This window comes from Burkholderia sp. PR2, assembly GCF_052372875.1.
GTDB lineage: Bacteria > Pseudomonadota > Gammaproteobacteria > Burkholderiales > Burkholderiaceae > Burkholderia > Burkholderia diffusa.
In genome coordinates this window covers 798,977-855,523 of the sequence record NZ_JBQRWH010000002.1, presented here as the reverse complement: position 1 = coordinate 855,523, position 56,547 = coordinate 798,977, and the positions used below count along the sequence as shown (strand labels likewise).

The 56,547-nt window shown below is 65.7% G+C and carries 50 protein-coding genes and 3 pseudogenes; 28 read left to right on the top strand and 25 right to left on the bottom strand.

Features of this window, described 5'->3' with window-relative positions; translation table 11 throughout:
- The first annotated feature begins 143 nt into the window (after positions 1–143).
- Positions 144–1,460, top strand: a complete 1,317-nt coding sequence (locus ACT2FV_RS15480; RefSeq protein ID WP_059682318.1) for a replication initiation protein — start codon at positions 144–146, stop codon at positions 1,458–1,460.
- Between the two features lie 95 nt (positions 1,461–1,555).
- Here ACT2FV_RS15480 and ACT2FV_RS15475 read toward each other — a convergent pair whose 3' ends face one another.
- Positions 1,556–2,587: a ParB/RepB/Spo0J family partition protein gene (locus tag ACT2FV_RS15475; protein ID WP_059600783.1), complete on the bottom strand. Its 1,032-nt coding sequence runs from the start codon at positions 2,585–2,587 to the stop codon at positions 1,556–1,558.
- Positions 2,580–3,275 (bottom strand): AAA family ATPase, encoded by a 696-nt coding sequence (locus tag ACT2FV_RS15470; RefSeq protein ID WP_444504251.1) that lies wholly within the window; start codon positions 3,273–3,275, stop codon positions 2,580–2,582. The genes ACT2FV_RS15475 and ACT2FV_RS15470 overlap by 8 nt, the downstream gene beginning before the upstream one ends.
- Positions 3,276–3,611: 336 nt before the next feature.
- Here ACT2FV_RS15470 and ACT2FV_RS15465 point away from each other — a divergent pair, with 336 nt between their 5' ends.
- Positions 3,612–3,956, top strand: a complete 345-nt coding sequence (locus ACT2FV_RS15465) for a hypothetical protein (protein WP_444504250.1) — start codon at positions 3,612–3,614, stop codon at positions 3,954–3,956.
- A gap of 1,112 nt (positions 3,957–5,068) precedes the next feature.
- On the opposite strand, the gene ACT2FV_RS15460 is transcribed toward ACT2FV_RS15465, so the two are convergent.
- A complete protein-coding gene (locus ACT2FV_RS15460) occupies positions 5,069–6,196 on the bottom strand; it encodes an MBL fold metallo-hydrolase (protein ID WP_444504249.1) in 1,128 nt (375 codons plus the stop codon).
- A gap of 84 nt (positions 6,197–6,280) precedes the next feature.
- Between ACT2FV_RS15460 and ACT2FV_RS15455 the strand changes: the two genes are divergently transcribed.
- Entirely contained in the window at positions 6,281–6,916 is a 636-nt protein-coding gene (locus ACT2FV_RS15455; protein WP_444504248.1) for a TetR/AcrR family transcriptional regulator, read from the top strand.
- A 211-nt stretch (positions 6,917–7,127) separates the two neighbouring features.
- Positions 7,128–7,619 carry a flavodoxin family protein gene (locus ACT2FV_RS15450; RefSeq protein WP_444504247.1) on the top strand — a complete coding sequence of 164 codons (492 nt, stop codon included), beginning with the start codon at positions 7,128–7,130 and terminating at the stop codon, positions 7,617–7,619.
- A 177-nt stretch (positions 7,620–7,796) separates the two neighbouring features.
- Here the strand turns inward: ACT2FV_RS15450 and ACT2FV_RS15445 are convergent, their stop codons facing one another.
- Both ACT2FV_RS15445 and ACT2FV_RS15440 read right to left on the bottom strand, forming a co-directional pair.
- Positions 7,797–8,888 carry an IS630 family transposase gene (locus ACT2FV_RS15445; protein ID WP_444503777.1) on the bottom strand — a complete coding sequence of 364 codons (1,092 nt, stop codon included), beginning with the start codon at positions 8,886–8,888 and terminating at the stop codon, positions 7,797–7,799.
- A gap of 71 nt (positions 8,889–8,959) precedes the next feature.
- Positions 8,960–9,055 (bottom strand): annotated as a pseudogene (locus tag ACT2FV_RS15440) (DUF2889 domain-containing protein); the annotation flags it as partial.
- 568 nt (positions 9,056–9,623) lie between these two features.
- Here ACT2FV_RS15440 and ACT2FV_RS15435 point away from each other — a divergent pair.
- Both ACT2FV_RS15435 and ACT2FV_RS15430 read left to right on the top strand, forming a co-directional pair.
- Positions 9,624–10,280 (top strand): ProQ/FinO family protein, encoded by a 657-nt coding sequence (locus tag ACT2FV_RS15435; protein ID WP_059600773.1) that lies wholly within the window; start codon positions 9,624–9,626, stop codon positions 10,278–10,280.
- Positions 10,281–11,074: 794 nt separating this feature from the next.
- A complete protein-coding gene (locus tag ACT2FV_RS15430) occupies positions 11,075–12,136 on the top strand; it encodes a DMT family transporter (RefSeq protein WP_444504246.1) in 1,062 nt (353 codons plus the stop codon).
- Positions 12,137–12,265: 129 nt separating this feature from the next.
- Here the strand turns inward: ACT2FV_RS15430 and ACT2FV_RS15425 are convergent, their stop codons facing one another.
- The 9 genes and pseudogenes from ACT2FV_RS15425 to ACT2FV_RS15385 all read right to left on the bottom strand — a co-directional run bounded on the left by ACT2FV_RS15425 (position 12,266) and on the right by ACT2FV_RS15385 (position 21,598).
- Positions 12,266–12,631, bottom strand: coding sequence for a bleomycin resistance protein (locus ACT2FV_RS15425; RefSeq protein WP_124904329.1), 366 nt, complete (start codon positions 12,629–12,631; stop codon positions 12,266–12,268).
- 118 nt (positions 12,632–12,749) lie between these two features.
- A complete protein-coding gene (locus ACT2FV_RS15420) occupies positions 12,750–13,340 on the bottom strand; it encodes a nitrogen fixation protein NifQ (RefSeq protein ID WP_444504245.1) in 591 nt (196 codons plus the stop codon).
- A gap of 85 nt (positions 13,341–13,425) precedes the next feature.
- Positions 13,426–13,851: a TOBE domain-containing protein gene (locus ACT2FV_RS15415; protein ID WP_444504244.1), complete on the bottom strand. Its 426-nt coding sequence runs from the start codon at positions 13,849–13,851 to the stop codon at positions 13,426–13,428.
- A gap of 175 nt (positions 13,852–14,026) precedes the next feature.
- Entirely contained in the window at positions 14,027–15,526 is a 1,500-nt protein-coding gene (locus ACT2FV_RS15410; RefSeq protein WP_444504243.1) for an efflux transporter outer membrane subunit, read from the bottom strand.
- Positions 15,523–16,494, bottom strand: coding sequence for an efflux RND transporter periplasmic adaptor subunit (locus tag ACT2FV_RS15405; RefSeq protein WP_444504242.1), 972 nt, complete (start codon positions 16,492–16,494; stop codon positions 15,523–15,525). Before ACT2FV_RS15405 ends, ACT2FV_RS15410 begins: the two co-directional genes overlap by 4 nt.
- Before the next feature lie 2 nt (positions 16,495–16,496).
- On the bottom strand, positions 16,497–16,709 hold the full coding sequence (locus ACT2FV_RS15400; RefSeq protein ID WP_044849171.1) for a DUF1656 domain-containing protein: 213 nt from the start codon (positions 16,707–16,709) through the stop codon (positions 16,497–16,499).
- 34 nt (positions 16,710–16,743) lie between these two features.
- Positions 16,744–18,894: an FUSC family protein gene (locus ACT2FV_RS15395; RefSeq protein WP_226116981.1), complete on the bottom strand. Its 2,151-nt coding sequence runs from the start codon at positions 18,892–18,894 to the stop codon at positions 16,744–16,746.
- The gene (locus ACT2FV_RS15390; protein ID WP_059600755.1) at positions 18,891–19,370 is read right to left on the bottom strand and encodes a MarR family winged helix-turn-helix transcriptional regulator; all 480 of its coding nucleotides are present in this window, start codon (positions 19,368–19,370) and stop codon (positions 18,891–18,893) included. The genes ACT2FV_RS15395 and ACT2FV_RS15390 overlap by 4 nt, the downstream gene beginning before the upstream one ends.
- Positions 19,371–19,889: 519 nt before the next feature.
- Positions 19,890–21,598, bottom strand: a pseudogene (locus ACT2FV_RS15385) (dihydroxyacetone kinase family protein).
- A gap of 336 nt (positions 21,599–21,934) precedes the next feature.
- On the opposite strand from ACT2FV_RS15385, the gene ACT2FV_RS15380 reads away from it, so the two are divergent.
- Positions 21,935–23,131 carry a collagen-like triple helix repeat-containing protein gene (locus ACT2FV_RS15380; protein WP_226116977.1) on the top strand — a complete coding sequence of 399 codons (1,197 nt, stop codon included), beginning with the start codon at positions 21,935–21,937 and terminating at the stop codon, positions 23,129–23,131.
- 165 nt (positions 23,132–23,296) lie between these two features.
- Here the strand turns inward: ACT2FV_RS15380 and ACT2FV_RS15375 are convergent, their stop codons facing one another.
- Entirely contained in the window at positions 23,297–24,421 is a 1,125-nt protein-coding gene (locus ACT2FV_RS15375) for a sigma-54 interaction domain-containing protein (RefSeq protein WP_444504241.1), read from the bottom strand.
- Positions 24,422–24,506: 85 nt separating this feature from the next.
- The gene (locus ACT2FV_RS15370) at positions 24,507–24,788 is read right to left on the bottom strand and encodes a hypothetical protein (RefSeq protein ID WP_444504240.1); all 282 of its coding nucleotides are present in this window, start codon (positions 24,786–24,788) and stop codon (positions 24,507–24,509) included.
- Between the two features lie 91 nt (positions 24,789–24,879).
- Between ACT2FV_RS15370 and ACT2FV_RS15365 the strand changes: the two genes are divergently transcribed.
- The 4 genes and pseudogenes from ACT2FV_RS15365 to ACT2FV_RS15350 all read left to right on the top strand — a co-directional run.
- On the top strand, positions 24,880–25,083 hold the full coding sequence (locus ACT2FV_RS15365) for a hypothetical protein (RefSeq protein WP_409364590.1): 204 nt from the start codon (positions 24,880–24,882) through the stop codon (positions 25,081–25,083).
- Positions 25,084–25,119: 36 nt separating this feature from the next.
- Positions 25,120–26,223, top strand: coding sequence for a dimethylsulfone monooxygenase SfnG (gene sfnG / locus ACT2FV_RS15360; protein ID WP_175816516.1), 1,104 nt, complete (start codon positions 25,120–25,122; stop codon positions 26,221–26,223).
- A 175-nt stretch (positions 26,224–26,398) separates the two neighbouring features.
- On the top strand, positions 26,399–27,628 hold the full coding sequence (locus ACT2FV_RS15355) for an SfnB family sulfur acquisition oxidoreductase (RefSeq protein ID WP_444504239.1): 1,230 nt from the start codon (positions 26,399–26,401) through the stop codon (positions 27,626–27,628).
- A gap of 63 nt (positions 27,629–27,691) precedes the next feature.
- A pseudogene (locus ACT2FV_RS15350) lies at positions 27,692–28,963 on the top strand (APC family permease); the annotation flags it as partial.
- A gap of 272 nt (positions 28,964–29,235) precedes the next feature.
- Here the strand turns inward: ACT2FV_RS15350 and ACT2FV_RS15345 are convergent.
- A complete protein-coding gene (locus ACT2FV_RS15345) occupies positions 29,236–29,883 on the bottom strand; it encodes a LysE family translocator (RefSeq protein ID WP_082728906.1) in 648 nt (215 codons plus the stop codon).
- Between the two features lie 106 nt (positions 29,884–29,989).
- On the opposite strand from ACT2FV_RS15345, the gene ACT2FV_RS15340 reads away from it, so the two are divergent.
- Positions 29,990–30,841 (top strand): LysR substrate-binding domain-containing protein, encoded by an 852-nt coding sequence (locus ACT2FV_RS15340; protein ID WP_444504238.1) that lies wholly within the window; start codon positions 29,990–29,992, stop codon positions 30,839–30,841.
- 37 nt (positions 30,842–30,878) lie between these two features.
- Here ACT2FV_RS15340 and ACT2FV_RS15335 read toward each other — a convergent pair whose 3' ends face one another.
- A complete protein-coding gene (locus ACT2FV_RS15335; protein ID WP_444504237.1) occupies positions 30,879–31,769 on the bottom strand; it encodes a LysR substrate-binding domain-containing protein in 891 nt (296 codons plus the stop codon).
- Positions 31,770–31,921: 152 nt separating this feature from the next.
- Between ACT2FV_RS15335 and ydiJ the strand changes: the two genes are divergently transcribed.
- Positions 31,922–34,981 (top strand): D-2-hydroxyglutarate dehydrogenase YdiJ, encoded by a 3,060-nt coding sequence (ydiJ, locus tag ACT2FV_RS15330; RefSeq protein ID WP_444504236.1) that lies wholly within the window; start codon positions 31,922–31,924, stop codon positions 34,979–34,981.
- 100 nt (positions 34,982–35,081) lie between these two features.
- Here the strand turns inward: ydiJ and ACT2FV_RS15325 are convergent, their stop codons facing one another.
- The 3 genes from ACT2FV_RS15325 to ACT2FV_RS15315 all read right to left on the bottom strand — a co-directional run bounded on the left by ACT2FV_RS15325 (position 35,082) and on the right by ACT2FV_RS15315 (position 38,140).
- The gene (locus ACT2FV_RS15325; RefSeq protein WP_059509270.1) at positions 35,082–35,384 is read right to left on the bottom strand and encodes a hypothetical protein; all 303 of its coding nucleotides are present in this window, start codon (positions 35,382–35,384) and stop codon (positions 35,082–35,084) included.
- An 88-nt stretch (positions 35,385–35,472) separates the two neighbouring features.
- Positions 35,473–36,627 carry a branched-chain amino acid ABC transporter substrate-binding protein gene (locus ACT2FV_RS15320; protein ID WP_444504235.1) on the bottom strand — a complete coding sequence of 385 codons (1,155 nt, stop codon included), beginning with the start codon at positions 36,625–36,627 and terminating at the stop codon, positions 35,473–35,475.
- A 592-nt stretch (positions 36,628–37,219) separates the two neighbouring features.
- Positions 37,220–38,140, bottom strand: coding sequence for a DMT family transporter (locus tag ACT2FV_RS15315; protein WP_124904255.1), 921 nt, complete (start codon positions 38,138–38,140; stop codon positions 37,220–37,222).
- Positions 38,141–38,197: 57 nt separating this feature from the next.
- Here ACT2FV_RS15315 and ACT2FV_RS15310 point away from each other — a divergent pair, with 57 nt between their 5' ends.
- The 4 genes from ACT2FV_RS15310 (at position 38,198) to ACT2FV_RS15295 (ending at position 41,307) form a co-directional block, all read left to right on the top strand.
- Complete coding sequence (locus ACT2FV_RS15310; RefSeq protein WP_444504234.1) at positions 38,198–39,184, top strand: LysR substrate-binding domain-containing protein; 987 nt, start codon at positions 38,198–38,200, stop codon at positions 39,182–39,184.
- Positions 39,185–39,354: 170 nt separating this feature from the next.
- Positions 39,355–40,017 carry a hypothetical protein gene (locus ACT2FV_RS15305; RefSeq protein WP_059600726.1) on the top strand — a complete coding sequence of 221 codons (663 nt, stop codon included), beginning with the start codon at positions 39,355–39,357 and terminating at the stop codon, positions 40,015–40,017.
- A 112-nt stretch (positions 40,018–40,129) separates the two neighbouring features.
- Positions 40,130–40,591, top strand: coding sequence for a sodium:proline symporter (locus ACT2FV_RS15300; protein ID WP_124629316.1), 462 nt, complete (start codon positions 40,130–40,132; stop codon positions 40,589–40,591).
- 224 nt (positions 40,592–40,815) lie between these two features.
- The gene (locus tag ACT2FV_RS15295) at positions 40,816–41,307 is read left to right on the top strand and encodes a hypothetical protein (protein WP_124629330.1); all 492 of its coding nucleotides are present in this window, start codon (positions 40,816–40,818) and stop codon (positions 41,305–41,307) included.
- Positions 41,308–41,453: 146 nt separating this feature from the next.
- Here the strand turns inward: ACT2FV_RS15295 and ACT2FV_RS15290 are convergent, their stop codons facing one another.
- Together ACT2FV_RS15290 and ACT2FV_RS15285 are read right to left on the bottom strand one after the other, a co-directional pair.
- Entirely contained in the window at positions 41,454–42,626 is a 1,173-nt protein-coding gene (locus ACT2FV_RS15290) for a porin (protein WP_151048029.1), read from the bottom strand.
- Between the two features lie 201 nt (positions 42,627–42,827).
- Positions 42,828–44,681 carry an ABC transporter ATP-binding protein gene (locus tag ACT2FV_RS15285; RefSeq protein ID WP_444504233.1) on the bottom strand — a complete coding sequence of 618 codons (1,854 nt, stop codon included), beginning with the start codon at positions 44,679–44,681 and terminating at the stop codon, positions 42,828–42,830.
- A 282-nt stretch (positions 44,682–44,963) separates the two neighbouring features.
- On the opposite strand from ACT2FV_RS15285, the gene ACT2FV_RS15280 reads away from it, so the two are divergent.
- From ACT2FV_RS15280 to ACT2FV_RS15255, 6 genes are all read left to right on the top strand, one after another.
- The gene (locus ACT2FV_RS15280; RefSeq protein ID WP_059684599.1) at positions 44,964–45,530 is read left to right on the top strand and encodes a TetR/AcrR family transcriptional regulator; all 567 of its coding nucleotides are present in this window, start codon (positions 44,964–44,966) and stop codon (positions 45,528–45,530) included.
- Positions 45,531–45,754: 224 nt separating this feature from the next.
- On the top strand, positions 45,755–46,180 hold the full coding sequence (locus tag ACT2FV_RS15275) for an organic hydroperoxide resistance protein (RefSeq protein ID WP_059449252.1): 426 nt from the start codon (positions 45,755–45,757) through the stop codon (positions 46,178–46,180).
- Positions 46,181–46,238: 58 nt separating this feature from the next.
- On the top strand, positions 46,239–47,273 hold the full coding sequence (locus ACT2FV_RS15270) for an alpha/beta hydrolase (protein ID WP_444504232.1): 1,035 nt from the start codon (positions 46,239–46,241) through the stop codon (positions 47,271–47,273).
- Positions 47,274–47,610: 337 nt separating this feature from the next.
- A complete protein-coding gene (locus ACT2FV_RS15265; RefSeq protein WP_059600713.1) occupies positions 47,611–47,982 on the top strand; it encodes a CidA/LrgA family protein in 372 nt (123 codons plus the stop codon).
- The gene (locus ACT2FV_RS15260) at positions 47,979–48,713 is read left to right on the top strand and encodes an LrgB family protein (RefSeq protein ID WP_124629464.1); all 735 of its coding nucleotides are present in this window, start codon (positions 47,979–47,981) and stop codon (positions 48,711–48,713) included. The genes ACT2FV_RS15265 and ACT2FV_RS15260 overlap by 4 nt, the downstream gene beginning before the upstream one ends.
- Before the next feature lie 243 nt (positions 48,714–48,956).
- Positions 48,957–49,271: a hypothetical protein gene (locus tag ACT2FV_RS15255; RefSeq protein ID WP_124904239.1), complete on the top strand. Its 315-nt coding sequence runs from the start codon at positions 48,957–48,959 to the stop codon at positions 49,269–49,271.
- Between the two features lie 103 nt (positions 49,272–49,374).
- Here the strand turns inward: ACT2FV_RS15255 and wrbA are convergent, their stop codons facing one another.
- Together wrbA and ACT2FV_RS15245 are read right to left on the bottom strand one after the other, a co-directional pair.
- Entirely contained in the window at positions 49,375–49,977 is a 603-nt protein-coding gene (wrbA, locus tag ACT2FV_RS15250) for an NAD(P)H:quinone oxidoreductase (protein ID WP_059600705.1), read from the bottom strand.
- 61 nt (positions 49,978–50,038) lie between these two features.
- On the bottom strand, positions 50,039–50,764 hold the full coding sequence (locus tag ACT2FV_RS15245; RefSeq protein ID WP_059600702.1) for a pirin family protein: 726 nt from the start codon (positions 50,762–50,764) through the stop codon (positions 50,039–50,041).
- A 127-nt stretch (positions 50,765–50,891) separates the two neighbouring features.
- Between ACT2FV_RS15245 and ACT2FV_RS15240 the strand changes: the two genes are divergently transcribed.
- The 5 genes from ACT2FV_RS15240 (at position 50,892) to ACT2FV_RS15220 (ending at position 56,374) form a co-directional block, all read left to right on the top strand.
- A complete protein-coding gene (locus tag ACT2FV_RS15240; RefSeq protein ID WP_444504231.1) occupies positions 50,892–51,776 on the top strand; it encodes a LysR substrate-binding domain-containing protein in 885 nt (294 codons plus the stop codon).
- 460 nt (positions 51,777–52,236) lie between these two features.
- Positions 52,237–53,220 (top strand): lysozyme inhibitor LprI family protein, encoded by a 984-nt coding sequence (locus ACT2FV_RS15235; RefSeq protein WP_444504230.1) that lies wholly within the window; start codon positions 52,237–52,239, stop codon positions 53,218–53,220.
- Positions 53,221–53,537: 317 nt separating this feature from the next.
- Positions 53,538–53,951, top strand: coding sequence for a DoxX family protein (locus ACT2FV_RS15230; RefSeq protein WP_059449243.1), 414 nt, complete (start codon positions 53,538–53,540; stop codon positions 53,949–53,951).
- A gap of 163 nt (positions 53,952–54,114) precedes the next feature.
- Entirely contained in the window at positions 54,115–55,059 is a 945-nt protein-coding gene (locus tag ACT2FV_RS15225; protein WP_444504229.1) for a dTDP-4-dehydrorhamnose reductase family protein, read from the top strand.
- 985 nt (positions 55,060–56,044) lie between these two features.
- Positions 56,045–56,374, top strand: coding sequence for an H-NS histone family protein (locus tag ACT2FV_RS15220; protein WP_124629457.1), 330 nt, complete (start codon positions 56,045–56,047; stop codon positions 56,372–56,374).
- Positions 56,375–56,547: the final 173 nt, after the last annotated feature.

Genomic DNA, 56,547 nt, shown 5'->3' with positions numbered 1-56,547 from the left:
AAATCGTGAAAATGGAATTTTTCATTTTGAGACAATGCTTTATCGACGATAGTGAAAGTGATACTGGAGATGAAGGCGTTGCTCGATGGCTCGAAAAGGTATAAAGTCCGCCATCAACACGGTCACCTTCTCCGGACATCACGATGCCGCGCAAGCCCGCAATCAAAGGCTCCGACAAGCAGGTTTCGCTATTTCAGACGCCCGAGCCACCCGATCTGCTGCGCAAGGCGGTCCAGGCAATTCATATCGCTCCGAAGTCCGGAAAGATCGGTCTGCAGCAGCGCAAGATGTTCAGCTCGCTGATCAAGAACGCCCTTCGTCAGGAAGCGTTCGAGCCCGGCCGGACGAGCTTTTCGATCTCGATCGCCGCGCTGTCGCACGAGAGCGGGTTGAACAGCAACAACACGAAGTATGTGAAGGACACGGTCAACTCGCTGATCAGTACCGTCGTCAACTGGGACTACCTTGCCGCCGACCGCTCGACGGTGTGGAAGGCGTCAGGCCTGCTCGCCGGCGCCGAGCTCGAGCAATCGGTGCTGAAGTACAGCTTCTCCGACCAGATTCGCAGCGAGCTGCTCAATCCGGAAATCTACGCGCTCATCGATATGCGGATCGCGCGCGAGTTTCGGCGCTCGCACTCGCTTGCCCTTTGGGAAAACACGGTGCGCTACGAGGGGATCGGCATCACGGCAAAAATTCCACTGCCGAAATTCCGTGATCTCATTCTCGGTCAGGACAAGGCGTCGCAGTCTTATAAGGAGTACAAGCTCTTCAAGAGCAAGGTCCTGGTGCCGTGCATTCAGGAGGTGAACGAAGTTTCCGACCACACGCTCGAGCTGATCGAACACAAGTCAGGTCGCAGCGTGGAGGCCGTCCAGTTCAAGGTGACGCGCAAGCAGAGCGCGGATACGGTCGAGGAAGGCGACGTCAAGAACGAAGCACTCGTCGACGAGGTCGCCAAGTTCGGCATCCCGCGTTCGGAAGCGCGCCGGTTGATTACGCAGTACGGTGTGCAGCGCATCAAGGCGGCGATCGCCTATACGCTCAATCGGACTACGAAAAAGAATGCAGCGCCGGTCGACAACGTGGCCGCGTATTTCCGCAAGGCGCTGACGCACGGTTATACGCTGGCCGACGGACAGGGGACCGAGACGGCCGCGCCGGCAAAGGAATCCGGGCAGAGCAAGCAGGAACAGATTCGCGACAAGTACCTGGCCGCGAAGGTCGACGAAGCCGGCGCGTATTTCCGCGAGCTGGAGATCGACGACCAGACCAAGCTGATCGAGCGCTACAACGAAACGGTGGCCGGGTCGAAGGATCTCACGCTGTCGCCGAAGAAGAAGGCGAGCAAGCTGGCGCAAACCAGCTTCTTCCGATGGCTGGCGCTCGACACCTGGGGCGAACCGACCTCGGACGATTTGCTGGAATTCCTGCTGAAAAGCAGCCTCGCGACCAACTGATCAAGGCCTCGCAGCCTGGCATGCACCGTGCACCGGACTTCATCGGACGCGCGGTGTCATGCAGGTGCGAGGCCTTTGCTTTTGGGCGCCTTCTTTTACTTTTGCGCGGCTACCGCCAGTTCGGCGACGTATGCATCGATCACGGTCTTTAGCCGGTCGGCGAGCGCTTCCTGATGGGACGCATCGACTCCCTTCAGTTGCAGATCCAGACGCCCGTCCGGATAGGTTTTCAGCTGACCGATCGCGCGTGATTCGAGCGCGAAATCGTGTCGAACGCTGTAACGCGTGCGCCCCGTCTTCTTGTTGCCGTCGGTCTGTGCGCGCAGGAAATTCTCGAGGTCGCGCACCGACTTTTTACGGTCGATCACCGCCGTGAGCAGACGGTCGGCAGCGGGTTCGCCCAGGCGCTCGAAAATCAGTTTCAGGAAGTACGCGGCCTGCAACCCGACCACATCGTTCGCGCTGGCCATCCGTTCGAGCAGCGTGTTCGGCAGTGCGTTCAGCGATAGTGTCTTGCTGATCGATGCCTTGTCCTTGCCTATCTTCTCCGCGAGCGTGTTCTGGTCGGGGAAGACCTTTTCGTCGAGGAGACGCTTCCATGCGACTGCATCGTCGAAGATGGTCTGGCGTTCGTGGTCGTGGTTGGCGCGATACGCGATCGTGTACAACTGCTCGGGTGTGTGGTCCGTGCGAAACGTCGCGTTGATCGTTTCGTCGCCGTTGATGCTCGTCGCGCGCAAGCGGCGTTGCCCGTCGATCACGACGAGCTTGCCGGGAAACTCCGGGAGACGCGTGACCTTGATCGGCTCGATCTGTCCTTCCCGCTTCAACGTCAAAGCGAGCTCGTGCAGGCTCGACTCGGAATAGAACACGCGCGGGTTGAACGGGTTCGGGATGCAGTCCTTGACCGCGACCTTCTGCGGCGCGCCCAGGTCGAGCGCGTCGGAGGAGGCGGCGGCGGTCGGGGCGACGGGGGGTGTGGCTTCGGCGGCGGGATTCGATGCGGGCGTCGGCTCCGGCAGGCGCGTTTCCAGCGCCGCGTTTTCCTGTGCGAGCCCACGCAGCAAGCCGGCTGCGAGATGCAGGTTGCCGGTCGGCTTCTTCTCTTTCGATGTGTCCTTAGCCATGAGCGGCTCCGGTAGCGCGCGTCGACGCGATGTATTGGGCCATTTCGGTGACCAGTCTCTCGATTTCCGCGCGGGCTTCCTTCAGCCCCTTCAGGTATCGATTGTGATGATGGATTGTGGTGCCGAGGGCGAACGTCTGCCGGTAGACCTCGCGCTGCGCGATCTGGCTGTCGAGCAGATGCTCCCCTATTTCTTCAGCCATTAGAATTTTTAGAATTTCTTCTCGCATTTTAGTTTTTCCATTGACGCTATTCAGCATCAATGCGGAAGACAAATTCGGGTTACGAACGGCACGCATCGATTCGATCATGCGAATCATCGCGACGGTGCTATACAGGTCGGCCGGCGACGGAGACAGCGGCACGAGGCAGAAATCGGCGACCTCGAGCACGGACGCGATGCGTGGGTCTTCGAGGTTGCCCGGGCAGTCGACGACGATCACATCGAAATTCGCATCCTGCTTCTTGATCTCGCCGCCGATGCCCCGGCCGGCGGGGGCCAACGACAGAACCGTCATCGGGAGCGTATTTTCACCGCTCGTCACCCATCTCACTGATGTGCCTTGAGGGTCGGCATCGATCAAGGCGACCTTGTTGCCACCTGCCTCGAAGGCAGCAGCGATATTGACGGAGATGGTGGTCTTTCCAGTACCACCTTTTTGATTACTGACGGCGATCTTGAAAGCCATTAAATTCCCTCCTAGGAGTTTTTCGTAATATATGCATTTATTGTTGGAAAGTCCAGAAAGTGCTATATGAAAAGAGAAATTTTCTTATAGATGTTGTTGTCACGTGACAAGTACGTCAAATGGCAATCAAGTATTTGTGATTTGAAAGTGGGTAAAAAATAAAAATAGATGACATTGCATTCGAGACGGAAGGTGCTGATGAAGTGCTGAGGACTTGAGTGCTGGTAGCGACCAGAGGTCACAGTGCTGATTCCCGAATGTGTCTCGCGACCGGTGGGAATTCTGCCGTAGTTTGGGCATTCAGCTTGTGGCCCTCGGCGGCGTCGGGATCCAAAGTTGTCACGTGACAAGTCGAATTTGGCTGGCTCGGATCTCAAATGGTGCTCGACGGCAGGCATGCCGATGCGACGCGCGCTGATAATTCCGGTGTTTTTCTTCCTCGCTCCTCATTACGGCGGTCTGTGTTCAGATATGACGGCTGGTGCTGGTGCTGGTGCTGGTGCTGGTGCTGGTGCTGGTGCTGGTGCTGGCCACTGCTGCGTGTTGTTACGTGACAACCCGGCAAGGCGTTGCTTCTGGACACATATCGTCAGCCTCGGCGCACCCACTGTAGAAGTCGCGGGCGTGAAGAAGTTCATGGGATATATGGGTTGGTCGTGTTCGATTGGGCCAGGTCACTGACGCGAAAGCGATCGGGTTGTTGTCACGTGACAACCGTTGCGGATGGACGCCGAAAGGATCGACTCGACATCGACGCGGCATCGTCAGTGACGAAGTACGAGGAGGTGCTGGCTAGCCGGGGATAAGTGAGTGATCTATGTTGGCCGAGCAAATTGATGTCATTTCTAGACGCGCCCGAGCGAGCATGCTCTCAGCGTCCGATGGAACACTAATTCCAGCGAGTGATGTGTCCCTAATAAATGGGCTGATCTGCATCTACAGGCAACGACGATGAGACAGGGGAGGGGTACGGCAGAGTCTTATTGTGTGGGCCGTCGATCGGACGATCGAGGGCATCTGCGTCGCCTCACATTCTTGATGGGCTTTTTGAGCGCGAATTCCTGCGCGTCGCCGAGGGGAAATGGCGTAAATCAGCAGGGCGTGAAACAATTCTTCTAAATGGGTGTATGTGCGGAAACCCTTGCCTAGCAATGGGTTGCGCTACTTTCTTCATGTTGTTTCACGCAAAATGAGCATCGACGACGGTTAAAATGGGACGCATGAACCCGGCGCGCGCTATTGGGTCTAGGTAACGACGACGAAAGCAGAATCGTATCAATTGAGACGTGTTTTGTGATAAATGATACGTTTCGCGGATGGGCGCGCAGTTCGATCCATCTGCGGGGATCTCAAACATCGCGCGGAGCAGGCCAGCAGGGGATTCAAGAGGTGGAGTGAGTTCGTCATCGCTAGTTGTCACGTGACAACGCGCGGCGCCGGATTGCAAACCTGTACGTGACGGGAGAAACCGAAGCGGGCGCCTCGTCCCAACGGCAGCGTTGAGCTAAGACGGATTCTACAGACGGCCTCGGAAGGCAGATTCCGATGGGCTTGGCCTGTATCTATCACAGTGCAGATGTAGCGGGAACTTGCAAACTTTGCGTCAAGAAGGTGAAGCGCATCGCCACAATTGGTTCGACCGTGTATATCTCGGCCTTCGCCGGATAGCTGCTGTCGGGGCGATTGATCATCGTCGCCGACGATCGACCAAAGAGTCCGTTGCGAAGCCGTATATCACCAGGAAAATTCACCGCCGCGGCGTTCTCGTCCAGAAACCGCCGCGGCCAGCGAACCTACTTCGTCGCCTGCCATACGCACAGCTGCTGCCACCAGCGCGTCTTCGTTGCTAGAGTCTTTGCTGGCTCATCGACCGTTCGCCACCAACGTTCGCCGCGATGCGGCGCATTCAGATCGAGTCGCTCGCCCATCTTGGGTGTCGACAACTCGACCCCGCGTACCATGGCCAACGCGGTGACGCGCTCAAACGGCTCTTGCCAACGGTGCATCGCGAGATCGAACGTGCCGTTGTGAATCGGCATCAGCGTGCGACCGCGCAGGTCGATGTGCGCTTGCACGGTTTCTTCCGGTTGCATGTGCACGTGGGGCCATTGTGGGTCGTATGCCCCGGTCTCGAGCAGCGTCACGTCGAAGGGCCCAAGCCGTTCGCCGATAGTCCGGAAACCGTCGAAGTAGCCGGTGTCGCCGCTGAAGAACACCCGCAAATCGTCGTCGACGATGACCCACGACGCCCACAGCGTGCTGTTGCCGTCAAACAGGCTGCGTCCGGAGAAGTGCTGTGCCGGTGTCGCGGTCAGCGTCAGACCATCGACGTCGATACTTTGCCACCAGTCGATCTGGCGTACCTTTTTCGCGTCGATACCCCATTCGATCAGCCGGTCGCCGACGCCCAACGTGGTAACGAACACGCCAGTGGTGGCTGCCAGTGCGAGCACCGTTTCACGGTCGAGGTGATCGTAGTGATCATGCGACAGGAGCACGCCACGCAACGGCGGGAGGTCCACGAGCGCGATCGGCGGCGCATGAAAGCGCTTGGGGCCGATGCGCCGGAACGGCGATGCGCGTTCGGCAAATACAGGATCGGTCAGCCAGAATTCGCCGCGTAGTTTCAACAGCAGTGTTGAATGCCCTAGCCGATACAGGCTGCGGTCGGGGGCCGCGCCGAGTTGTTCGCGAGTCAGTGAATCGATGGGCAATGCGCCTGTCGGAACCGTGTTGCGTGGCTTGTTGACCAGCATGTTCCATGCGATGCCAAGTGTTTTGCCGAAGCCTTCGGCCGGTGCCGGTGCAACGTTGCTGAAGCGTTCGCCGTTGTGCTGCGGCGACTCGCCGGACAGTGTGCGGCCACGCCTGGCGGCGGCGAAACCCAGTACGCGATGAAGAAATACGAGAGGCGAAGCCATGTCGATTCGTCCGGAAAATAAAGTACACCGAGCAGTGTAGTTTATCCCTGGGAAAAGTAAACTCAGGGGTGTAAAATTTTTCGAATGGATACGAGCACTTCTCCTCAACGGCTGACCGACCGAAAGCGTGCGGCAATACTCGCCGCGGCGATCGAGGAATTCCTTGCGGCTGGCTATGACGGGACCAGCATGGATCGCATCGCAGCGCGCGCGGACGTGTCGAAGCGCACCGTCTACAACCATTTCCCGGGCAAGGAAGCATTGTTCGCGGCGATCCTGAATCAGCTGTGGGACGCGACGCTGAGCGCCGGCGCGCCGGCCTACTGCGCCGACGTCCCACTGCGCGATCAACTGCTCGCGCTGCTGGGCCGCAAGTTGCGGTTGCTGAATGACGAAGCATTTCTTGCACTTGCCCGCGTCGCGATCGGTGCGGCTGTCCATTCGCCGGAACGCGCGCGCGACATGGTCGAACGCATGGGCGAGCGCGAAGAAGACGTGACGGTCTGGATTCGTGCAGCCGCGGCGGCTGGCCGGTTGTCGGTGACCGATGCCGTTTTCGCCGCGCATCAACTGCACGGGATCGTGAAAGCGTTCGCGTTCTGGCCGCAAGTGACGATGGGCCAGCCGCCGCTCGGCGCGCAGGAACAACAGAAGGTCGCGGAAACGGCTGCCGACATGTTTCTTGCGTACTATTCGCGCGCAGACCACGCCGGTGTGTAAGGTACAGGGCGGGATTGACCGCGCGTCGTGCGAAGCGCGAAGCGGAACAATTGCGTCGATATACGCAAGGCGAGTCTCATCCTCTGCCTCGAGGAAAGCGCCATTCGACAACCAGCGGACGCAGGCACTGATACGCACGTCGACGTAGCCGGATTGAGCCGTACCGGCGCGTGCGGCAGGTGCAAATGAAACCGAACGTGAGCGAAAACCGATGAAGACGCTGTTGATCGTCTATCACACGATGACCGGAGGCACGCAGCAGATGGCCGAAGCGGCTGCGGATGCCGCGCGCGAGCAATCCGGCGTCGACGTCAGATTGCAGCGTGCGGATGCGACCAGCGCGGACGACGTACTCGCCGCCGACGCCTATCTGTTCGCTACGCCGGAAAATCTCGCCGCGATGTCCGGGCTGATGAAGGACTTCTTCGATCGCTGTTACTACGCTGCGCTCGATCGCGTGAACGGCCGCCCCTACGCGGCGATGATCTGTGCTGGCAGCGACGGTCAGAACGCGCTGCGTCAGATCGACCGGATCGCGACCGGATGGCGGCTCAGGAACGTGGTGCCGGGCCTGATCGTCTGCACCCGTGCGCAAACGCCGGAGCGGATCCTCGCGCCGAAGACGATTGGCAGCGAGGATCTCGCGCGCTGCGCGGAGGTCGGCGCGGGGCTCGCTGCGGGCCTTGCACTCGGCGTGTTCTGATTGCCGGCGATCAAGCCAGCCGAAGCGGAGCCGCGGCCGCGCGCAACGACCGGAGCGCGACGCCTGCCGTGCGTTGCCCGATTGCAGCGAATGCCGGCAACGCGCAATTTTCGCGAGACACCGCTCGTGCGAATTGCATCCCCGTTTGCGGCAGCGGCACCATGGAATGTCGGTGCCCTAGTGTCCTGTTCCGCTGATTCGCGAGCAAAGTCGATGCAGCTTTTCGAGGATGGAATCGGCTGACGCGGTCCAGACGAACGGTTTGCAGTTTTCGTTGTAGTGGGAAACGAATTGATCGATTCGCTTGACCAGTTGTTTGACCGAGCCGAACGAGCCTCTACGGATCGCTTTGTCGGTGATCAGCGCAAAGAAGCGTTCGACCTGGTTGAGCCACGAACTGTAGGTGGGAATGAAATGCATATGCCAGCGGGGGTGTGCCGCCAGCCACGCCTTGACCTTCGGATGCTTGTGACTGCCGTAGTTGTCGACGATGCAGTGCACGTCGAGTTCGGCTGGCACGGCCTTGTCGATTTCGCGCAGAAACGACAGGAATTCCTGATGTCGATGACGCGGCTTGCAGGTAGCGAGCACGGCGCCATTGAGCACATTCAGGGCGGCAAACAGCGTCGTGGTGCCATGACGGACGTAATCGTGAGTGACGCCTTCAACGTAGCCGAAACCCATCGGCAGCATGGGTTGCGTGCGCTCGAGCGCCTGACATTGGCTCTTCTCGTCCACGCACAGCACCAGAGCGTTCTCCGGCGGACTGAGGTACAAGCCGACCACATCGCGCAGTTTCTCGATGAAGAACTGATCGGTCGAGAGCTTGAAGCTTTCACTTCGATGCGGCTGCAGACCCAGCAGTTTGAAGTAACGGTGCACGCTCGTCGGCGAGATGGCGGTTTCGGCGGCAATCGTGCGCACGCTCCAGTGAGTGGATCCATCTGCCGGCTTCGTGTGCAGGGTCTTGTGAATCAGTTGGGCCAGCCGTTCGTCGTCGATGGTGCGTGGCTTGCCGGGACGTACTTCGTCATAGAGTCCGTTGATTCGCTGATCCAGAAACCGCAGACGCCACTTGCCCACCGTGGCACGCGTGAGTTGCAGGCGTTGCGCGATCGCGCTATTGGGCTCGCCGTCAGCCGCCGCCAGCACGATGCGCGCCCGCGAGACCAGCGCAGCCGAAATCGAGCGAGAGCGCGCTATCGACATCAGTTGCGAACGCTCGTCTTCGCTCAGCACCAGTTCCGCCTTCGGTCGTCCCATCACCATGCTGACGTCTCCCGTTCCGTTGACGTCAACATGCTACGTGAACATAGACCAGTTAACAACGGAACGGGACACTAGTTGGCCTTTGTCGACACTGGCGGCTGATGGTATTCGGGCCACAGGCTTTTCACGAGATCGCGTGAAGCGCCGTACGCATGGCAGCTGTCGAGCCAGCCCATACTGCTCACTTTCCGATGCCGTCGTACGCTCGACGATCGATGCGGGCGCAACTAATAGCGTGGCGGCAGAGATCGATGCACACTCGCCACGCCGCACGGATCGTATGCGAAAGCCCGGTCTTCCGGACGATGCGAGTCGGCAGAATTTGGCGTCTTCGCTATCCGTACCATCGCTCGCCATTTCGGACTGTGGAGTAACCGATGCGTCGCGTGACCGGCGCACTGAAGCCGAGAGTACCGGAAACGACACTACGTAACGCGAGTGTCGATCTACCGAGAAAACGCCGCCATAATGCGCAACACGACCGCGCGGACGCATTCTCGTTCCACCGGATCCGTCAAATGCGAACCGGTGAGTCAACCGGCGGCCGCGGGTACCGGTATACTTCCACTCCTGCCTTTGTCCGGCATCGTGGCCGGGTGCCTGAAACAGTGGTGGTGGCGATGCGGCCCCGCAATGATCCGCGTCGGTGGCAGACGCGCCGCAGGCGATGCGGCGAACGCCGATGTGCGGAATGGCTGCACGAACCACACCTTATATTCCTGGTGGATTGAATTTATGGGTTTTGAACAACTTGCCGAATTGCGGGCGCAGCTCGCAGCAAAGGCCAAGCAGGAGCGCAACGCGAAGCGACCGGCTACGCAACCGGACGCAGGCGCGAAGCCGAAATCCGGCGACCGGCCAGCTCGGGGGGCCAAATCGGGTGCCGGGGCGAAAGCGTCGTCCGGCGCGAAGCCCGCTTCGGCGAAGCCGTCGACGCCGGTCGATCCGGTCATCGTTGCGATCGGCAAACTGCAGCGCCGGTTCCCGCGCGCGTTCCCGAAGAATCCGGCTCCGAAGGTGCCGCTGAAGGTCGGTATCTGGGACGACCTCGCTCGCGAGGCGCAAGCCGTCGGCCTGAGCGAGGCCGAGCTGCGCGAGGCGATGTCCACGTGGTGCCGCGGCAATCGTTACTGGTCGTGTCTCGTCGAAGACGCGGTGCGGGTCGATCTGCAAGGTAACGAAGCGGGGCGCGTGACGCACGACGACGCGGCGCGTGCGCGCCGGCTGAAGTCGCGCCGTCCGGGCAACAAGGGTGGCGCGCAAGCGGCGAAGGGCGCACCGCAGCAGCCGAAGGTGGAAGCGCAGGCCGCCGCCGCGCCGCAGCAGGCGACCGCGGAAGCACCGGAAGACGCAGCACCGCAGCCCGAGCAGCAAACGGCCGCGAGCGAGTAACGCGCGATGTGTCGCCGCGCGACCGCGCGGTGACGGCCTGCCTGCGCCGCGCATGCAGCGCATCACATCACATGACAGACCGACCTGTCCTCCGGGGCAGGTCGGGACTGCCGCCGCTGGCGGCACAGCCAGTCAGCCTCACCCAATCCTCATCGAACTGCCAAGTGACCCGACGACGAAAGCGTGTCGGCGGACGCCGTGTGCGTGCGCAAGCTATCTGTCACACCGGGCAAGCATGGCGAGGCGACGGGATATCGATCAGGGGCGGCGTGCATCATGAAAACGCGGTGGCGCCGCAACCCGGCGAACGTTGCGTAGACGGGCGTCGCGCGCGGCTGCGCATCGATGCTTGCGGACAGACGGCCGACGCGTGTGTCATCGTGTTGGTGCCCCACGTCCATCCACATAAGTTTCGTCACAATAATTCGTTTTCCTAATGTAATCGGATTTCAGACGAAAACCGGATTCGCCCCTACGCGAATTTCTCGCACGTGAGCCGCTGTCAAACGTGAAGTGCGGCCGTATTCGACAGACCACGGGGTGATGTCCGGACGCACCGCACGGTCGCCCGTCCGTCAGTTGGCGACCCGTGACACACGCGCGATAATCTCCCCAGCGCGAATCGTCGGGCCGACACGTTACCGGCAACGCATGACGAGACAGATACATCAAAGCCAGCGCAACTCGCCCGACATTCCCCGAAATTGAATGGCACCTGGCGAACCGTACGCGCCACTGCATCACACGAAGCTTGCCGATTCCATACGCACAACGCTCCACGCAAAGACCGCATCATGAACCCGAGACATTCCGCGATCCTCGTCGCACTCACCGCCGCCGCGCTGTTCGGCGCCGCGACGCCGCTAGCCAAGGCACTGATCGGCGCGATGTCGCCGTTCATGGTCGCCGGCCTGTTCTATCTCGGCAGCGGGATCGGTCTCGGCGTCGGGATCCTGCTGCGCGGGTTGCACCGCCGCCGCGCGCCGGCCGAGAACGCCGCGCCGCTGCAACGCTCGGATCTGCCGTGGCTCGCCGGCGCGATCGCGGCCGGCGGTGTCGCGGGCCCGGCGCTGCTGATGCTCGGGCTGTCGAGCACACCGGCTGCGACGAGTGCGTTGTTGCTCAATCTCGAAGGCGTGCTGACGGCGATCATCGCGTGGGTCGTGTTTCGCGAGAACGTGGATCTTGAGGTGTTTCTCGGCATGGTAGCGATCGTCGCCGGCGGCACGCTGCTGTCGTGGGGCCCGGGGCGCGCGGGCGTGCCGATTGGCGCGTTGCTGATTGCCGGCGCATGCCTGTGCTGGGCGATCGACAACAACCTGACCCGCAAGGTCGCCGCGAATGATGCGATGGTCATCGCGTGCGCGAAAGGCCTGGTCGCCGGGCCCGTGAACATCGGCATTGCGCTCGCGACCGGCGCGGCGCTGCCCGCCATTCCGGCCGCGGCCGCCGCGATGCTGACCGGCCTCGGCGGCTACGGGATCAGTCTCGTGTTGTTCGTCGTGGCGCTGCGCCATCTCGGCAGCGCGCGCACGGGTGCGTATTTTTCGGTGGCGCCGCTGTTCGGCGTCGTGCTGTCGCTGCTGATCTGGCCGGCTCTGCCGTCCGTCACGTTCTGGATCGCGGCCGCGTTGATGGCGCTCGGCATCTGGTTGCACGTGCGTGAACGGCACGAACACGAGCACGCGCATGAACGACTCGAGCATACGCACCGGCATCGGCACGACGAACATCATCAGCACACGCACGATTTTCCGTACGATGGCGATGCACCGCACACGCATCCGCACGTGCACCTGCCGATCACGCACAGTCACGCGCATTTCCCGGACATTCACCACCGCCATCGGCACTGATTTGCGCGGCAAAGCAGAATGACGCGCGCTGCGTGCAATGCGCATCGCAAAGGTACCGGTTTATGGGGACGTTATTGGGTGCCCGCGGCGCCGCGTCGGCGTTGCTCGATGCGGCCGGCCGGTCGCGACTCAGTCTTCCGTCTGAATCAATCGGATCAATGACCCGTCCGGGTCGATCAACGCGCCGACGGTACCGCCCCATCCTTCGCGCTTCGGTCGATGCGCGCGTGGACAGCCGGTCGTCTGCTCCGGAATGCCGGCGGCGAGTACCTCGTCGAAAAACGCACCGACGTCAGCGAGCCGGAAACAGCAACTGAACCAGCTCGTGGCCGGATCGAGACCGGGATGCGGAAAGAATTCCAGCAGCAGATCGCCGCGTCTGAGGATCATCCAGCCATCGTCGCGCCAGGTTTCGACGAACCCGAGCTTCGCGTAGAACAGCGACGTGGCTTCGAAATCGCGCGACGGCAGATTGGGACTCGCAAAGTCGGTCAAGGCTGTTTCTCCAATGAGCGTTGCGGTCGAACGAACGCGTGGGAAAATGCGCGGACGGATGGCGCGCATCATCGGTCAAACGATGCGCACCGGCAAGCCGCGCAGGCCGCGGTCGCGATTATCGTCCCGGGGGAAAGCAGAATTCGAAATCCTCGCAGCCCGGGCATCCGGGCGCGGGCCCGGGCTGGAGGCCAAGCGATGCGGCCACTTCCTGGGCGAGGAATTTCTTCCAGCGCAGCTGCGCGACATTGCGTGCGGCAAACGCGGGGAAATAGCGATCGAGCATCGCGGTGACCGCGTCGCGTCCGTCAAGACCAAGATCGCGCCACAGGTGATCGGGGCGCAGGCACGCATACGCGATGATTGCAGCGACGCAGTCGGCATCGCCGTGCGCGACGGCGGGATGCGCATCCCGCATCAGCAGCGCGTGCAGCGTCGCGACGAACCGCGCGTGCACGGCCGGCAGCGGTGCGATCGTGAGCACCGGCACGAACGCGGCCGCATCGGTGGAATTCAGGTGCGGAAACTGGCGCTCAAGCAGGCCGCTCAACCGGGCGGGAGACAGGCCGAGCAGCACGAGCTCATTGCGGCATGCACGTGTCGCAATGAGCTCACCGAACAGACTTGCATCCGGGGAATCGGCGTCGGCCGCGCCGGACAGCAGCGCTTGCAATATGCGCCGATGCGCATGCTCGAGCGCAGACGTCATCGTATGCGCTTGCAAGCCGGCCGCGCGTTGCGCGCCCCCCGGGCGCGGCGAATGGCGGGACGTCGTTGCACGATCGACCGGGCGATCACTCGACCCCGACGATCACGCTCGACGCCTTGAAGAGCGCGGACGCGGCCTTGCCGCTTGCGAGGCCGAGACGATCGACGCTGTCGTTGGTGACGATCGCGACGATCTCCGCACCACCTGCGGCCTTGATCACGACTTCCGAATTGACCGCGCCCTTCGCGATCGACGACACGGTGCCCGCGACACAGTTTCGCGCCGACACCTTGCTGCTGTCGACGTCGACCATCACGATCACCGACGATGCCTTGACGAGCGCGAAGGCCTTCGCGCCGGTCGCGAGACCGAGCGATGCTACGCTTCCGTGCGTGATCACGGCGACGATGTCGAGGCCGTCCTCGGTACGCAGCGTGATTTCGTCGTTGACGGCACCGGGCTTGACGGCGCTGATCTGGCCGGCGAATTGATTGCGGGCGCTGGTGCGCATGATGACTCTCCGGGAAAGGGCCGCCCGGCGGGCGGCGAGCGAATGGCGGAAACCGCGGACGAGTTTACCGGCAATGCAGGTGAAGCGCGACGTCGGCATCGGCATACTGGACATGCGAAACCGCGCACGATGCTGCGCGACAACAGGCATTTCGCGTACGCCGCCCCGCGCGCGCTTACTTTACAGCGGCCGACGCGGCAGCCGGCGCCCCCGCCGCCAAGGTCTGCTGCGCCGCAGCGGCCGTTCCATCGCCTTCCCATCCGCCGCCGAGCGCGAGGAACAACTTCACCTGGTCGGCGGCGACCTGGCCTTCGGCTGCGGCGACCTGTGCACGCACGCTCGTCAGCGTGCGCGTCGCATCGAGATCCGAAATGAACGACTCGCGGCCGGCGGCATACAGCCGGTGCGTTTCGTCAGCGGAACTACGCGCCGATTCGTAGGCCGTGCGCAGCGCATCGGTGCGTTGCACGTCGGCCGCATAGGCCGCGAGGCTCGACTGCGTTTCGCGCAGCGCGTTCAGCACGACGCCGTCGAAGTGCGCGAGCGCGCCGCCGGTCGCCGCTTCCGCTTCGCGCACGCGCGCGCGCTGGCCGTTGATCGGGAACGACCAGCTGATCAGCGGTCCGAACGACCAGCGATTCGTGGTGGAAGAGAACAGGTCGGCGGCGACGCCGACCGAACCGGCGGACGCGCCGATGCTGATCGACGGATACAGCGCGGCGGTCGCGACGCCGATCCGCGCGGTCGAGGCGGCGAGCTGACGCTCGGCTTCGCGAACGTCGGGACGGCGGCGCAGCAGCGCGGCACCGTCACCGATCGGAATCGGCTGGCGCAGCTTCGGCAGGCGCTCGCATTCGGCGACCCGCTTCGGCAGGTCGGCGGGCGAACGCGCGAGCAGCGCGGCGAGCTGGTATTGCGCGATCTTGCGGCGGCCTTCGAAGCGCGGGATGTCGGCCGCGAGCGTGCGCACCTGCGTGACGCCGCGCGTGACGTCGGTCTGGTTGCCGCGTCCCGCATCGCGCAGGCGCTGCGACAGCTTCACGCGCTGCTGCTGCAGTGCGAGCGACTGCTTCGCGATCGCGAGTTCGTCGCCGGCGGAGCACGATTCGACGTACGCACGCACGACGTCCGCGACGACGGTGATGCGCGCGAGGTCGGCGGCCGCTTGCACGGCTTCGCTGTCCGCGCGCGCGGCCTCGACGCCGCGCCGCAGCTTGCCGAACAGATCGAGCTCGTATGACACGCTGATGCCGACCGCGCCTTCGTTCACGACCGGCAGCTTGTTTTCGAGCAGATATTGCTCGGCCGATTCCTGCGCACGCTGCACGGCTGCTTCCGCGCTGCCGGAGAAGCCGCCTTGCTCGTTCGCGACTTCCAGCGCTGCGCGCGAACGCGCGAGGTTGGCCGCGGCGACGCGCAGGTCGGTGTTCGATTTCAGCGCACTGCGCACGAGTTCATCGAGCACGGGATCGTCGTACAGCTGCCACCAGTTGCCGGGCACCGCATCGCGCGACACGAGCGTGCCGTTCGCGTCGTCGAGCGCGTGGTTCGCGAGCGGCGCATTCACGTATGCCTGCTGCGGCAGTTTATAGTCGGGGCCGACGGATTTGCACGCGCCGAGTGCGAGCGCGAGCGGCGCGAGTACCGCCGCGAGGCGCAAGCCGTGCCGGTTCATTGCGATGCTCCCGTCGCGCTGACGGCCGCGTGTGCGGATGCCGCAGGCGGCATGGCTGCCGCGGAGGCACCGGCGGCCGGCTTCGCATTGTCGTCGCGGCGCGTGTGGGTGCGCACCGCGACGGTCGCGGTGCGACCGGCGATCATCCGGAAGTCGTCTGGCACCTCGTCGAGCACGACGCGCACCGGCACGCGCTGCGCGAGCCGCACCCAGCTGAATGCGGGGTTCACGTTCGGCAGCAGGTTCGCGCCTTGCGTGCGGTCGCGATCCTCGATCGCGGCGACGATGCTCTGTACATGGCCACGCAGCGGATGCGGCTCGCCCATCACGACAATGTCGACCGGCTGGCCGATTTGGATGCCGCGCAGCTTGGTTTCCTCGAAGTAGCCGTCAACGCGGAACGAGTTGCGGTCGACAACAGACAGCACCGCGCGGCCAGCCGGCACGTATTCGCCGACGCGCGGCGCGCGGTCGTTCAGGTAGCCGTCGACGGGGCTCACGATCGTCGTGCGCTGCAGATTGAGCTTCGCGGTGTCGAGCGACACCTGTGCATCGGCGGCGGCGGCTTCGCCTTGCTCGACGCGCGTGCGGCTTTCCTCGACCTGCTCGCTGGCGACCAGGTTGCCGAGCTGCAGGTTGCGCGCATATTCGCGCTTTGCCTGAGCGAGCGTCGCACGGCGTTGCGCGAGCGTCGCTTCGGCCAGCCGCTCCGCGAGCGTGTAGCGGGCCTGGTCGATCACGAACAGCACCTGGCCGCGCTTCACCTCCTGGTTGTCGGCGACCTGCACCGCGGTGATGAGCCCCGACACGTCGGGCGCGACCTGGATCACGTCGGCGCGCACGTGGCCATCGCGTGTCCACGGCGAGAACATGTAGTAGTTGATGATCCGCCACAGTACGAGGGCGGCCACGACGACGACGATCAGGGTGAGCAGGATCTGCCCTGCCGAGAGCCAGGTTTTTTTCATGGTTAGCTAGCCACGAGATGGTGAGACACGATGACGACCGCGGCAAGCACGAACACGTAGATGCCGAGGTCGAAGATCGAACGGTGCCAGACGAGGCGGTAAAAGCCGACGCGTTCGAGCAGCGCGCGCACGACGATGTTGATCAGATAGGCAATCAGCATCAGCACGAGCGGAGCCGGCACGAATACGCCGAAGATGTCGATTTCGCCGATCATGGTCGCGGTCGGAAAGACAGGTTGGAAAGCGGGATCATGCGCGTGCTCCGTCCGGTGCGGCATGCGGCGGCTGCGCGGACGCGGCCGGGTACAGCGACAGGCGCAGGCCGACGAGCGCGTGCAGCGTATCGCGCAGCCGGCGGTGTGTCGCGGGCGTGGGCGCCGTTGCGGGAGCGTCGTGCGTCGTGCCGTCGCCCGCCGATGCGGCCGACGAGCCGGGCAGGTTGCGGCCGGCCACGCGCTGCAGCGCGTCGTCGATCAAGGCGAGCAGCGCCGGCGGTGCAGGCTGTCGCGCATTCGCCGCCGCGCAGCGCGCGTAGTGATCGGTGACGCCGGCCAGCACGCGGTCGATCGCCTCGGGCACGTCGCCTGTCAGCTTTCGGCGCGAGCGGCGCAGGTCGAGCGCGTTCAGCGCGATGCGCAGGTCGCGGAAGCTCTCGATCGACGGATGGCGGTGGTCGTCCGACGCACCGAGGCGCGGCAGCAGCTGTGTGACGCGATCGAGCATGCGCGATGCGTGGTTGCGCTGGTCGTCGAGCGGCTGTGTCGACGCGGAGCGCGCGACGTCTTCCCAGCCCGAACGCAGCAGGCGCCGCACCGCGAGCTCCGCGCCGAACGGACGCGTCGCGCGCGTCCACACGTACGCGAACAGCAGCCCGGCGACGCCCGCGAGGTTGCTGTTCAGGAACACGAAGAAATCGGCATCGTACGCGCTCTGGATGCTGATGAAGGTGGCGGTGTTCACCGCGACGAGCATCGTCACCATGTTGAACTGCGGGCGCGGCAGCAGCGTGCCGATCAGGATGAACGGCCCCGCGAACATCAGCACGAGCATCGGGAAGTCGTGCACGTGCGGCAGCACGACGAACAGGTACAACCCGGCGAACACGACGCTCGCGGCCGTCGACAGAAAGAACTTGAACACCAGCGGCGCGGGTTCGTCGAGCGCGGCGAAGAAGCTGCACGACACGGCCACGAGCGTGACTGCCGCGGCACCGTCGTGCCAGCCTGACGAGATCCAAAGCGAGCATGCGAACACGATCGCGAGCACGACGGTGAGCGTCGAGAACAGCATCATCCCGCGATCGAAGAAGCGCTCGGTGCCGCCGAGCCGCCAGTGTCGGTAACGCGGCTGCCAGACACCCGACTCATTCGCGATCAGCGCGCGCAGCGAGCGGCAGTCCTGCCAGATGTCGATGACCTGATGCAGCCGCCACAGCGCGTTCGACAGCAGCGCACCGTCCCAGCTCGCGAGCGCGCTGTCGGACGGCTGCAGCGACGCGATGCGCTCGCGCAGATTGTCCGCGACCGGATCGTGGGCCACATCGCCGTCGGTGCCGACCTTCACGGCCGGCAACGGCGCGTCGAACCACTTTGCCGCGTCGGCGAGCAGCGCGTCGAGTGCCGGTGGTCGCACGTGCAGGTCGCGCATCAGCGCGATCAGCGGATCGGCGAGCGAGGACATCAGCGGCAGGAACAGCTGCATGCGGCCCGCGAGCGCTTGCGCACGAGCGAGCACGCGCGGGTGCGCATGGTCGTAGCTCAGCTGGCTCAAGAGGAATTCGAGGCCGGTGATGGTCGCGGCGAGGCGTTGCCTGCATGCCGACAGCGCCTTGCCCGCGATGTGCCCCGACAGCGTCTCGCGGCCGTAGAACGCGGCGTCCTTGAACCATGCGTCGGTGCGCTCGATCAGCGTGGGCGCGAGCCGGTTCGGGAACACGGCGCTGCCGACCACGCTCGCGCACACGATGCCGAGCACGATTTCCTCGGTCCGCGCGATCGCGACGTCGAAGATCGTCGACGGATCGGTCACTGTCGGCAGCGCGACCAGCGGCATCGTATAGCCGGCGAGCATGAACACGTAGCTGCGCGCAGTGCGGTCGGAGATCGCGAGGTAGAGCAGCGTGCCGCACCACGTCGCGACGATGATGCTGAACAGGAACGGCGTCTCGACGAACGGCGGCACGAACAGGATCGCGGCGGCCGCGCCGAGCGCGGTGCCGAGCGCGCGATACAGCGCCTTCGAGCGCGTGGCGCCGACGAACGGGTTCGACACGATGTAGACGCTCGCCATTGCCCAGTAAGGGCGCGGCAGCTGGAAATACAGGCCGAGGTACAACGCCAGCATCGACGCGGCGAACGTCTTGCCCGAGAACAGCCAGTCGCGAAGGCTCGGATAGGTCATGACGCGGAATCGGCGGGGTGAGACGGACGCGATGCCGGATGCTGCGCATCGGCCGCGTTGAACGCATTCAGCACGCGCAGCGTCGCTTCGAGATCGGCACGCGTGACACCCTTGAGCACCTGGGCGCGCAGCATGCGCAGGTCTTCCTCCATCTTCGCGGTGACCGCGCGGCCGGCAGCCGTCAGCGAGATCGTCTTCGCGCGGCGGTCGTGCGGATCCTCGTCGCGGCGAGCGAGGCCGGCCGCGCACAGCTGGTCGAGCAGGCGCACGAGCGACGGCCCCTCGATACCGACATGTTCGGCGAGCGTGCCCTGGCGCACGCCTTCGCCGAGGCGGCCGGCAATCAGCAACGGCGTCGCGCACGCTTCGGACACGTTGTACGCCGTCAACACGGTGTCGCTCGTGCGGCGCCATTTGCGCGCGGTGAGCACCAGCAGGCTGCTGACGGCGAGGCGGAGGTCGTGCAGGTTGGTCATGGGCGAGATGATAGGGGCAAAAACATTCGATAGCAAACTATCGTTTGTGTCATCCGCATGTCATGCCGCACGCCGGGGCGCCGATCTGCAACGAGCAATTTAGGCGGTCGATCCGGGGATGGTCAAGTTGTCAGATTGCAAGCGTGCGGCGGATTCTTATGCATCGCCTGCAACCCGGCTCGAACGTTGCGATCGTACGTGGCGGGTTGGCTGTCGGCTCAGGGTTGTAGGGACGTTGTAAGCCCGATGCGATCCTGGATGACCACGCACCGGCCACGCCGACCGACCGGATCGCGCCACGCGCGCCGCACCTCCTGGTTCCGCACACGATTGCACTCTTTCTGAGCGACCATCTGGAAGCAACGACGGAGACATCGAGATGGGACGGACCGAGGTATCGGCGCGCTGGCACGACACGATCGGCCCGGTGCACGGCATCGAGTCGAAATACAAGCGGCTCGTGTGTATATCTCGCATGAGGGCGTGCGCGCGTTGGCTCGCGCAGCCCTCGACCGCTGTTTAGCGCACGTGCGGCAACAACGCGCGCAGCCAGCATGCGACCGCCACCGCGCCGCCATCCAGCGTGCCGATCGCGCGTTCGCCGAGATAGCTCGCACGCCCCGCGCGCGGCGTCATGCCGGCGTTCGTTGCGCGCCGTGTTCGGCCGCCTCGATGGCTTGCGCCAATGCGCCAGCTGGGTCGCGATCATGATCGAGCGCGCGATCGAACGCATCGGCGGCCGGCACCAGCGCATCGAGCATCGTCCGATCGCCGGCACGTGCGCCGCCCAGTTCGGAGATCGCATCCGCCGCGCTGCGCAATGCCGCAGCCCAGTCGCGTGCCGACGGTGCGGCGGTATCCGCAGCATCGGCGAGCCGCCGCGACGCGCGCAGCAGCGCGGTCGCATAGAACGGCCCCGAACTGCCCGCGATCGCGCGGCGCAACGCGGTGCCCAGCGCCGCGAGCGTGCCGGCCGGCGTGCCGTATGCGGCTTCCGGCAACGCGAGGATCGCCTGCGCGGCGCGATGCATGCTCGCGCCGAGATCGCCGTCGCCGGCGGCCGTGTCGAGTTCCGTCAGCGTGGCTTCGTTGTCGATCAACGCTTGCGCGATCGCGTGCAGCGCCGGCTGCAGCCGCGCCGCCCACGCGTGGCCGGCCGCATCGAGCGGCGGCAGCGGCTGGTCGGGCGCGGCAGCCGCGGCCACCCGGATCTGCGCGTTGACGGTGCCGCCGCCGGGCCATGCGCGCGCGTGCGTCGGCGCGTCGAGCAGGGCCACGCGTTCGTCGTTCAGCCGCAGCAGCGAGATCGAGCAACCGGGCATGTTCAGCGCCGACAGGAACGTGCCGCCCCATGCCCGCGCGACGGTGATGCCGCGCCGGCTCAGGTTGTCGTACGCGGCGCGCAGCACGATCGCCAGTTCCATGTCCGGCGTCGCGCCGAGACCGTTGACGAGCAGCGCGACTCGTTCGCCGTGATCGAGCACGAGGTCGGCGACGATACTCGACAGCAGCGTCTCGACCAACGCGTCGGCCGCCTGTGGCGCGGTGCGTTCGACGCCTTTCTCGCCGTGGATGCCGAGGCCGAGTTCGATCTCGTGATCGGCGAGGCTGAATCCCGACTTGTCGGCGCCGGGGATCGTGCAGCCGTCGAGCGCGACGCCCATCGTGCCGAGTTCGGCCGCCGCGTCGCGCGCGATTACCGCGACGCGGGCAAGCGGCAACCCGCGCGCGGCGGCCGCGCCGGCCAGCTTGTGGATCAGCACGGTGCCCGCGATTCCGCGTCGCTGCCCGCGCTCGACGCGGCCGCGCAGCGACACGTCGTCGGCGACGATAACGGTCTCCACCGGAATGCCCTCGGCGCGCGCGAGTTCGGCGGCCAGCCCGAAATTGAGGCGATCGCCCGTGTAGTTCTTCACGACGAGCAGCGCGCCGTTCGGGCCGGCGCACGCGCGGATCGCGGCGAGCACGGCGTCGGTCGGGGGCGACGTAAACACCTCGCCGCAGACGGCCGCGCTCAGCATCCCTTCGCCGACATAGCCGCCGTGCGCGGGCTCGTGACCGCTACCGCCGCCGGATACGATCGCGACGGGGCGCTGCGACGGCTCGGGCAGCGGCTGGCGCACGAGCACGTGCTCGTCGCCGAGGATCGCGACATGCGGCGATTGCCGCGCGATGCCTTCGAGCATTTCGCGCACGACAGCGGACGGGTGGTTCACGAGCTTTTTCATGGCAACGGGTTCCTGACGGTGGGCCGAGGCCCGGCGGCACGCATGCGGTGCCGTCGGTTTTCGTACTGTGAATGGTAGGCGCCGCGCCGAATGCGGCGTGCCGCGGCCGGCGTTACGTAACATCGAAGCATTCGTAGCACGAATGTAACGAAAACAGAGCCGCTCATGGGCCAGAAATGTATCGATCGTGATCGCGGGCAGGCGCTTGCACGGGCGCGCGGATGCTGGCGTGGCGGCGGGACGGCCCGTTCGATTGGCGCCAATGGCATGGAAAATGCTGTTTCTCCTCCGGTCCTCAATCGAACATTCCATCGCCCGGACCGCGAGGAGACCACCATGTATCGAACCCGCATTGTCACGTCCACGGCGTTGCTCGCCGCCGCCGGCATGCTGGCCGCCTGTGGCGGCACCGACGTCGCCGCGCCGTCGAGCGCGGCCGCGAGCACCGGCGGCGCAACCATCGGCGGCAATACGCCCGGCAGCAACACCCCCGACGGGGGTTGGGGCACCAGCGGCGCCCCCGGCACGCGCGGCGTCGTGAGTACCGCGGGCGCGCTCGCGGCCGGCGTCGGCTCGACCGTCAGCGCGATGTCGTTACCGGTACTCGGGAATACCGTGACGCGCAGCGCAGGCGACACGATCTCGAGCGTCAGTACGATTTCCCGCGCCGCGGCCGATGCGCTCAGCGACGGGCTCGGCAAGATCGGTTCGACGCCCAACCCGGTCGGTACGACGGTCGCCGGCCTCGGCGACGTCGTCGGCGCAACGGCGAATCCGGTTGCGGGCCTCGCGCAGACCGTCCGCGCGCTCGGCTCGGGGCCGCTGGCGCCGCTCGCGCCGGTGACGACACCCGTCGGCGCGGTGCTCGACACCGTGGCCGGCGGACTCGGCGCGGCGGGCAACACGGTCGGCGCGACGCTGGCATCGGGTGCCGTGCAGCAGGTCACGCAGCCGCTCAGTTCGGCCGTCACACCGCTGGTCATCACGGCCGGTCAGGCGACGCAACAGATTGGCGCGACCACGGGCCTCGGGCAGCCGGTGGCCGGCTTGCTCGGGCAGGTCGGCAGCGCGCTGGCGACGACGGGCTCGCGGATGGGATCCGTTTCGTCACAGCCAGCCGTCGGCTCGGTGGGGGCGCTCGTCGGCGCGATCGGCAATACCGTCACGAACGCGGGTGGACTCGTGAACTACAACGGTCCGAACGGCGTTGCACCGATTCCCGGGCTGATCGTGAGTCTCGCGGGCGCTTCCGTCGCCACCGTGCAGAACGGCCCGTCGAACGGTTCGAGCCCGTCCGGCCCGCTCGGCGGCTTGCTGTCGGGGCTCGGCTCGACGCCGCTCGGGTCGCTGACCGGTGCGCTCGGCGGCACGAACGGTGCCGGCGCGGCGAGCCCGCTGGCGCCGGTGACGAATCTCGTGTCGACGGTCACCGGCACGCTCGGTGGCGCGGCGGGCGGAGCGGGTTCCTCGGCGAATCCGCTCGCCCCCGTTACATCGTTGCTCGGCGGCGTGACGGGCGGCGTCGGGAAATAGTGGCGTACCGCACGGCGAGCGGCTGGACCACGCGCTGCTCGCCGTTGCGGAGGCGAGTCGCGCATCGGCTTCGCCAGCTCATGCCGGCGATGAATTGCGACGTGCCGAAGCGTCCGCCGCCCGCATTGCTGACTCGCGGCACCGCATGCAGCCGCGCGATCGCGCTTACTTGACTGCCGCGATCACCTTCGCGCGAATCAGCCGCGCACGCAACACGTTCCGGCTGATGCCGAGCAGTCGCGCGGCCTGGATCTGGTTGCGGTGACTGAAATCGAACGCGACCCGCATCACGGTATCCTCGATGCGTTCGAACAGGTTCGCGTGCGCCTCGTCGAACAGCGCGCACAGTGCCAGTTCGAGCGCATCCTGAGCGGGCACGCGGCCCGCCGCTTCCCGCACGCCGGCAGCCACGGCCGGCACGCATGACGACGACAGGTTCAGGTCGGTGTCGTGCAGCGCATCGTGGCGGCTCACCAGCAGCGCGTGATGGATCACGTTCTCCAGTTCGCGGATATTGCCGGGCCACGAATGTGCTTCGAGCCGCCGCGCCGCGCGCGGGTCGATGCTGCGCGGCCCATGGCCGAGGCGGCTGCGGTATTCGTCGAAGAAGTGGCGCGCGAGCGGCAGGATGTCGCCCGGCCGTTCGCGCAACCTCGGCACGTCGAGACGCACGACGTTGAGCCGGTAGAACAGGTCGCCGCGAAACCGTCCGTCCACCACCGCCTGCTGCAGGTCGACGTTGGTCGCGGCCACCACGCGCACGTCGATCGAAATGCCCGTGCGCGAGCCGAGCCGCACGACCTCGCGCTCCTGCAGCACGCGCAGCAGCTTGACCTGCATCGACAGCGGCAGGTCGCCGATTTCGTCGAGAAACAGCGTGCCGCCGTTCGCGGCTTCGAACCAGCCGGGCTTCGCGCCGACCGCGCCCGTGAATGCGCCTTTCTCATGACCGAACAGTTCGCTGTCGACGAGCGTGTCGGACAGCGCGCCGCAGTTCACGGCGACGAACGGGCCGCCGCAACGATGACTGCCGTCGCGCACCTGGCGCGCGATCAACTCCTTGCCGGTGCCGGTCTCGCCGACGATCAGCACGTTTGCGTCGCTCGGCGCGACGAGCCGCACGCGTTCGAGCAGCGCGAGCGAACGCGGGTCGACGAACACGGGCGCGCGGGCGCGGGCCCGCACATGGTGCGTGGAGCGCTCGAGAACGGGCGCGCCGCGCGATTCGTCCGGCTGCGCGGCGACGACACGAAGATTGACAGGACGCGGCGTTGCAAACAGGGAGGTCATGGCGATGAAGGCGTGAGTCGATCGAACGGTTTGAACCAGCGTCGACTGGCGCCGCGGTCCGGTTGCTGCCTGGTCATCAGAGTGTTCAGTGTTTTGGGCCGGACGGGAAACATCGATTTCTGATAACGAAAGCCGGATTGCTGTGCAGGATGAAACGGTGTCCGATCGCAGCGGTCCGACGAACGAAGGGCGCGAAACTGCTGATTGAGCAGCAGCGCATCAGCAAAGGTGTTTCCGCCGGTTCATCGCGCAATGGAATATCGATGCGATGCGATTGGTGAAACGCTTTCCATGGCTGGCTATTTGCCCGCGTAAGCCTTGCCCGATGGGCGATTGAATAAAACTTCGTGATGCAGATGATCTCCACGATCGCGCATCCGTCGAGAATGGCACGCTCCTTGCGAACCCCACACCGTATCGGCGCGGCAACGCGCGGCTTGACAACGGGAACGCATGGCATGAGCAACACCCTCGACGTGGTCGCCCTGTCGGGCGGCCTGCAACGTCCGTCACGCACGCTGCCGATCGGCCTGTATGTAGCCGAAAGCGATTTCGACCACTACGAATTCGCGAACCCCGCACTGCGCGTACGCATCGCGCTCGCGATGGAGCGTGCGGCGCCGCAACTGTGTCCGAGAACGCTTGCCGCCGCGGCCGCATAGCCCGTCTTTCGTTTCACCCTTCGATCAGGACCTCTCATGAGCATTCAAAAATCTCCGGCCGACGGTGTCAAATTCGCGTACTGGGTGCCGAACGTCAGCGGCGGACTCGTCGTCAGCACGATCGAGCAGCGTACCGACTGGAGCCTCGAATACAACCAGAAGCTCGCGCGCACGGCCGAGGCGGCCGGCTTCGACTACGCGTTGAGTCAGATCCGCTTCACGGCCGGCTATGGCGCCGAACACCAGCACGAGTCGGTCTCGTTCAGCCAGGCGCTGCTGCACGCGACCACCAAACTGAAGGTGCTCGCGGCGATCCTGCCGGGGCCCTGGCATCCGGCCGTGGTCGCAAAGCAGCTCGCGACGATCGACCACATTTCGAACGGACGCATCGCGATCAACGTCGTCAGCGGCTGGTTCAAGGGTGAATTCACCGCGATCGGCGAGCCGTGGCTCGAGCACGACGAACGCTATCGGCGCTCGAAGGAGTTCATTCAGGCGCTGAAGGGCATCTGGACGCAGGACAATTTCACGTTCAAGGGCGACTTCTACCGCTTCAACGATTACACGCTGAGCCCGAAGCCCGTGCAGAAACCGCACCCGGAGATCTTCCAGGGCGGCAGTTCGCGTGCGGCGCGCGACAACGCGGCCAGCGTGTCGGACTGGTATTTCACGAACGGCAATACGCCGGAGAACCTGAAGGCGCAGATCGACGACATCCGCGCGAAGGCGGCCGCGAACAACCACCGCGTGCGGATCGGCGTCAACGCGTTCGTGATCGCGCGCGACACCGAGGAAGAGGCGCGGGCCGTGCTCGACGACATCGTCCGGCATGCACACGTCGAGGCCGTGCATGCGTTTGGCGATGCGGCGAAGGAGGCCGGCAAGGCGTCACCGGAAGGCGAGGGCAACTGGGCGAAATCCACCTTCGAGGATCTCGTGCAGTACAACGACGGTTTCCGCACGAACCTGATTGGCACGCCGCAACAGATCGCCGAGCGGATCGTCGCGCTGAAGGCGATCGGCGTCGATCTCGTGCTCGCCGGGTTCCTGCATTTCATCGAGGAAGTCGAGTACTTCGGCCAGCGCGTGCTGCCGCTCGTGCGCGAACTCGAGGCGCAGCGGCAGGCAGTCGCCGCGTGAGGTAGGCGGCCAGCGAGTCGCAGGCGGTCAAGCGGGCCGCGCCGGACGATCGAAGGGTGCGCCGGCGGCGGCCATCGTGAGCGTATCCGGTTTGACGTTTCGGATATCGAAACAGGGGGTCGGCGGCTGCCTGCGCGGCGTCGTCAACCGATTCATGGGCTTTTCCGGAAATTTCATGTCGACGGAAATCATCGAAGAAAATACGCAATCGCAAGCGGGCGCTACGTCCGTTCCCGTCATCGGCTCCGACGCCGAAGCGATCGACGTCGCACACCAGGTCGCGGCGCGACTGGCGGAGCACGCCGCGCTGCGCGACCGCGAGCGGAAACTGCCGTTCGACGAGATCGACCTGTTCTCGTCGAGCGGCCTGTGGGGCATCACCGTCCCGCGTGAATACGGTGGCGCGGAGGTGTCGAGCGTGACGCTCGCCGAAGTGATTGCGATCGTGTCGCAGGCGGACCCGTCGGTCGGCCAGATACCGCAGAACCACTACTGCCTGATCGAGGACATCCGTCTCGAAGGCAGCGACGCGCAAAAGCGCTTCTTCTTCGATCTCGTTCTGAAGGGCACGCGCTACGGCAATGCGTTTTCCGAGGCCGGCGGCAAGAACGTGCTTGATATCCAGACGCGCGTGCGCCGCGACGGCGACGCGTTCGTGCTGAACGGCCGCAAGTTCTATTCGACCGGCACGCTGTTCGCGCACTGGATTCCGGTGCTCGCGCTCGACGAGTCGGACCAGGCGGTGCTCGCGTTCGTGCGGCAGGGCGCGCCGGGGCTGACCGTGGTGGACGACTGGAGCGGCTTCGGGCAACGCACGACCGCGAGCGGCACGGTGATCGTCGAGAACGTGCGTGTGAGCGCGTTCGAGATCTTCCACACGCAGCGTTCGTACGACCGCCCGACCTTCGCGGGCCCGTTTGCGCAGATCACGACCGCCGCGATCGACCTCGGCATCGCGCGCGCCGCGCTGCAGGACACGATCGCGTTCGTGCAGCAGCATGCGCGCCCGTGGATCGACAGCGGCGTCGAACGCGCGAGCGAGGACCCGCTGACGGTCGCGCAGATCGGCGATATCGCGTACCGCGTGCATGCGGCCGAAGCGCTGCTCGCGCGCTCGGGGCGCTTCGTCGACGCGGCGAAGCGCGAGCCGGGTGAGGAGGCGGTCGCGCAGGCCGCTATCGCGGTCGGCGAGGCGAAGATCGCGACGACCGAAGTGTCGCTGCTTGCCGCGAGCAAGCTGTTCGAACTCGGCGGCAGCAAATCGACGCTGGCGAAATACAACTTCGACCGCCACTGGCGCAACGCGCGCGTGCACACACTGCACGACCCGGTGCGCTGGAAGTACCACGCGATCGGCAACTACTACCTGAACGGCGTGAAGCCTGCGCGCCATTCCTGGAATTGATGGGCGGCCGCCGACACCGACGCGGCGCACGCCGCACCGGTTCATCCCTGACGAGGCAAATCGATGAGTTATCCAGCAACATCCGCGCAGGCGCTGCCTGCGCAAGACGCCGCGCCGCAGGCGAGCGGCCTGCGGCGCAACTACCTGAGCCTGCCCGAACTGATCGCGCAGTCGATCGGTCTCGTCGGCGTGTCGGGCGGGATCGGCGTGCTGATCCCTGCCGTATTCGCGACGGCCGGTAACGGCACGTGGCTTGCATACGTGTTCGCCATCGTCGCGCTGCTGTTCTCGTCGTGGAGCATCTCGCTGTTCGCGCGGGATTCGGCGTCGCCGGGCGCGCTATACGCATACGTGTCGGCCGGCATCGGACCGATCTGGGGCGCCATCTGCGGCTGGTCGCTGCTGATCGCCTATGCGGTGGCAGCAGCAGGCATCCTGCAGGGAACGATCAACACGTTTCTCGTGCTCGGCCGCGAAACGGGGCTGCTGGGCAGCGCGACGCCGGTCGGCACGGTGCTGGGCCTCACGATCGTTACCGCGTTCGCCGCGTGGTATATCGCGTTTCGCGACATCCGGCTTTCCACGCGCTTCACGCTGCTGGTCGAACTCGCGACGTTGCTGCTGATCGCCGGCGTCGTGATCGCGACGATCGCGTTCGGCACGCATCCGGTCGATCGCGCACAGCTGACGCTCGAAGGCGTGAAGCCGACGCAGCTTCAGCTCGGGATGGTGCTCGCGTTCTTCAGCTTCACGGGTTTCGAGAGCGCGACCGTGCTCGGCGCCGAGGCGCGCGATCCGTTTCGCGCGATTCCGCGCGCGGTGCTGATCAGCGTGGTCGGACCCGCGATCCTGTTCGTGATCGGCGCATACGGAATGGTGAGCGCGTTCCACGGCCAGACGCCGCCGCTCGACCGCGTTGACGGCCCGCTCGCGGTGCTGGCGCATCGACTGGGCGCCGGGTGGATCGGCGTGCTGATCGACGCGGGGGTGGCGTTGAGCTTCTTCGCGGCGTTCTTCTCGTCGATCAATGCGGCGGCGCGGATCGTCTACACGTTCGGGCGGCAGGGTGTGCTGCATGCGTCGACCGGGCGTGCGCACGCGACGAATGCGACGCCGCACGTCGCAGTCGCGTTGATTGCGGCGCTCGCGCTGGCGGCCGCGCTGGTGTTGACGGCGCGGGGCACGGCGCTGCTCGATTCGTACGGCTACCTCAGCTCGATCGCGACGTATGGCTGGCTGCTCGCCTACGTGCTGGTCGCGATCGGCGCGCCGCTTTATCTGCATCGGCAGCGCAAGCTTCGCGCGCGGCACGTGGCGATCAGCATCGTTGCGGTCGTGCTGCTCGCGATTCCGCTCGCCGGCAGCGTGTATGCGGTGCCGGAAGGCGTCTACGCATGTCTGCCTTATGTGTTCGTCGCTGCTGGCGATCGGGCTCGGGTGGTTTCTGGTGCTGCGCGTCCGGTTTCCGGAACGGTTGCGCGAGCTGGAAGCCGAACTGCTGACGAAGTGATTGCGCTGCATCGACGGCGCGTTCAAAGCGTGATGTGCGTGACGGCCGGCAGTGTGGCGCCTGCTGGCCGATTTCATTTCAGCCATACTCGCGGCCATTACGCCACACCCGCCATCTTCGATGCGTCGACAACCATCTGCACACCGAGGCCGCCGAGGATAAGACCCATCGCCCAGCGCTGCGCGAGCAGCAGCATCGGGCGCCCGTGCAGGAACTTCGCGATGCTGCTCGAGCAGATCGCCACCAGCCCGTTTGCCGACGCGAACGCGGCGATCAGCAGTGAACCGAGAAACAGCGACTGGCCGAACACGCTGCCTTGCCGGTAGTCGATGAATTGCGGCAGCAGCGACACGAACAGCATCGCGAGCTTCGGATTCAGCACGCTGGTCGTCGCGCCCATCGCCAGCAGCCGCAGCGGCTGCTCGTTCGGCAGTGTCCGCACCTCGAACGGCGAACGGCCGCCGGGCCTGACCGCCTGCCAAGCGAGGTACAGCAGGTAGGCCGCACCGATCGCGCCCAGCACGCTGCCCGCATAAGGCACGCTCATGAACAGCGTCGTGATGCCGAACGCCGCGCCGAACATGTAGAACAGGTAACCGATCATCACGCCGGCCAGCGAAATGAGCCCGGCCACGCGCCCTTGCGCGATCGAGCGTGACATCACGTAGACCATGTTCGGCCCCGGCGTGACCGCGAGCATGCCGCCGATGGCGAGAAATCCGTAGAGCGATCCGGACGTATGCATGTTTTCCGCTTCCTGCAACGAGTGCTGACGGGATTCATTGTCCGACCGTGGAGGTGAACAGTAAAACGGGATAAACTGAATCGATTGATCAGATTTTCTGAATGAAATGAAGAAGCTCGACCTCGATGTGCTGGCGATGGTGGTGGCAGTTGCGGAGTCCGGATCGTTCGCGCAGGGCGCGCAGGCCGTGCATCGGTCGCCGTCGGCGGTGAGCATGCAGATCAAGGCGCTGGAAGATGCGCTCGGCAAGCCGCTCTTCATCCGCGATACGCGCAACGTGACGGCCACCGACGACGGCAGGACACTCGCCGAATACGGGCGCCGGATGCTGGCGATGCGCGACGAGGCGTGGGCGTCGGTGGTGCGCCCGGAGATCCGCGGCCGCGTGACGATCGGCGTGCCCGACGACTACATCTCGTCGCTGCTGCCGCAGGTGCTCGGCAAATTCGCCGCGATGCACCCGCGCGTGGAAGTGCGCGTGATCGGCCAGCCGAGCAGCGCACTCGTGCCGATGCTGAAGGACAACACGGTCGACCTCGCGTGTCTCACGCGGATCAACGGCGTGACCGGCGAGCTGATCCGGATGGAGCCGATCGTCTGGACCGGGTCGCCGAAACGGAACGTCTGGGAAGAGCGGCCGCTGCCGGTGGCCTTTTTCACGCACGGCGGCAGCATGGCGCGCGATCACGCGATCAAGGCGCTGAACCGGCAGCACATCCCGTTCCGGATGTCGTATGAAAGCCCGAGCTACCTCGGGCTGCTCAGCATGGTCGAGGCCGGGCTCGCCGTCGCGCCCCTGGCGCGTTGCTGCATTCCCGATCATCTCGTTCAGCTTTCGGAGGCCCACGGGCTGCCGCCGCTGGGGGAGCTCGAGGTCGTGCTGGCGCGCAGTGCGCAGTCCGCGCGTGCGCCGTGCGACTACCTCGCCGAGCAGATTCTCGACGAATGGCGCGCGTGACCGGCGATCATCGGATCGCGGCCTGACCCGCGGTGTTTCAGCACGACTTCAGCAACCATTCGCGGAACGCGACGAGCGACGGCAGCGTTTCGTTCCCCGGCGGATAGACGAGGTAATAGCTGCGCTGGCTGGTAATCGCGTCGCCGATCGACACGAGCTCGTTGCGGCTCAGTTCGTCTTCCACCAGCACCTTCGGCACCAGCCCGATCCCCATCCCGGCCCGCACGGCCTGGATCAGGTGCGACGTCAGCTCGAAGCTCGGGCCGATACGCATCTGGCGATGGTCGAGCCGATAGTGCGAGAACCATTCGGCCCACGCCTGCTGGTTGCTCGTTACGCCCAGCAGCGTCTGCTGCACGGCCCAGGCAGGCGTGCGTGCTTCGGCCTTGCGGCGCCTGCCCGCGTCGGGGCTCGCGATCGCGATCAGGAACTCGTTGTACAGCCGATGCGCGTGCAGGCCGGGCCAGTCGTCCGCGCCGACGGTGATGGCTGCGTCGAGGTCGTCGTTGAGGAAATCGATCGCGCCGATCCGCGAATGAAGGTGCACGGTCACGCCCGGATGCGCCGCGTAGAAGTCGTGCAGGTGCGGCAGCAGCCATTTCGAGCCGAACGTCGGCAACGTCGCGAGCCGCAGCGTGCCGGCGCCGGCCTGGTGGGACATCGCCTGCAGCGTCGCGCCGCGGATGCGCCCCAGTGCGCCGCTCAGCTCGACGAAGTAGCGGCGCCCGACTTCGGTCAGCTTCACGGAACGGCCCTCGCGCCGGAACAGCGGCACGCCGAGTTGATCCTCGAGCGTCTGGACCTGCCGGCTGATCGCGCTCTGGCTCAGCGACAGTTCCTCGGCTGCACGCGTGTAGCTTTCGTGTCGCGCGGCTGCCTCGAACACGAGCAGCAGCGACATCGATGGGGTGAGGCGACGGTAATTCATGAGTTTTATGCAATATTCGCCGGATGAGAATTCGTTTGTTTCTCGCGGAATTTACAAAGATACTGGAATTCCCGGTCGCGTGGAAACTTGCTCAAAACTCATGTTTCCGAGCACGCGAGCACACCGGTTCGTCCACCTTGCGCTTTTACCCCATGTCGATCGCCCCGTTGCCCCGTCCCGCCAGCCCGCCCGCGAACGCGTACCGTGACTTTCTCGCCGCCCTCCAGGCGGCCGGATTCGCCGGGGAAATCCGCGCGGACCATGCGAACCGGACGGTTCAGGCCACCGACAACTCGATCTACCAGCGCCTGCCGCAAGCGGTGATCTGTCCCGCGCATGCGGACGACGTCCGGCTGGTGGCCCAGCTGCTCGCCGAGCCCGCGCACCGCGACGTCGCGGTGGCGGCGCGCGGCGGCGGCACGGGCACCAACGGGCAGTCGCTGACCGACGGTGTGGTCGTGGATCTGTCGCGCAACATGAACCGGATTCTGGAAATCAACGCGGACGAGCGCTGGGTGCGCGTGCAGGCGGGCGTCGTCAAGGACCAGCTGAACGCCGCGCTGAAGCCGCATGGCCTCTTTTTCGCGCCCGAGCTGTCGACGTCGAACCGTGCGACGGTCGGCGGGATGATCAACACCGACGCGAGCGGGCAGGGCAGCTGCACGTACGGCAAGACACGCGACCACGTGCTCGCGCTCGACTTCGTGCTGATGGGCGGCGAGCACCTGCACAGCGACGCGCTCGCGGACGACGAACTGGAGCGCCGCTGCGCGCGGCAGGACCGCATCGGCAAGGTCTATCGCACCGCGCGCCGCATCAGCGACGAGAAGGCCGCGCTGATCGAAGCGAAGTTTCCGAAGCTCAATCGCTGCCTGACCGGCTATGACCTCGCGCACCTGCGCGAACCGGACGGCCGCTTCAACCTGAACAGCGTGCTGTGCGGCGCCGAAGGCTCGCTCGGCTTCGTCGTCGAGGCGAAGCTGAACGTGCTGCCGATCCCGAAGTATTCGGTGCTGGTCAACGTGCGCTACGCCGGCTTCATGGACGCGCTGCGCGATGCGCGTGCGCTGCTCGAACTCAAGCCGCTGTCGATCGAGACGGTCGACTCGAAGGTGCTGATGCTCGCGATGAAGGATTTCGTGTGGAGCAGCGTGGCCGAGTATTTTCCGCAGGACGACGCGCGTCCGACGCTCGGCATCAACCTGATCGAATTCAGCGGCGACGATGCCGACGACGTCGATGCGCGCGTGCGTGCATTCGTCGAGCATTTGCGCACCGACACGAGCGTCGAGCGGCTGGGGCACACGCTCGCGGCCGGCGACGATGCGGTGAAGCGCGTGTACGCGATGCGCAAGCGCGCGGTCGGCCTGCTCGGCAATGTGCAGGGCGAGGCGCGCCCGCAACCGTTCGTCGAGGACACGGCGGTGCCGCCCGAGAATCTCGCCGCGTATATCGCCGAATTCCGCGCGCTGCTCGACGGCCACGGGCTGCAGTACGGGATGTTCGGCCACGTCGACGCGGGCGTGCTGCACGTGCGCCCGGCGCTGGACATGAAGGACCCGCGGCAGGCCGCGCTGGTGCGGCCGGTGTCGGACGCGGTGGCCGAACTCACGCGGCGGCACGGTGGCCTGTTATGGGGCGAACACGGCAAGGGCGTGCGCTCCGAATATGCGCCGGCGTTCTTCGGCGAGCTGTATCCGTCGCTGCAGCAGCTGAAGGCCGCGTTCGATCCGCACAACCAGTTCAACCCGGGCAAGATCGCGACGCCGCCGGACAACACGCTGCGGCTGCTGAAGATCGACGAAGTGTCGACGCGCGGCGACCATGACCGGCAGATCGACGAGCGCGTGTGGCAGAGCTACGGCACGGCGATGCACTGCAACGGCAACGGCGCGTGCTACAACTTCGATCCGGACGACGCGATGTGCCCGTCGTGGAAGGTGACGCGCGAACGCGTGCAGTCGCCGAAGGGGCGCGCGTCGTTGATGCGCGAATGGTTGCGTCTGCAAGGACAGGCCGGCATCGACGTCGTCGCGGCGGCGCGTGCGCGGCAGCCGTTCATGCGTGGCCTCGTTGCCCGCTGGCGCAACAGCCGCGCCGCGCGCAGCGGGGAAGCCGACTTCTCGCACGAGGTGTACGACGCGATGGCCGGCTGTCTCGCGTGCAAGTCGTGTGCGGGGCAGTGCCCGGTCAAGGTCAACGTGCCCGAGTTTCGCTCGCGTTTTCTCGAGCTGTATCACCAGCGCTACCTGCGGCCGCTGCGCGACTACCTGATCGGCTCGCTCGAATTCACGATGCCGTGGATGGCGCGCGTGCCCGCGCTGTACAACGGCCTGATGCGCGCCGGCTGGGTGCGCATGCTGCTCGAGCGGCACCTCGGTATGGTCGACAGCCCGCTCCTGAGCCGCTTCGACCTCGCGGCCGTGATCCGGCAGTGGAACGTGCGGCCGGCCGATCCGCGGGCGCTCGCCGCGCTGAGCGATGCGCAGCGCGCGCGCAGCGTCGTGATCGTACAGGACACGTTCACGCGCTATTTCGATACCGAGCAACTGGCGACGCTGATCGAGCTGGCCGCGCGCGTCGGCTTTCAGGTGTGGCTCGCGCCGCTCGCGCCGAACGGCAAGGCGCTGCATGTGCAGGGCTTCCTTCGCGCGTTCGAGCAGGCGGCGATTCGCAACGCGACCCAACTGGCCGCGCTCGCGCGCTCAGGCGTCGCGCTTGTCGGCCTCGATCCGGCGATGACGCTCACGTATCGGCAGGAATACCTGAAGGTGACGGGGCTTGCCGACGTGCCGAAGGTTGCGCTGCCGCAGGAGTGGTTGCTGCACGCGCTGCCGGAGGCGGCGGCGGGCGCGGGTTCGGACAGCGTATCGGCACCGTATCGGCTGCTGCCGCATTGCACCGAGAAGACCAACGCGCCGGACAGCGGCAAGCAGTGGACACAGGTGTTCGCGCGTCGCGGGCTGCGCCTGGCGGTTCAGGCGGCCGGCTGCTGCGGGATGTCGGGGACCTACGGGCACGAGGCGCGCAACCTGCAGACGTCGCAGGCGATCTATGCGCAATCGTGGGCCGCGCATGTCGATGCGCCGGAAGAGGAGGGCGAAGCGCTGGCGACCGGGTATTCGTGCCGCAGCCAGGTGAAGCGCATGTCCGCGCGGCAGGTGCGTCATCCGCTGCAGGCGCTGCTCGATCACGTGCGTGCGGCGGGGTGACGGGTGGGCCGCGCGTGTGGCGCGGCAGCAGGCGTGACGGTATCGGGCGCGCGCAGGATCGAGCGACACGTGCGATGCCGCGACTGGCGCCCGTCCCGGCTCACGAGCCGGCTTTCGCGGTCTTCCGCACGCGCGGCTTGCGCGCTGCCGGAAACGCACCGACGCCGCGCGGCCGTTTCGGCTCGATACCCGTTTTACCGATGACGTGCCGGAAATCGATCTCGTGCGCGGCGAGCGCACCGATCAGGGTCGCGATGACCGCGAGGTGGGAAGGGACGGTACCCTTGCTCGAATAGTTCGTGATGGAACTTTCGTTCATCCGGATCAGGCGGGCGAATTCCCGAGCCGTCAACTGCGCTTTCTTCAACTCCTGTTGAAATTCCGCATACGCCATTGCACACATGTTGCTTCATCTCCGCAAAACTTGAATCGGCACCGCACGGCGCCGGCGCCGACGGATGGCGTTCCCGTCGTGCCGGCGTCGCGGGGCGTTACATCTTCACCTGGTCGAGGAAGGTCTTCTTGCCGCTCTTGTAGCCGTAGATCGAGATGATCCCGTGCGTCAGGTCGCCCTTCGCGTCGAACGTCGTCGTGCCGATCACGCCTTCATACTTCGTCGACGGCATCGCCGCGAGGATCTTCGCCGCGTCCGTCGAGTTCGCGCGCTTCATCGCGTCAACCGCGATGTAGACCGCGTCGTACGCGAACGGCGCATCGAACTTGATACCCTGGTTGAAGCGCTTCTGATACTTGGCGAGGAACGCCGCGCCGCCCGGCATCTTCTCGAGCGCGGCGCCGGCCTGCGAGCACAGCACGTTGTCTGCCGCCGGGCCGGCCAGTTCGGCGAGCGAGTCGGTGCACACGCCGTCGCCGGACAGGATCTTCGCGCGCAGGCCGAGCTGCTTCGCCTGCTTCGCGAGCGGGCCGCCGGTGGCGTCCATGCCGCCGTACATGATCGCGTCCGGGTTCTCGCCCTTGACCTTCGTCAGAATCGCGCGGAAGTCGACCGCCTTGTCGTTGGTCGCGTCGTGCGACAGCACCTTCAGGCCGAGCGCTTTCGCCTTCTTCTCGAACTCGTTTGCGAGACCCTGGCCATAGGCGGTCGAATCGTCGATCACCGCCACGCTCTTCACGCCCTTCGACTGCGCGTAGCTCGCGAGCGCCGGGCCCTGCTGCGCGTCGGTCGCGACGACGCGGTAGGTCGTCTTGAAGCCTTGCTGCGTGTAGGTGGGGTTCGTGGCCGACGGCGAGATCTGCACGATGCCCGCGTCGCTGTAGATCTTCGACGCCGGGATCGACGTGCCCGAGTTCAGGTGGCCGATGACGGCGACGACCTTGTCGTCGACGAGCTTCTGCGCGACCTGGGTGGCCTGGCGCGGGTCGGCCGCGTCATCCTGTGCGTCGAGCTGCAGCGTGACCTTCTTGCCGCCGATCGTCAGCCCCTTCGCGTTGATTTCCTCGACCGCGAGGCGCGCGCCGTTCTCGTTGTCCTTGCCGAGGTGCGAGATGCCACCCGTCGTCGGTTCCACGCTGCCGATCTTCACGACCTGGTCGGCCATCGCGCCCGACGCGGCCGCGAACGCGGCGGCGGCCAGTGCGACGGTGATCAGGGGTTTGCAGCGCATGCCGACAGTGCTTCGTTCCATCTGCCATCTCCGAATTGAATGTCTTTCTATTGACGTCTCGACCGGCCGGCTGCGGGCCGGGGCGATCGGACGAGTCTCCGTACCCATCATGGGCTTCGCTTGCATGCCGCCCGGGCGAGCGACTGCCCCGCGCCTGACGCCATGCAATTCGTATGAATATATCCGAAGCCGATTTTGCGCGCTGCGGCGAATCGCGTAGTGGGCGGCGCGGCACGGTTCGGCGCCCGGACTGCCAGGTTGCCGGATGCCGGAAATCGTGCGCCGCAGCGAGCCAAAGGCTGCGATTCGCTGTCGATGGCCTTACGACGGTATCCATAATCGGCCGGTCGCAGGGGCGAAGCCATGGACACTGACGTGCGGTCAGTCGGGAACTGTTCGGTCGATTTGTCTGCACAGTTTGGACACTCGCCTTCGCGCAGCCGGGTTCATGAAAAAGCTTTCTCGAGTGCGAAACCTGTCGAGTGCAACTAACGGTCAACCCTGCCGGCGTCGACGAATTGGCGCAGGCCGACGGCCCCGACATTGCACTCGGCTCCGCAGATACCGGAGTTCGCCTGGGCCCGCCCGCTTCCGGCTCGACGGGCAGGTGAGGTTACGCGTTGCGATCCCGACCCTGCGATCGCCCGCGCAAGGCGACCAGGATCACGCCTGCAATCGCCAGCAGGCCGCCGCATACCGTCTCGATGCCGGGCCGCTCGCCCGTTAGCATCATCGACAGAGCTGTTGCCACCGCTGGCGTAAGATAGAGAAAGTTGGCGGCGCGCGCCGCACCGAAATAGCCGAGTGCGAAGGTCCAGGTCGCGTAACCGAGTGCCGCGGGAAATACGCCGAGGATCAATACCGCCAGCGTCGTGTCGTGCGACGCGCCGCCGAGCGAGTCGAGCGCGCCGGGCAACCAGGGCGTGAGCAGCAGCGCACCGGCCAGCAGCGTGTACGCGGCGCAAGGCAGCGCGCCGTATACGGGAATCAGTCGCCGCTGCAACACGAAATAGCTCGCCGAACACAGGGCCGCACCGAGAATCAGCGTGCTCCCCGAGCCGAGGACAAGCCCGCCCGGCTGCCCGTGCGCAATCACGCCGATGCCGGCGAGGCTGACCAGCGAACCGAGCCATCCCCACCGATTGAATCGTTCGCCGAGAAACATCGCGGCAAGCAGCGCGGTGAAGATCGGCAGCGTGTTCACGATGAAACTCGCCGCGCCGGCCGATACGGTTTGCTCGCCGGTATTGAGCAGTGCGTTATAGAGTGCGATGCCGAGGAAACCGCAGGCCAGGAAGCGCAACGCATCGCGTTTCGTGGGCCTTGGAGGCCGTCGCCATGCAAGCCACGCGATCACGAGCAACGCGGCGGTAGCAAAGCGCGCCGCCGCGAGTTGCAGGGGCGCCAGGCCGTGCAGGCCGATCCGGATGAACGGGAATGCGGAGGCCCACGACATGATCGTGAACGCGACCGCGCCTGCCGCGACGAGCGGTTGTCGCGCGCCGCGCGACGACGGTGAGGAAAGGGTATTCATGCGGCAATGGTGCGATGTCGCGAGATGTTAAGCTAGCGCACAGATCAACATCCAGATATGACCATGACTCACAGCTCGGTTCGGCGGCGAGCCGCGAGTCCGGCGCGCGCAAGTCAGGTGACGGATGCGCTGCCGATTGCAGCGCCGGCACCTGGCCCGCGGCCGCCGCTCGCCAGCCTGGAGACCGTGTGTACGGTTGCGCGTCAGGGTTCGTTCCTGGCGGCCGCCGACGTCTCCGGCGTGACGCACGGTGCGATCAGCCGGCGGGTGGCCGCCGTGGAAAACTGGCTGGGCATGGCACTGTTCGAACGTCATGCACGCGGCGTGCGCCTGACGCCGGACGGGCAGCGCTTCGTCGGGCGGATCGAACAGGCGTTTGCGATCATCGACAGCGCGGCCGATCAGTGGCGCTCGCCGCGCACACCGCGACTGGTCAGGATGAGTGTGGTGCCGGCATTCGCGCAGCTCTGGCTGCTCGAGCGGCAGCAGGCGCTCGAGAGCGAGGCACCCGCGTTGCGCATCGAACTCGGCATCGAGCTTCGCAACGTCGATATCGCCGGCGGCGAAGCGGATCTGTCGATCCGGTATGGGCGCGGCAACTGGCGTCAGCTCGAAACCCGCGCGTTCATGCCGGAACGGCTTTATCCGGTCGCGCATCCGCGGCTCGCCGCGCAACTGGCAAAGATGCGCCGCCGGCGCGGCGATGCCGCGCTGCTCGAGATGCCGCTGCTGCACGATTCCGACGTGACCGGATGGCGCACCTGGTTCGAGTCGCTGGGCATTCCGTTCAAGCCGCGGGCGCAGGATCGCCGTTTCGAGGATTACAACCTGGTGCTGGCGGCAGCCGAAGCCGGGCTCGGCGTGGCGCTGGCGCGAACGCCGCTCGCGGACGCATATCTGAAGCGCAGCGCGCTCGTTCGGGTGAGCCGTCGTGAGGTCGATTCGCCGCTCCGTTATCACTTCGTGCATGCGAAGGGGGAGAATCGGCCGGAGGTGCTCGCGTTGATGGAGCGGATGCGGGCGGCGCTGGGGGAACAGAGTTAGGTTGTGTGGGCGTGGGGGCCTGCTTCGGCGGCGCGCCCGAGGCCTGTGCGTGGATACATACAGATGGGCCGCGGGATCGTCGACAATGCGACCGCGGAAAATGATGAGGTTGGAGAGATGAACGTAAATCGAGTAATTTTGCAGTCGTTCGGATGCACCGGAGGTACACGATGAACAGACCAGACAAGTCGTCGAAAGCGCGTGCTGCGCTCGATCAGTTGTTCTCCGGCATTGCGCCGGCGGATGCGAAGAGCGCGTCACGCCCGGGCAATCCGTTCGATGCGGCGGGGGACGATGTGTCTACCGACGCCGACGGCCGGGTGGAAGTGACGCTATCGACCAGAATCCAGTTGCGCGGCTATCCGGGTGCGGACGCGTTCATGAAGCGCATGGCCGAAGCGTGGGGCCTCGAGTGGGGGACGTACGATAGCGTTCAGGCCATCGCGAAGCTGCCTGCCGGATGGCGATCGCGCCGGCTTCCGGAAGTCACGCAGATCGTCGACGGACACGACGTGCTGCGCGCGGAGAGCAGCCTGCAGGGCGGCGAGATGTCGTATCTGAAAGTGAACCCGCGGTACTACATCGACGCCCGCAAGGGGTTCGGCTGGGGCAAGTCATCGAAGGCGTCCGACGATCCGGATCTCGATGGCCCCGACTGGAACTGCTTCGTGATCGATCGGGAAAAGTCCATCGAAGTGCACGAATTGACGACCTCGTCGCTGAAGGCCGATATGGACAATGCCCGCGCGACGTTGCTGAAATGGCTTGACGAGAACTATCCCAAGCATCGCGATCCGTTTGCGTACTGGACGGACTGCGAAGGGGCGTCGTAACGTTGCGTGGCGGCCCGGGTCGGTATCGCACGCACGCGTTGCCCGATCGTAGTCGCAGCGGATGGGCCGCACGCCGCGGCGATACATCAGCCGGTCGCCATGGGGGCGCCAATTGAAACGAATCAGTCCGGTCCCGATTCTCTGGGCGGCGTTTGGCGCGGCGGTCGGGTCGACCGTCATCGAGCTGCTGCTCTGGTCGATCGCCGGCGATGATGCCGTCCGGAATCTGTTTCGCGATGCGCGCCTGACGGCAGCCATCGTGTTGGGGCGCAGCGTGCTCGGAACGTCCACTGGCTTCGATCCGATCGTCATGGGTGTCGCGACACTCGTGCATGCCGCGCTCTCGCTTGCCTATGCGGCCGTGCTGGCGATGGTGGTGCGGAACATGTCGCTCGGGGCGGCGCTTCTCGCAGGCGGCGTGTTCGGACTCATCCTGTACGGCGTCAACCTTCACGCCTTCACGGCGATCTTTCCGTGGTTCATCGCGGTTCGCGGCGCGATCACGCTGGTGGCCCATCTGGTATTCGGGGTCACGGCAGCGGCTGTCTACCACGTCGTCAAACGCCCGGGTTGACGCTCACCGCGGCAACGATTGCCGACGGTTCCCGCTTCCTTCATTCGCATCCCGACCCCTGGAATAACCGGGCGTGCTGCTTCGTTCTGCTGTCAGGAGACCCGATACGAAGCGGCGGCCCGTTACCGCCGCGCGATGAATCTTGCGCAAGCAAACCGGCGTGCCGGGCGCCGCCAGTGACACCGGTGGTGGAGTGGTCGGGGGCAACAATGCGGGAGCCGATCATGTGCACCGTGTTTCGATTCGGAATAGGCATCGTCTGTCTTTGCCTTTCCGCGCCTGTCCTTGCGCAAATGGACGACGAATTGCCGGACTACGGCACAAACTGCCGCGCGGTCGTCGCGCACGCGAACATCGACGGCACGGAGCAGCAAATCGTGGGGCGAGCGTGCCTGCAACGCGATGGCACATGGCAGATCGTGCAAAGCGACGACGGCAGCGTGCTGTGGTACCCGGCGGCGGCCTATCCGTATCCCGACCCGTGGTACTGGGGGCCGCCGCTTTTCATCGGCGCGGGCGTGAGCTTCATCTTCGTCGATCGGTTCCGTCATTTCCACCACTTCGATCACTTCAACCGGATGGATCATCGCCACTTCGGCATGCCGATGGGGTCGGGCTTTCACCGCGGCCCGTTCATCGGCGGCGGGGGCCACGGGTTCGGCGGCATGCATTCATTCGGTGGCATGAGCGGGGGTGGCGGATTGCGGCGGCATTAGGCCGGCGTTTCGACGTACGGCAACCGCGTCGCCCGGTTCGAACGCCAGGTCGATCTGAACGTCTCGAGTGGGAACGCGACAGCGTAAACGGCGCAGGCGCGCACCATGGTGCGCGCCTGCGTGGTTCGCGCGATGCGATGTCGCGATCAGAACTTGTGGCGAATCCCGACGACCGCGAGTTCCTGCGTATCGGTGCCGGAGTTCACGCCGTACGAGCCGACCGACGCGGCGGCCTTCACGGTCGCACCGCTCGCGTTGAGCGTATTGCCGCTCGCCTTCTGATAGCCGAACAGCGCATACAGGTCGGTGCGCTTCGACAGCGCGTAGTCCGCGCCGAGGTTCACCTGGTTGTAGTGTGCGGAAGCCGGGCCCGTCAGCGACGTGTAGTTGTAGCCGACGCCCGCGCGCAGCGCCGGCGAGAACTGCCAGTTGAAGAACGCCGAGCCGTTGTTGAACTTCGCGTTCTGCGTGAAGGCCGACAGCGTGTCCGCGCCGTACTGCGTGTTCGAATACGCGAGGCCGAAGGTCGCCGGCCCGGCCACGTACTGACCGGCCACGCGCACGATCTGGATCGACTTCGCGCTCGAGAAACCCTGGTTGATCACGGTGTTGAACAGCGTGTCCGAGCTGCTCGACCACGTGCGCACGCCATTCGCGACCGTCGAGCCGCCGTTCGCGTAGAAGAAGCCGGCGCCGAGCGACAGCGGACCGTTCGCGTAGCTCGCGCCGAAGCTGTACGTGCGGCCGTTGCCGGTGGCGCCCGCGACGCCGCCGAAGCCGTACAGCGCCTCAAACTGGAAGCCCGAGATCAGCGGGCTCGTGTATTTCACCGAGTTGCTGACGCGCAGGCTGTTGTCGTAGTTGTCGAGGTCGCCCGGCGTCGAGAATACGCCGCCGAAGTAGTTGTCCTGCGTGAGGCCCTGCACGAGATCGACGACCGGATCGTACTGGCGGCCGAGCGTCACGGTGCCGTACGTGCTGCTCGCGAGGCCGACGACGGCCTTGCGGCCGAATTCGCGCTGGCCCTGGCCGAGCGCGCCGGTGCCGATGTTGAAGCCGTTCTCGAGCTGGAACAGTGCGGACAGGCCGCTGCCGAGATCCTCGATGCCGCGCAGCCCCCAGCGGCTGCCCGACAGGTTGCCGCTGCTGAACTTGACGAGGGTCGACGCGTTGCCGCCGCTCGCGTTCTGCGCGTTGTGCACGTATGCGATGCCCGCGTCGGCGATGCCGTAAAGCGTGACGCTGCTTTGCGCGTGCGCGCCTGCGGCGCAGAGCGCGGCCGGCAGCGCGAGCAGTGCGAATGAGCGGATTCGTTTCATGGTCGGATTCCCCCGTTGGTCGATTTGTCTGACGAGTCGGTGAACGATACGGACAGCGCATCGTCAAGGGAACCAACAAATTTTCGAATCGTTATGAGGCGCGGTGGTGTATTGCCGTATCGTTGCGCGTGCAACCTGTTAAACGAGCGCGGCATCGGGCATCCGCGCGCGCGTGGCGAACGCCTGATGCGTTGGCGTGCGTTACTGCTCCGCGCTTTCCGCCTCCGCCGTTTCGCCGAGAAACCCGCCGCTCTGATGCGCCCACAGCGCCGCATAGATGCCGCCAGCCTGAAGCAGTTGCTGGTGCGTGCCTTCCTCGACGATGCGCCCTTCGTCGAGCACGATCAGCCGGTCCATCGCCGCGATCGTCGACAGCCGGTGTGCAATCGCGATGACCGTCTTGCCGCTCATCAGGCCGTCGAGGCTGCGCTGGATCGCGATCTCGACTTCGGAGTCGAGCGCGCTGGTCGCTTCGTCGAGCACGAGGAGCGGCGCGTCCTTGAGCATCACGCGCGCGATCGCGACGCGCTGCCGCTGGCCGCCCGACAGCTTCACGCCGCGCTCGCCGACCTCGACGTCATAGCCGCTGCGCCCGTGCCGGTCGCGCAGCCGTTCGATGAAGTCGGACGCTTCCGCGCGCACGGCCGCGTCGTGCATCTCGCGCTCGGTCGCGTCGGGGCGACCATACAGGATGTTCTCGCGCATCGTCCGGTGCAGCAGCGACGTATCCTGCGTGACCATCCCGATCGCCGCGCGCAGGCTGTCCTGCGTCACGTGCGCGATGTCCTGCCCGTCGATCCGGATCGCGCCGCCGTCCACGTCGTAGAAGCGCAGCAGCAGGTTCACGAGCGTCGACTTGCCGGCGCCCGAGCGGCCGATCAGGCCGATCCGCTCGCCCGGCCGGATCGTCAGGTTCAGCCCGTCGAATACCGCGCGCTCGTTGTCCTCGTGCGCGAAGCGCACGTTGTCGAACACGATGCCGCCGCGTTGCACGACGAGCGCCTTCGCGTCGGGTGCGTCGACCACGCTGCGCACCTTCGTCAGCGTGTTGATGCCGTCCTGGATCGTGCCGACGTTCTCGAACAGCTCGGTCATCTCCCACATGATCCAGTGCGAATAGCTCGACAGGCGCAGCGCCATCGCGATCACGGCCGCGACGACGCCCGCGCTCGCTTCGCCATGCATCCACAGATACAACGCGAGGCCGGCCGAGCCGACCAGCAGCAGCGTCGACAGCAGGTGATTGACGATCTCGAACGCGCTGACGAGCCGCATCTGCGCGTCGCCGGTCGCCTTGAACGCCTCCATCGCGCGGCGTGCGTGGTCGGCCTCCCGCCGCGTGTGCGAGAACAGCTTCACGGTCGTGATGTTCGAATACGCATCGGTGATGCGGCCCGTCATCAGCGCGCGTGCGTCGGCCTGCCGGCTGCCGACGGCACCCAGGCGCGGCACGAAATACGCGCAGGCCGCGCCGTAGCCGAGCGCCCACAGCGCGAGCGGAATCATCAGCCGCCAGTCGAAGCTCGCCGCGAGCGCGAGGATGCCGATCAGGTACGCTGCGACGCCGATCACGACGTCGACCGACATGAACAGCGCATCGCGCACGGCAAGCGCGGTCTGCATGATCTTGGTCGTCACGCGGCCGGCGAACTCGTTCGCATAGAACGACAGGCTCTGGTCGAGCATCAGCCGGTGAAACAGCCAGCGCAGCCGCATCGGGAAGTTGATCGCGAGCACCTGGTGCTTGACCATCGTATGCAGCCCGATCAGCAATGCGCTGCCGGCAAGGATCGCCGCGAAGCCAGCGAGCGTGCCGAAGTGTCGGCCGCCGAACTCCGCCGGTGTCGCGGACGACAGCCAGTCGACCACGCGCCCCATCATCGCGAACAACGCGGCTTCGTACGCGGCCAGCGCGGCCGAGGTCAGCGCGATCAGCAGGATCCAGCCCCGCGCGCCTTTCGTGCACGCCCACACGAACGAGAAGAATCCCCTCGGCGGCGTGACGGGATCTTCGAGCGGGAAAGTCGGCAGGCGCCGTTCGAACCACGAATACATCAACTGTTCTCCTTATTCGGTCCGGCGAAGTCGACGGACCCGTGATGCAGGTGCCGACGAGATATCGGGGCGCTGGCGCGCACATTCGACCAACCGACGATTGCGTCGTGGTCGCGTCGCCTGGCTGCGAGTGTCGCATTGATTCGATTGGGCCGCAGGCCGGTTGTAAGCAGCCGCGGCTGGGCGGGGCGGGTGTGACCGCGCCCGGGGTTTCGAGGCTTTACGATTCCACCCCATAAAAAGTCCTTGACTATCTATCTATGAGTAGATAAAGTTCGATCCATGGAAACGAAACCGACCGTCCGCGAACAGATTCTCGACCACGCGATCACGCTGATGATGCTGCGCGGTTACAACGGCTTCAGCTATCGAGACCTGTCCGACCTGGTGGGCGTGAAGACGTCGAGCATCCACTACTACTTCCCGTCGAAGGACGACCTCGTGCTGGAAGCGGTGGCGGCCTACAGTGACGAAGTCCTCGCGGCCATGCGGGCGATTGATCCGGCGCTGCCGGCCGACGTGAAGTTGAGCCTGTACACGAAACTGTTCGGCCGGACGCTCGGCGACGGCAACCAGATCTGCCTGTGCGGGATGCTCGCGGCCGACATCGAATCGTTGCCGGAGAACGTGCGGCAGGCCGTGCAGGCGTTTTTCAAGGCCAACGAGAACTGGCTTGCGGAATTGCTGGCGCAGGGCGCGAAGGAACGCACGCTGCAGTTCAGCGGTAAGCCCGAAACGGCGGCGCGCACGTTGTACGCGGCGTTCCAGGGCAGCGTGCTCGCCAGTCGGCTGTTTCACACCAGGGCGCGTCTCGAGGATGTCGAGGCCGTCTGGAAAGTCCGGTCCTGACGGGCGGGGCGAGCAGTCAGGCGGTTCGCCGCCTTTTGTCGGGCTTTGCCGTCTATCTTTTGGTAGATAGATTATCGGAGCAGGTGGATCGACCGCCTGCATTTTTTGGGGATGTTTATCTATCTATGAGTAGATAAACAAGCGTGATGCCGGCAGCAAGGCTTTCGGTACGCGGTCCCCGGGTTGGAAGGCTGCTTCACTCACTGGTTGAAAAGGAGTCTGTCATGTCGATCGAAAAAGTGCTGTACCGCGCCCATGCAAAAGCCACCGGCGGCCGCGACGGCCGTGCCACGGTGCCCGAAAGCGGCCTGGACCTGAAGCTGACGACGCCGCGCGAACTCGGCGGCGCGGGCGGCGCAGGCGCGAATCCCGAGCAACTGTTCGCGGCCGGCTATAGCGCGTGCTTCATCGGCGCGATGAAGTTCGTCGCGGCCCGCGACAAGATCGCGATCCCCGCGGACGCCGCCATCGAAGGCAGCGTTGGTATCGGCGCGATCCCGAACGGCTTCGGCATCGAAGTCGAACTGAAGATTTCGTTGCCGGGCCTCGATCGGGAGACCGCGCAAACGCTGATCGACCGCGCGCACATCGTCTGCCCGTACTCGAACGCGACGCGCGGCAACATCGATGTCACGCTCACGCTCGCCTGATCAATCGCACTGCGAACCATTAATCGTCATTCATCGGGTTGAACCCAGGAGTTTCATCATGAAGATCGTCAAGCCGCTGCTGGTCGCCGCCGCTGTTGCAGCCACGTTGTCCATCGCGTCCACCGCATTTGCCGCCGGCGCCGAAGCCGCTCGGCCCGATGTGGCGACGAGCGGGTTCCTCGCCGCGCTGAACGGCCAGAAGGGCCCCGGACTCGAAACGTTGAGCCCCGCGAAGGCACGCCAGGTGCTCGTCGACGCGCAGAACGGCGCGAAGGTCGACCTGTCAGGCGTCGACGTGTCGAACCGCACGATCGAGCAGGACGGCTTGTCGGTGCCGATCACGATCGTTCGCCCGCAGGGCGCGACGGGCACGCTGCCGGTGTTCATGTTTTTCCACGGCGGCGGCTGGATTCTCGGCGACTTCCCGACGCATGAACGCCTCGTGCGCGATCTCGTCGTGCAATCGGGCGCCGTCGCGGTGTTCGTGAACTACACGCCGTCGCCCGAAGCGCATTACCCGGTCGCGATCAACCAGGCGTATGCGGCGACGAAGTGGGTGGCCGCGCACGGCGCGGAGATCGGTGTCGACGGTAGCCGCCTCGCGGTGGTCGGCAACAGCGTCGGCGGGAACATGGCGGCCGTGGTGTCGCTGATGGCGAAGGACAAGGGCGGCCCCGCGATCCGCTTCCAGGGCCTGATGTGGCCCGTCACGGACCACAACTTCAATACGGGCTCGTACAACGCGTATCAGCAGGGTCACTTCCTGACGCGGCCGATGATGAAGTGGTTCTGGGACGCCTACACGAAGAACGAAGCGCAACGCAACGACATCTACGCGTCGCCGCTGCGCGCGAGCACCGCGCAGTTGAAGGGCCTGCCGCCCGCGCTGATCCAGGTCGCGCAGTTCGACGTGCTGCGCGACGAAGGCGAAGCGTACGGTCGCAAGCTCGATGCGGCCGGTGTCGATGCGACGACCACGCGTTACGACGGCACGATCCATGATTTCGGTCTGTTGAACGCGCTGGCCGCGGATGCACCGACGAATGCCGCGACGAAGGCGCTGGCGAATGAAATCGCGACGCGGCTGAAGTAACGCGGCGGGTGGCATTCGAATGCGTTCGAATGCGAACGACGAAACGGCGGGCTCATGCCCGCCGTTTCTGCATGCGGCCGACGGGCGCGGTGAAAGGCGGCACCACGGGCGTCCGGACCGGCGCTATCGCTCCTTCGTCTTGCCCGGTTCCTCCCGATCTCTTGCCTGATCCAACCAGATTGAAACGGTGGAAGCGGGATCGTGCGATCGCACCGTCGCGGCTGGTTGCGAGCATTGTTGATACGATCGCGCGTATCGTCCACGTCGGCGCGGCACGCCGCCGGCAAATCGGTCGCGCGGCCGCCCGGTATCGCGACCACCTTCGGGAGAGCGGTTCATGCTGCAGGCGTTCGCGGTCTTGCTGACCTTCCAGTGTCTCGGGGAAGGGGTGTCCTATCTGTTCGGCCTGCCGGTGCCGGGCCCGGTGATCGGCATGTTGCTGCTGTTCGGCTTCGTGATGCTGCGCCCGCAGGTCGCCGACGCGATCGAGCCGACCGCGCTCGAGCTGCTGCGCCATCTGTCGCTGCTGTTCGTGCCGGCCGGCGTCGGCATCATGGTGTCGGCCGATCGCGTGCGCGGCGACGCGGTTGCGGTCGTCGTCGCGCTGGCGGTGAGCACGACGCTCGCGATCGCGGTGACGGCGCTCGTCACGCGTGCGCTGCTGCGGCGCCAGCGCCGCACGGGCGGTACCGCGGAGGGCACGCAATGACGGCCTTCCCGAAACTCGGCGCGATCTGGGTGTATCTCGCCGCGAGCCCGCTGCTGGGCCTGACCATCACGCTGGTCGCGTATCTGTTCGCACAGGCCGTCTATGCACGCGCGCGCTTCAACCCGCTCGCGAACCCGGTGCTGATCGCGGTCGCGCTGATCGTCGTGCTGCTGACGATCACGCACACGCCGTATCCGACGTACTTCGAGGGCGCGCAGTTCGTCCACTTCCTGCTCGGCCCGGCGACCGTTGCGCTGGCCCTGCCGCTGTATCGCCAGTGGGCGAAGTTGCGGCGCAGCGCGGTGCCGCTGCTCGTCGGGCTGCTGGCGGGCTCGCTGACCGCGATCGTGTCGGCGGTCGGCATCGCCGCGCTGTTTGGCGCGTCGCACCAGACGATCGCGTCGCTTGCGCCGAAATCCGCGACCACGCCGATCGCGATGGCCGTCGCGCAGGAAATCGGCGGGATTCCGTCGTTGACCGCCGTGCTGGTGATCTCGACCGGAATTTTCGGCGCCGTGTGCGCCCGTGCGATCCTGAACGCGCTGCGCATCGAGGAGCCGGCGGTGCGCGGTTTCGCGCTCGGCGTCGCGTCGCACGGGATCGGCACCGCGCGTGCGTTTCAGGTCAGCGAGGAGGCCGGCGCGTTCGCGGGCCTGGGGATGGGGCTGAACGGCGTGCTGACCGCATTCGTCGTGCCGATCCTGCTGCCGGTGCTGTCGCGCTGGATCTGAGCGGCGCCGGGTGCTGGCCGCGCGCGATGCTATCGGTTTCCCTGATGGCACCTGCGCCGCGCTGTCTGGCCGGGCGCCTGCCGCGCATGTATCGTTGCCGTTATCAGGAGAATTCAGGAACCGGCACGGACATTTGCGCAGCGATCGGCTAACGTTGCATCGGCGCCGTGGTCGCACGCCGACGTCCGTCGTGTGCGTGCCGGCGTTCGACCCACAACCAACAATCGACAAGGAGATCCGGCCATGACGAAGTCTCGCGTGGTTTCGGTTGCAGTGGCAGTAACGGCGTCGTTCGGTCTGCTGTTGACCGCCGCGCCGGCGGCATACGCGCAGGATCCGGCGTCCGCACCGACGCAGAAGCAGCTCGACAAGGCGCAGAAGAAGGCAGCCCGCAAGGCGGCCCGCGCGCGCCACGCGAAGGACCTGAAGGCGATCGGCACGGGCACCGGCTACCGGCTGACCAACGATCAGAGCAACTATCCGCAGAACGCGGTCGAGAAGGCGCCCGCGACGAAGGCGGCGCCCGCTGCTCCCGCCGCGCCGGCATCGGGCCAGTAACGGCCGGCGTTCGCGCGACGGAAAACGGCGCCGGGTCGACCGGCGCCGTTCGTGCTCGTGCGCGCCGTGGTCCCGGGGCTTTCCGGGACGGACGGCACCCGCGTTACGACGCGAGTTTCGCGGCGAGTTCCGCGACGTGCTTGCCCTGGTAGCGCGCGATGTCGAGTTCGTTCGCGCTCGGCTGACGGCTGCCGTCCGCGCCCGCGAGCGTGGTCGCGCCGTACGGCGTGCCGCCCGTGATTTCGTTCATGTTGACGAGCCCGCTGCACGCATAGGGCACGCCCACGATCACCATCCCGTGGTGCAGGAGTGTCGTGTGGAACGACGTGATGGTCGTTTCCTGGCCGCCGTGCTGCGTGCCGGTCGATGCGAACACGCTGCCGATCTTGCCGACGAGCGCACCCTTCATCCACAGGCCGCCGGTCTGGTCGAGGAACGTGCGCATCTGGCCGGCCATGTTCCCGAAGCGGGTCGGCGTGCCGAAGATGATCGCGTCGTAGCCCGCGAGTTCGTCCACGGTGGCGACGGGTGCGGCCTGGTCGACCTTGACGCCGATCGCCTTCGCCTGGTCGACGGGAATGGTTTCAGGCACGCGCTTGAGCGTGACCTCGACGCCGGGCACCGATTTCGCGCCTTCCGCGACGTGCTGCGCCATCGTTTCGATGTGCCCGTAGGACGAGTAGTAGAGAACGAGTACCTTGGCCATGTTGCGAATCTCCGATTAAGAAGGCCCCGCGATCAGCGGGGCCCGATGTTCCGAACGGGCGTCATGCCCACTCGGCCGTCACTTCGACCGGACGCAGGTCGAATACCAGCACTTCGGCATCCTTGCCGTCCGCGAACGTCAGCACCTGCTCGTCGCGGATACGTGCGCCGTCGCCTTCGCCGAGCGTCACGCCGTTGACCGTCACGCTGCCGCGTGCGACATGCACGTAGGCGAAGCGGTCCGGTGCGAGTTCGAGCGTTGCGCGTTCATCGCCGTCGAACAGGCCCGCGTAGATCCGCGTGTCCTGGCGGATCTTCAGCGAACCGCCGTTTCCGTCGGGCGACACGATCGGCGTGAGCTTGCCGCGCTTGTCCTCTGCCGCGACGTTCGTCTGCTGATAGCGCGGCTCGGCACCTTTCTCGGCCGGCCCGACCCAGATCTGCAGGAAGTGGACGGGTGTCTCGTGCGAGTGGTTGAACTCGCTGTGACGCACGCCGGTGCCCGCGCTCATCAGCTGGACGTCGCCCGGCACGATCACCGATCCGGTGCCCATCGAATCCTTGTGCTCCAGCGCGCCATCGAGCACGTACGACAGGATTTCCATGTCGCGGTGCGGGTGCGTGCCGAAGCCGCGGCCCGGCGCGACGCGGTCGTCGTTGATCACCAGCAGGTCGGAGAAGCCGACTTGCTTCGGATCGTAGTAATTCGCGAAAGAAAACGTGTGACGGGAGCTGAGCCAGCCATGCTCGGCACGGCCACGTTGGTTTGCTGCACGAGTCTCGATCATGATTTTTTCCTGGATGTCGCCGGACCTCGGAAGTGGGGCCGGCCGTTCGTTGAGATGAATCTTAGGTCAATCGATTTGACAAATAAATGGCTGTAGAGATAATGACTGTCACTTTGGAGTGGACAATATGGAACTCAACGACCTGAGGATCTTCGTTGCGACTGTCGATGCGGGCAGCTTCACGGCGGCGGCCGATCAACTCATGCTGTCCAAGCAGTTCGTGAGCCGGCGCACGATGGCGCTCGAGGCAGCGCTCGGCGTGCGCTTGCTGCATCGCAATACGCGCAATCTCGCGGTCACGGAATCGGGGCAGGAGTTCTATGCGCGCGCGCAGCGGATCCTCGCCGAGGTCGCCGACGCCGAGCAGGCGATGTCGGTGCGCAGCACCGAGTTGCACGGCTCGCTGAAGATCAGCGCGCCGCTGTCGTTCGGGATCACGCACGTGTCGCCGCTGATCGCCGAATTTCTGTCCGCGCATCCGGCCGTGCGGCTCAACGTCGACCTGACCGACCGGCGTGTCGACCTGATCGGCGAGGGCTTCGATCTCGTGCTGCGGATCGGCACGCTCGAGGATTCGACGCTGATCGCGCGCCCGCTCGCCGCGTGGGAGATGATCGCGTGCGCGAGCCCCGCATACCTGAAGCGGCAGGGCACGCCCGCGACGCCGGCCGACCTCGCCGGCCACACATGTCTGATGTATGGGCGCGAGCGGCGCGTCGGCTGGGAATTCCGGGTCGACGGCGCGGCGCGCACGTTCGACGTGCAGGGGCCGCTCGTCGCGAACAACGGCGAAGTCGTGCGCGACGCGGCGATCGCGGGGCTCGGCATCGCGCTGCTGCCGCATTTCATCGTCGGCGCGGCGCTCGACAGCGGCGCGCTCGTGCCGGTGCTCGACGCGTATGCGCCGTCGCCGATCACGCTGAATGCGGTGTTTCCACAACACCGGGAAGGGTTCGTCACGCTGCGCACCTTCATCGGGTTTCTGGCGGAGCGGTTGGGCGCGCGGAGGTAGCGGGCGCGGTGTGCGTCGGGTGGCGTTTTTTTTGACCCGACGAAGGAGACGTTGCGCGCGCGGTGGGAGTCGCGACGGCTTCCGTCGAGCGGCATGGCGAGTGGCGTGAGCTCGTCGGCGGGCGGCATGCGGGCCCGCGCGTGGAGCGCGGCGATGGTCTCGTTTCGGCGCTCGTGTGCCGGTGTCGGATGGTTTTCCATTCGCTCGCGCGCGGCGCCGCGCGACGATTGATCGGCGGCGCGCATTCGCGTTAGGCTTCGCCGGGGGCGACGGCCGGCAGTGCATGCCGGGCCGGGTGTTTTTACCGCGAATCGCATCGAGCACGTAGCTTCTACTCACCGCCATTCACGACGAGTCCAGTCCAATGACAATGAAGAATCGATCGAATGCTCGCGCGGGCGAGCGAGGGCAAGCCACGCTTCACCGCCGGCATGCGCGGCGTGCGAATCTGCGATCCGTCATGATGTTTGCAGTGCTCACGATCTCGTCGATGGCCGCGCATGCGGCCGGCTTCGATTGCGCGAAAGCCGCTTCGCCGACCGAAAAGGCCATCTGTGCGGACGCCGGGCTGTCGTCGCTCGACGGCGAACTGGCGGCTGCGTGGAAGAAGGCGCTCGCGAAAGGCGGCGATACGGCCGCGCTGAAGGCCGCGCAGCTGAAATGGCTCAAACAGCGCGATCGCTGCGGCAACGATGCGCCGTGCCTCGGCGACCGCTATCGCGAGCGGCTCGCGAGCCTGAACGGCACACCGCTTGCCCCCGATCGGTGGCAGCAGACGTGGCATCGCGACAGCGCGAACCCGTCGTTCGGCGGCGTGCTGACGTTCACCGGCACGGCACCGCGTCTTCACTTCGAATTGGGCGGCAACAACGGCGCGAATACCGGCGGTCTCAGCGGCGATATCGAACTGCACGGCGACAGCGGCACGTTTCGCCAGGATCGATGCCGGCTCGATTTCAGCCGCAAGGGCGGGCGCGTGCAGGTCGCGCAGCAGGGCGGCGATGCCGATTGCGGCGCCGGCGCGGGCGTCGTGTATTCGGGCGACTACGTGACGGCGTCGAAGGCGCAGGCGAGTCAGGCGCCGGATCTCGTGACCCTGAAGGTGCTGGCCGATGCGCGGGAGAACGCGATCGCGCACAAGCTGCTCGGCGCCGATTATCAGACGCTCGTCGACACGGTCAATTCCAGCGCGGACGAACAGGATCTCGACGGCCTGAATGCCGGCGTGAAGTCGTACTGGGTACGCGGCATCGCGACGACGAACGCCGCGATCGTGATGCGCCGGGGCACCGATCTGTGGATCGGTCTGCTCGTGTTCGATGCGCAAGACAAGGTGCGGATGCGCTATTACACCAGCGTGCCGGCGTGGAAAAAGACCGTGCCGAAGACCATTCGCGCATGGCACGACAATCTCGACAAGACGCTGCCGGTCGATTTGATGTGATCCGGCAGGCTGGCGCGCCGGCCGATGTGCCCGGCCGCAATAATGTGTTTGTTGCGTGACAATTGTCCACTACATAGCGACAGCCAATCTTGTTTCGGCGGATTGATGATTTCCGGTGAGACAGTAGACTGCACCCGTGCTTCGCCAGAACCGCACCGCAGCGCGCCATGACGGCGCGACCGGACGGATTCTTCGGCAGCGGGCCGGCCGGCCCGCAGTTCGATCGTGCGAGGCGGGTTCGTTGCCGATCCGTGGGTTCGCCGTTGCGGCGGCCATCGGCACCGAATGCGTCAAACCGTCAATTCAAGGTGATTGCTATGCGTTACGTTTCGCTGGAGTCGAAGAAGGACGAGCTGCTGCTGGCGGCTCGCGTGCTGATGATGATCCTGTTCGTGCTGTTCGGCTGGCAGAAGCTGAACGGCTTCTCGGGCACGGTCGCGTACATGGCATCGACGGGCGCACCATCGCCCGAGCTGTCGGCGGTGATCGCGGTGGCGGTCGAGCTGGTCGGCGGCGCGCTGATCGCGGTCGGGTTCTATACGCGTCCGCTCGCGCTGGTGTTCGCGGTCTATACGCTCGCGACCGCGTTGATCGGGCATCGCTACTGGGCGCTGCAGGGCATGGACCAATACCTCGCGATGATCAACTTCTACAAGAACATCAGCATCATCGGCGGCCTGCTGTTGCTCGCGGTGAGCGGGCCGGGGCGCTATTCGTTCGACCGGAAGTAAGCGGGCGCGAGGCTTGGTGCCGCACGACGGGCCCGGTGCGCGGAATCGCGCACCGGGCCTTGTTTTCATCGATCGCACGTCATCGACGTGCGATCGAAATCGACATCGGCCGCATGTTCTCGTATAGATTGGGGGCCCTCATCCCCTTTCATCGTTGGCTACCGTGTCGCATCCGACCATCCTCCTCATCGGCGCGTCCGGCCTGCTCGGCCGCGCGGTTGCCGCATCGCTGTCCCGCGAATCGTCGCTGACGCCGATCGGAACGATCCGCAATCCGGACACCGCGGGCGCACGGCGGCTCGCTTTGCCGCCGGAAAACGTCGTCCGGCTCGACGCGCTCGATCAGCCGGCGCTCGAACACCTCTTTGCAACCCGTCGCCCGGCCGCCGTAATCATCTGCGCCGCCGAACGTCGCCCGGACGTCTGTGAACGCGACCCCGCGGCCGCGCGCGCGATCAACGTCGACGCACCGGCCCGCATCGGCGCGCTCGCCGCGCGCTACGGCGCGTGGACGCTCGGCATCTCCACCGACTACGTATTTGACGGCAAGGCTGCGCCGTACCGCGAAGACGCCGCGCCGAACCCGCTGAACATCTACGGCCGTACCAAGCTGGAAGGCGAGGCCGCATTGCTCGCCGCGTCGCCGCTTGCCTGCGTGCTGCGGCTGCCGTTGCTCTACGGCCCGATTGTCGACTGGCGCGAGTCGGCCGTCACGAGCCTCGCGCCGGCGATCGTCGCGTCCGCGCGACCGGGCGCGGACGCAGTCGGGATGGACGCATGGGCGATCCGCTATCCGACCTACACGCCCGACGTCGCGGCGGTCATCCGCGACCTGACGCTGCGCCATCTCGCGGGCTCGCCCGTCACGGGCATCCGTCATTGGTCGGGCGAGGAGCCGATGACGAAGTACGACATCGCGCAGCGGATCGCGGCCGCGCTCGGCGTCGACGCGGCGCTTGCGCCGATCGACACGCCGGCCGATGCGACGCCGCGTCCGTACAATTGCCACCTGGATGCATCGCGCGTGCGCGCACTCGGGATCGATCATGCGACGCCGTTCGCGACAGGGCTGCAAGCCGTGCTGCGCGACGCGCCGCGGCTGCCGTAAGCGCGTCGGGTTGCATGGTGTGGCGTCGCACCGCGATGCCGCGACGCTTAGCAGCGGCCGCTCATCGCCGGTGCAAGGCAAGACACGCCACCGCTCGACATTCCCGTTTGGCGGGAAGCGTCGGGGCCGCGTGGCGGTGCGTCCGCTTCGCCGATGCCCTGACGCATTCGAAAAATCACGAGAGCAAGAGAGGGCCCATCGTGACGTGTCTTCGTCTCGGATGCGATCGCGCGTGCGACCTCGCGCGTGCCCGCTCCGGGCGAGGCCGACAGCTTTCTTGCCGCGTCGCCCGGAGAAGTGGAACGTTACGTCATCCATATCGATGTCGACACGTTCCTTGCGTTGCGACTCGACGAGCACGGATTTTCCGCAGCCGGATTCACAAGACTGCGAACCGCGTGCGACCGTCTTCGGTCCGCGCCGACAATGCAACCCGGGCGACGATGCTGAATGACATGGCCGACGTCGGTGTGTCGCCGATCGCGTTCAGCGAACCGATCGCGCGGCGGGTACCCGTGTCTCGCGCTCGACTGGCTGTCCGACCGCTAGCGAGTCGATGCGCGCGGCAGCGGCTCTCCGCTGCATCCACTACACGCGCGCGTGCAGCTTCGGCACGCAAACCGTCGCACCGGCGTCGACGCTCGCCGGCTGGCGCAGGCAAGTGTGCGCCGGACCGCAAAAGTCCTCGAACATGACGGATGCGCACTGCTATCATTCGCGCCATGCCGCGCCTGTGCCCGGGTGCGGCGCCAGGTAGCGAGGAGGTCGCCACCGATGGCTCGCCGCGCGCTCGGACGCGGCGCGTCATATGTTGCGTGCCGATCCCGTGCGGTTTTCGACGACGGCGTGGCGTTCGGCACACTTCGAAAATCTTACAGGTCCAGGCCAACGAGTCACATATCGCAACACCGATTGACGGAACTTCGTGATAGGTTCGGCCATCGGAGGTTTTTTGAATAAAAACATGCCCAAAGAGGATGAATACATGACCCAGGCTCTGCGGGATCTCGAAGCACAACTTCGGGACCTGAACATCAAGCTGTCGGAAGCCAAGCAGAAGGAGAAGCAAGCCGCGCTCGCGGCATTCAAGGAGCAGGTCGAGTTGTTGGGCATCTCGCAGCAGGAAGTGCTGAGCGCCCTCGGCTACATCGTCCAGCGAAAACGCAAGGCGCCAGCCAAGTATTACGATCCGACGACCGGCCGTTCGTGGTCGGGCCGTGGCCCGCGACCCAAATGGCTCGAAGGCAAGGATATCGATACGCTGCTCGTCGATCGCGAAGCCAAGACCTGGTGGCCCGGCGACGATCAGGGCTGAGGCTGCACTGCACCGGCACCGCCCCGGTGTCGTTCGACCCGCGCCGGAGGCGACGTCGGCCTCGCAACACCCGCTTCATCGCGTTCTTTTGGTGTCCCGCCTGACTGCGGGATCGCCGGCTTCAATATCTTTCAAATTCATTTCATGCGCTGCCTGCTTCCATTCCCGGAAGC

Bases quoted from the DNA above. Each gene is read 5' to 3' on its own strand.
- ACT2FV_RS15480 (WP_059682318.1), top strand. From the start codon at position 144: ATGCCGCGCAAGCCCGCAATCAAAGGCTCCGACAAGCAGGTTTCGCTA.
- ACT2FV_RS15475 (WP_059600783.1), bottom strand. From the start codon at position 2,587: ATGGCTAAGGACACATCGAAAGAGAAGAAGCCGACCGGCAACCTGCAT.
- ACT2FV_RS15470 (WP_444504251.1), bottom strand. From the start codon at position 3,275: ATGGCTTTCAAGATCGCCGTCAGTAATCAAAAAGGTGGTACTGGAAAG.
- ACT2FV_RS15460 (WP_444504249.1), bottom strand. From the start codon at position 6,196: ATGGCTTCGCCTCTCGTATTTCTTCATCGCGTACTGGGTTTCGCCGCC.
- ACT2FV_RS15455 (WP_444504248.1), top strand. From the start codon at position 6,281: ATGGATACGAGCACTTCTCCTCAACGGCTGACCGACCGAAAGCGTGCG.
- ACT2FV_RS15450 (WP_444504247.1), top strand. From the start codon at position 7,128: ATGAAGACGCTGTTGATCGTCTATCACACGATGACCGGAGGCACGCAG.
- ACT2FV_RS15445 (WP_444503777.1), bottom strand. From the start codon at position 8,888: ATGGTGATGGGACGACCGAAGGCGGAACTGGTGCTGAGCGAAGACGAG.
- ACT2FV_RS15435 (WP_059600773.1), top strand. From the start codon at position 9,624: ATGGGTTTTGAACAACTTGCCGAATTGCGGGCGCAGCTCGCAGCAAAG.
- ACT2FV_RS15430 (WP_444504246.1), top strand. From the start codon at position 11,075: ATGAACCCGAGACATTCCGCGATCCTCGTCGCACTCACCGCCGCCGCG.
- ACT2FV_RS15420 (WP_444504245.1), bottom strand. From the start codon at position 13,340: ATGACGTCTGCGCTCGAGCATGCGCATCGGCGCATATTGCAAGCGCTG.
- ACT2FV_RS15415 (WP_444504244.1), bottom strand. From the start codon at position 13,851: ATGCGCACCAGCGCCCGCAATCAATTCGCCGGCCAGATCAGCGCCGTC.
- ACT2FV_RS15410 (WP_444504243.1), bottom strand. From the start codon at position 15,526: ATGAACCGGCACGGCTTGCGCCTCGCGGCGGTACTCGCGCCGCTCGCG.
- ACT2FV_RS15405 (WP_444504242.1), bottom strand. From the start codon at position 16,494: ATGAAAAAAACCTGGCTCTCGGCAGGGCAGATCCTGCTCACCCTGATC.
- ACT2FV_RS15400 (WP_044849171.1), bottom strand. From the start codon at position 16,709: ATGATCGGCGAAATCGACATCTTCGGCGTATTCGTGCCGGCTCCGCTC.
- ACT2FV_RS15395 (WP_226116981.1), bottom strand. From the start codon at position 18,894: ATGACCTATCCGAGCCTTCGCGACTGGCTGTTCTCGGGCAAGACGTTC.
- ACT2FV_RS15390 (WP_059600755.1), bottom strand. From the start codon at position 19,370: ATGACCAACCTGCACGACCTCCGCCTCGCCGTCAGCAGCCTGCTGGTG.
- ACT2FV_RS15380 (WP_226116977.1), top strand. From the start codon at position 21,935: ATGTATCGAACCCGCATTGTCACGTCCACGGCGTTGCTCGCCGCCGCC.
- ACT2FV_RS15375 (WP_444504241.1), bottom strand. From the start codon at position 24,421: ATGACCTCCCTGTTTGCAACGCCGCGTCCTGTCAATCTTCGTGTCGTC.
- ACT2FV_RS15365 (WP_409364590.1), top strand. From the start codon at position 24,880: ATGAGCAACACCCTCGACGTGGTCGCCCTGTCGGGCGGCCTGCAACGT.
- sfnG (WP_175816516.1), top strand. From the start codon at position 25,120: ATGAGCATTCAAAAATCTCCGGCCGACGGTGTCAAATTCGCGTACTGG.
- ACT2FV_RS15355 (WP_444504239.1), top strand. From the start codon at position 26,399: ATGTCGACGGAAATCATCGAAGAAAATACGCAATCGCAAGCGGGCGCT.
- ACT2FV_RS15345 (WP_082728906.1), bottom strand. From the start codon at position 29,883: ATGCATACGTCCGGATCGCTCTACGGATTTCTCGCCATCGGCGGCATG.
- ACT2FV_RS15340 (WP_444504238.1), top strand. From the start codon at position 29,990: ATGAAGAAGCTCGACCTCGATGTGCTGGCGATGGTGGTGGCAGTTGCG.
- ACT2FV_RS15335 (WP_444504237.1), bottom strand. From the start codon at position 31,769: ATGAATTACCGTCGCCTCACCCCATCGATGTCGCTGCTGCTCGTGTTC.
- ydiJ (WP_444504236.1), top strand. From the start codon at position 31,922: ATGTCGATCGCCCCGTTGCCCCGTCCCGCCAGCCCGCCCGCGAACGCG.
- ACT2FV_RS15325 (WP_059509270.1), bottom strand. From the start codon at position 35,384: ATGTGTGCAATGGCGTATGCGGAATTTCAACAGGAGTTGAAGAAAGCG.
- ACT2FV_RS15320 (WP_444504235.1), bottom strand. From the start codon at position 36,627: ATGGAACGAAGCACTGTCGGCATGCGCTGCAAACCCCTGATCACCGTC.
- ACT2FV_RS15315 (WP_124904255.1), bottom strand. From the start codon at position 38,140: ATGAATACCCTTTCCTCACCGTCGTCGCGCGGCGCGCGACAACCGCTC.
- ACT2FV_RS15310 (WP_444504234.1), top strand. From the start codon at position 38,198: ATGACCATGACTCACAGCTCGGTTCGGCGGCGAGCCGCGAGTCCGGCG.
- ACT2FV_RS15305 (WP_059600726.1), top strand. From the start codon at position 39,355: ATGAACAGACCAGACAAGTCGTCGAAAGCGCGTGCTGCGCTCGATCAG.
- ACT2FV_RS15295 (WP_124629330.1), top strand. From the start codon at position 40,816: ATGTGCACCGTGTTTCGATTCGGAATAGGCATCGTCTGTCTTTGCCTT.
- ACT2FV_RS15290 (WP_151048029.1), bottom strand. From the start codon at position 42,626: ATGAAACGAATCCGCTCATTCGCACTGCTCGCGCTGCCGGCCGCGCTC.
- ACT2FV_RS15285 (WP_444504233.1), bottom strand. From the start codon at position 44,681: ATGTATTCGTGGTTCGAACGGCGCCTGCCGACTTTCCCGCTCGAAGAT.
- ACT2FV_RS15280 (WP_059684599.1), top strand. From the start codon at position 44,964: ATGGAAACGAAACCGACCGTCCGCGAACAGATTCTCGACCACGCGATC.
- ACT2FV_RS15275 (WP_059449252.1), top strand. From the start codon at position 45,755: ATGTCGATCGAAAAAGTGCTGTACCGCGCCCATGCAAAAGCCACCGGC.
- ACT2FV_RS15270 (WP_444504232.1), top strand. From the start codon at position 46,239: ATGAAGATCGTCAAGCCGCTGCTGGTCGCCGCCGCTGTTGCAGCCACG.
- ACT2FV_RS15265 (WP_059600713.1), top strand. From the start codon at position 47,611: ATGCTGCAGGCGTTCGCGGTCTTGCTGACCTTCCAGTGTCTCGGGGAA.
- ACT2FV_RS15260 (WP_124629464.1), top strand. From the start codon at position 47,979: ATGACGGCCTTCCCGAAACTCGGCGCGATCTGGGTGTATCTCGCCGCG.
- ACT2FV_RS15255 (WP_124904239.1), top strand. From the start codon at position 48,957: ATGACGAAGTCTCGCGTGGTTTCGGTTGCAGTGGCAGTAACGGCGTCG.
- wrbA (WP_059600705.1), bottom strand. From the start codon at position 49,977: ATGGCCAAGGTACTCGTTCTCTACTACTCGTCCTACGGGCACATCGAA.
- ACT2FV_RS15245 (WP_059600702.1), bottom strand. From the start codon at position 50,764: ATGATCGAGACTCGTGCAGCAAACCAACGTGGCCGTGCCGAGCATGGC.
- ACT2FV_RS15240 (WP_444504231.1), top strand. From the start codon at position 50,892: ATGGAACTCAACGACCTGAGGATCTTCGTTGCGACTGTCGATGCGGGC.
- ACT2FV_RS15235 (WP_444504230.1), top strand. From the start codon at position 52,237: ATGATGTTTGCAGTGCTCACGATCTCGTCGATGGCCGCGCATGCGGCC.
- ACT2FV_RS15230 (WP_059449243.1), top strand. From the start codon at position 53,538: ATGCGTTACGTTTCGCTGGAGTCGAAGAAGGACGAGCTGCTGCTGGCG.
- ACT2FV_RS15220 (WP_124629457.1), top strand. From the start codon at position 56,045: ATGACCCAGGCTCTGCGGGATCTCGAAGCACAACTTCGGGACCTGAAC.